Origin of the sequence: Streptomyces sp. NPDC052687, from assembly GCF_040678395.1 — a bacterium.
Lineage (GTDB): Bacteria > Actinomycetota > Actinomycetes > Streptomycetales > Streptomycetaceae > Streptomyces.
This window is the reverse complement of the sequence record NZ_JBFATR010000008.1, coordinates 112,579-156,567: the sequence shown is the minus strand read 5'-3', so window position 1 is coordinate 156,567 and position 43,989 is coordinate 112,579. Positions and strand designations below refer to the sequence as shown.

The following is a 43,989-nucleotide window of genomic DNA, read 5'->3' as shown; positions in this document are numbered from 1 at the left end:
GGGGGGGGGGGGGGGGGGGGGGGGGGGGGGGGGGGGCGGGGGGGGGGGGGGGGGGCGGGGGGGGGGGGGGGGGGGGGGGGGGGGGGGCCCCCCCCCCCCGACCGGGTCGGTGGGATGGTGCGGGAAGTGGGCGGCCGGCTCCTTGAGCCATTCCAGGATGCGCAGCCGTGTGTCGTTGCCGGGAGTCCTCAGCATCTCGTCCCCCTCGATCGGGCCCCTCACTGGCCGTTTGCCCGGTGCGGCAGGGGTCGAGACATCGCATCCCGGACGCGGTGCCTCTTGGCCGGTATCGAACGGTCCTTCGATCTACGGAGGGCGGTGCGCGGCCGGGGGTCCGGCCGCGGAGGAGTGTCCTCACGCGGCCGGACCCCCGGGTCCGTGGGTGCCCGTGGCCGAAGCGGGTCAGCGGCGGCCGGCCGGCGGGGTCAGCGGTGGCCGAACCACGCCATCGCCGGGAGCGCCCGGTCGTCGTAGCCGAACAGCGCCTGATTCTCCCAGCCGTTGCCGGAGGACGGGTCGGTGGGGTCCCAGCCGTTGCCCTTCACGGCGGTCCAGGTGGCCTCCCAGTAGAAGACGCCGAGCCCGCGGCCGTTCGGGACGGCCTCCACGATGCTCGTGATGTCGTTCATCCACCTGGTCTGCCCGGCGGTGGTGGCCGGGTAGCCGGCGACCAGCTCGCCGGGGAGGTCGATGATGTTCTCGTGCGCGTCCTCGCTGTCGAGGCGGAAGGGGTAGGCCGTCTCGGCGACGAACACCGGCTTGCCGTAGCGGGCGGCGGCGTCGTCCAGGGTGGTCTGGAAGTCGTACAGCGACCCGTGCCAGTAGCCGTAGTACGACAGGCCGATGGCGTCGAACTTCACTCCGTTCGCGACGGCCGAGTCGAACCACCAGCGGGTGCCGGCGAGGTCACCGCCCTTGGCGAGGTGCAGGGCGACGGTGGTGGAGGAGCTGACCGCCTTGACCGCGTCGTAGCCGGAGTTGAGCAGTCCGGCGAGCTGGGGCCAGTTGTCCGTCGAGCCCTCGTTCCACAGCATGCCGCCGTTGATCTCGTTGCCGACCTGGACCATGTCGGCGGTGGTGCCCTGGGCCTTCAGCGCGTTCAGCACGTCGTACGTGTGGCGGTAGACGTCCGTCTTCAGCTGGCTGTAGGAGTGGCCGGCCCAGGCGGCAGGCTTGGACTGGGCGCCCGGGTCGGCCCAGGTGTCCGAGTAGTGGAAGTCGACCAACAGCTTCATGCCCTGCGCCTTGACGCGCTTGGCGAGGGCGAGGACCCGCGTCTTGTCGTTGTAACCGTCGGCCGGGTTCACCCAGACCTTCAGCCGGGCGTAGTTCATGCCCGCGGACCTCATGACGGCGAGCGGGTCGGCGGTGGTGCCGGAGCTGGTGCGGTAGACCCCGCCCAGTGCCTCGCTCTTGGCGAGGGAGGAGACGTCGGCGCCGTGGATGGTGGTGCCGGAGGTGCCCGGGGCGAAGGTGAGGTCGTCGACGTTGATCCAGTTGCCCGCGTTGGCGTCGCTGTTCACGCTGATCGTGCACTGGTTCGTGGTGACCTTCACCGGCACGACGATCCGCAGCCAGCCGCTCGCGGAGACCGGGATGTCGGTGCGCTGTTCGGCGCCGCCGCAGTTCTTCAGGGCTATGTACGCCGCGTTCTGACCGCCGCCGGAGCGGACCCAGGCGGTCAGCTTGTACGTGCCGTTGGTCAGGCCGGAGAGGTACTGGTACGTCTCCACCTTGTAGGCGGTGGACGCCCAGTGGCTCAGCCGGTAGCCGCCGCTGTGGCCGCCCGCCTCGGTGAAGGAGGCCGCGGTGGAGCCGTACTCCGACCAGCCGCCGGGCGTGCCGGTTCCGGTGCCGTCGGTCTCGAATCCCCCGTTGGTGAGCGTGCTCGCCGCCTGGGCGGTCGGCGCCGGGAGAGCGGTCAGGGCGAGCCCCGCCGCCAGCGGCAGCAACAGGGCCCTGAGGGTGCGTCTGGGATGGAACATCGTCGTCCGTCGTCCCTTCGACGTGAGGGTGATGGGGTCCTCCCCGTCCGCGGGCGCCGGCGGCCCGGAGCGGTGGAGGCGGCCCCTCCACCCGCGGCTCCTGCGGCTCGCACGGGTGGAGGGGAGTCGGGGTGGCCACCAGGGCCGGCCGGCTCCGGTGGCCCGGGGGCCGGCCGGCCCTGGTGCCTGCTCAGCCGTCCAGCCGGACGACCCGGACCGCTCCCGCGGGCAACTCCAGGCGGCCCGCGGCGCGTTCGCCCGTCAGGAGTTCGGTGCCGGGGGTCTCCAGGGGGATCTTGGCGTCGGCGGAGGTGTGGTTGAGGGCGAAGAGGTAGGTGCCCGGCTCCCCGGTGCGGACGACCACTTCCACGTCGCGGGGCAGGTCGGCGCGGGGCGCGAGGCGGGCGTCCTCGGCGGCCCGGGCGAGGATCGCGTCCAGACCCTCCGCCCCGAGGCGGGTGGAGACGTACCACGCCGTGCCCTCGCCGAGGCGGTGCCGGGTGACGGCGGGGCGGCCGGCGGTCAGGCCGTCGGCGTACGTCCACACGGTCTCCGCGCCGCGCGGCACCACGAACTCCGTCCACACGTCGGCGCGCAGCTCGCTCCCGCCGGGGCCGGTGACGCGGACCGTCTGGTCCTTCAGCAGCGGGGAGAACTCCTCGACGGTCAGGCCGAGGACGTCCCGCAGCGCGCCCGGGTAGGCGCCCTCGTGGACGGCGTCGTGTTCGTCGACGATGCCGGAGAAGTACGACACCAGCAGGGTGCCGCCGTTCTCCACGTACGCCTGGAGGTTGCGTCCGGCCGCCTCGGTCATCAGGTAGAGCGCGGGGACCACGACCAGGGGGTAGGCGGAGAGGTCGGCTTCCGGGTGGGCGAAGTCGACGGTGAGGTGGCGGTCGTAGAGCGCCTCGTAGAAGGCGTCGGCGCGTTCGCGGGCGTCGTGGTCCTCGCTGGGCCGCCAGTCGAGGCCCTGCGCCCACCAGGAGTGCCAGTCCCACAGCACGGCCACGTCCGCGCGGGTGCGGGTGGAGCGGATCTCGCCCAGCAGGTCCAGGTCGGCGCCCAGTTGCACGACCTCGCGCCAGACGCGGGTGTCGGTGCCGCCGTGCGGGACCATCGCCGAGTGGAACTTCTCGGCGCCGCGCCGGGACTGCCGCCACTGGAAGAACATGGCGCCCTCGGAGCCGCGCGCCACATGGGCGAGGGAGTTGCGGGCCATCTGGCCGGGGGCCTTCGCGGGGTTGCGGGCCTGCCAGTTGACGCCCGAGGTGGAGTGCTCCAGGAGCAGCCAGGGCGCGCCCCCGGCGACCGAGCGGGTGAGGTCGGCGGCCATGGCGAGGTTGACGTGGGTGCGGCGGCCGTCGGTGATCAGGTAGTGGTCGTTGGTGACGAGGTCGACCTCGCGGCCCCAGGCCCAGTAGTCGATGGAGTCGCACTGGCTGAGCGCGGTCATGAAGTTGGTGGTGACCGGCACGCCGGGCGAGAAGCGGTGCAGGATGTCCCGCTCGGCGCGGAAGTTCTCGCGCAGGGTGGCGTCGGCGAACCGCTTGTAGTCCAGCGCCTGCGCCGGGTTGCCGACGGTGGGGGTGGCGCGCGGCGGGTTGATCTGGTCCAGATCGGTGTAGCGCTGGCCCCAGAAAGCGGTTCCCCAGGCCTCGTTGACCGCCTCGACCGTGCCGTAGGTGTCCGCCAGCCAGCGGCGGAAGTGGGCGGCGCAGCAGTCGCAGTAGCAGGCGGAGACGGGGACGCCGTACTCGTTGTGCACGTGCCACATCGCGAGCGCGGGATGGTCGCCGTAGCGCTCGGCGAGCTTGGTGGTGATGTTCGCGGCGGCGGCCCGGTAGTCGGGGTTGCTGTGGCAGATCGCGCCGCGGGAGCCGAACTCGTAGCGGGTGCCGTCGGCGGTGACCGGCAGCGCCTCGGGGTGCTCGCGGTAGAACCACACCGGGGGGACCACGGTGGGGGTGCCGAGGTCCACGCGGACGCCGTTCTCGTGCAGCAGGTCCAGCAGCCGGTCGAGCCAGCCGAAGTCGTACTCCCCGCGGGCGGGCTCCAGCAGCGCCCAGGAGAAGATCCCGACGCTCACCAGGGAGACGCCGGCCTCCCGCATCAGCCGGACGTCTTCCTGCCAGACGCTTTCCGGCCACTGCTCGGGGTTGTAGTCCCCACCGAAGGCGAGCCTGGTGAGGCCCTTGGGGGTGGTCTCCGGCATGGATGTCTCCCGATTAATCGATCATTTGGGAACGTGCACACACAGGGACAGCGGTGCGGGGCCAACATAACCGCACAGCAACAACCATTGACAAGTGTCCGGGATGTTTCTCTACTGTGAACGCTCACAGAAGCATGGCAGGCCCTCGCGACAGGCGGGGGCCCAGGTCAGGGGAGATATCCATGCCGAACACGAAGCGCTCTCGCCTCGTGGCCACCGTCGTCGCCGCCACGCTCGGCACCACCGCCCTCGCCGCGTGCGGCGGCGAGGAGGGGGACAGCGAGGCCCGGTCCGGGCCCGTCTCGCTCACCTACTGGACCTGGGCGCCCGGCATGGACAAGGTCGTCGACCTGTGGAACAAGGGCCCGGGCAAGGAGAAGCAGATCACCGTCACGGTGAAGAAGCAGGCCTCCGGCGACACACTGGTCACCAAGATCCTCACCGCGCACAAGGCCGGCAAGGCGCCGGACCTGGTGCAGGCCGAGTACCAGGCGCTGCCCACGCTGGTCAGCAATGACGCGCTCGCCGACATATCGGGCGAGGTCGGCGACGCGGAGAAGAAGTTCGCCGAGGGCGTCTGGCAGCAGACCACCCTGGGCACGGACGCCGTCTACGCGGTGCCGCAGGACATCGGCCCGATGATGTTCTACTACCGCGAGGACCTGTTCGAGGAGTACGGCCTGAAGGTCCCCACCACCTGGGACGAGTTCGCCGAGACCGCCCGGCAGCTGAAGAAGAAGGCCCCGGACACCGACCTCACCACCTTCTCCGCCAACGACTCCGGCCTCTTCGCCGGCCTCGCCCAGCAGGCGGGCGCGAAGTGGTGGACCACCGAGGGCGAGCGGTGGAAGGTCGGCATCGACGACCCCGCCACCCGCAAGGTCGCCGAGTTCTGGGGCGGTCTCGTCGAGGAGGGCGTCATCGACAACCAGCCGATGTACACCCCCGCCTGGAACAAGGCGCTCAACACCGGCAAGCAGATCGCCTGGGTCAGCGCCGTGTGGGCGCCGGGCACGCTGACCACCGCCGCGCCCGACACCAAGGGCAAGTGGGCCATGGCCCCGCTCCCCCAGTGGTCGGCGAGCGAGAACGTCACCGGCAGCTGGGGCGGCTCCTCCACCGCCGTTACCACGGACTCCGAGCACAAGGAGGCCGCCGCCGAGTTCGCCGCCTGGCTGAACACCGACGGGGAGGCGCTGAACGCGCTCGCCAAGGAGAGCGGCATCTACCCGGCCTCCAGCGCCGCCCAGCTCAGCGGCGCCTTCACCGAGTCGCCGGAGTACTTCGCCAACCAGGCCGACTTCTACACCAAGGCCGCGGAGATCGCGCAGACGACCGCGCCGGCCGCGTGGGGCCCGAACGTGAACGTCGCCTACACCGCCTTCAAGGACGCCTTCGGCGCCGCCGCCAAGAACAAGTCGGACTTCACCGCCGCCCTGGAGACCATGCAGGAGGCCACCGTCGCCGACCTGAAGAAGCAGGGCTTCGAGGTCGCGGAGTGACCAGCACGGCACGCCGGAAGGCATACGGGGTCAAGGGGGCCCCGTACGCCATCCCGTCTCCCGCCACCACCCGCGAACGAGCGCGAAGGGCGCCCTACTTCTTTCTCCTCCCCGCCACGATCCTGTTCGCCCTGTTCTTCGCGCTGCCCATCGGCTACGCGGTCTGGCTCAGCTTCCGCAAGGTGAAGGTCTCCGGCCTGGGCCTCGGCTCCGGCGCCCGCCGCGAGGTCTGGGCGGGCCTGGAGAACTACACCGCCGCCCTCACCGACAGCGAGCTGCTCGGCGGCGCGCTGCGCGTCGTCGGCTACGGCTGCATCGTCGTCCCGGTGATGCTGGGGCTGGCGCTGCTGTTCGCGCTGATGCTCGACTCCGAGAAGGTGCGGCTCGCCCCCTTCACCCGGCTCGCGATCTTCCTGCCGTACGCCATCCCCGGCGTGGTCGCGGCACTGCTGTGGGGCTTCCTGTACCTGCCGGACGTGAGCCCCTTCTACTTCGTGCTCGACAGGCTGGGCCTGCCGCAGCCGGATCTGCTGGACGGCGGGCCGCTGTACCTGGCCCTGTCGAACATCGCGGTCTGGGGCGGCACCGGCTTCAACATGATCGTCATCTACACCTCGCTCCGGTCGATCCCGGCCGAGGTGTACGAGGCGGCGAAGCTGGACGGCGCCACCCCGCTGCAGATCGCGCTGCGGATCAAGATCCCGATGGTGGCGCCCTCGCTGGTGCTGACCTTCTTCTTCTCGATCATCGCGACGCTCCAGGTGTTCAGCGAGCCCACCACCCTCAAGCCGCTCACCAACTCCGTGTCCACGACGTGGAGTCCGCTGATGAAGGTGTACCAGGACGCCTTCGGCAAGGGCGACATCCACGCGGCGGCCGCCCAGGCCACGATCATCGCGCTGGCCACGCTGCTGCTGTCCTTCGGCTTCCTGCGGGCCGCGAACCGACGTCAGAGGCAGGAGGCGGCACGATGAGCACTCTGGCCGTCCGTAAGACCGAGCCCTCCGCGGGTACCACCCCCGGCACCGCCCAGGGTCCGCCCCTGCCCCGCCGGATCGCGCTGATCCCGACGGTGACGCTGCTGCTCGGCGCGGTCTACTGCCTGCTGCCCGTGGCATGGGTGGTGATCGCCTCCACCAAGTCCGGCAGCGAGCTGTTCTCCACGTTCACGTTCCTGCCGGGCACCGGCTTCACCGAGAACCTCTCCGACCTGAACGCCTACCGCGACGGCGTGTACTGGCAGTGGATGGGCAACTCCGCCCTCTACGCGATCCTCGGCGCCCTGCTGTCCACGGCGGTGTCGTCCTTCGCCGGCTACGCGCTGGCGACGTACCGCTTCCGCGGGCGCGAGACGATGTTCAACGTGCTGCTCGCGGGTGTGCTGATGCCGCCGGTGATCCTCGCGATCCCGCAGTACCTGCTGCTGGCGAAGGCCGACCTCACGGACTCCTACCTGTCCGTGCTGCTGCCGCAGATCCTCTCGCCGTACGGCGTCTACCTCGCCCGGATCTACGCCGCCGCCGCGGTGCCCGCCGACGTGGTGGAGGCGGGGCGGATGGACGGCGCCGGCGAGTGGCGGATCTTCACCCGGATCGCGCTGCCGATGATGGTGCCGGGCCTGGTGACGGTCTTCCTGTTCCAGTTCGTGGCGATCTGGAACAACTTCCTGCTGCCGTACATCATGCTCAGCGACGACGAGAAGTTCCCGATCACGCTCGGTCTGCACACGCTCCTGGAGCAGGGCTCGAACACGCCCGCGCTGTACACGCTGGTGATCACCGGCGCGTTCCTCGCGGTGTTCCCGCTGGTGGCGCTGTTCCTGGTCATCCAGCGGTTCTGGAGCCTCGACCTGCTGTCCGGGGCCGTAAAGTCATGACCATGAGCCATACGGGGGGTCGGCGCAGGCCGCCGACGATTCACGACGTGGCGCGCGAGGCGGGTGTCTCGCGCGGCACGGTCTCGCGCGTGCTCAACGGCGGTCACTACGTCAGCCCGGCGGCGCAGGAGGCGGTCAACGCCGCGATCCGCAAGACGGGGTACGTGGTGAACCGGCACGCGCGCTCCCTGATCACCGGCCGCTCGGACTCGGTCGGCTTCCTGCTGACGGAGCCTCAGGAGCGGTTCTTCGAGGACCCCAACTTCAACGTCCTGCTGCGCGGCTGCACCCAGGCGCTGGCCGCGCACGACATCGCGCTGCTGTTGATGCTGGCGGGCACCGAGGACGAGCGGCGGCGCATCACGCGGTACATCACCGCCGGGCACGTCGACGGGGTGCTGCTGGTCTCCAGCCACTCCGGCGACCCGGTAGCGCAGGAGCTGCGCGAGGCGGGGGTGCCGCTGGTGGCCTGCGGCAAGCCGATCGGGCTGGGCTCGAAGGTCAGCTATGTCGCCGCCGACGACCGGGACGGCGCCCGGGACATGGTCCGGCACCTGCTGTCCCTCGGCCGGCGCCGGGTGGGCATGGTGACCGGCCCGCTCGACACGCCCGGCGGTGTGGAGCGGCTGGCCGGCTACAAGGAGGTGCTGGGCGAGGCGGGCCTGCCCGTCGACGACGCCCTGATCGTCTCCGGCGACTACAGCCGGGCCAGCGGCGAGGAGGGCGCCGAGCGGCTGCTCGCCCAGGCGCCCGACATGGACGCCGTGTTCGTCGCCTCGGACCTGATGGCCCAGGGCGTGCTCACCGCGCTCCAGCGGGCCGGGCGCCGGGTGCCGCAGGACGTCGCCGTCGGCGGCTTCGACGACTCCCCCGCCGCCGTGGCCGCGAGCCCCGAGCTGACGACCATACGGCAGCCCTGGGACCGGATCAGCGCCGAGATGGTACGCGTCTTGCTCGCCCAGATCGGGGGCGAGGACCCGGCGGCGGTGATCCTCCCGACGGAGCTGGTGAAGCGGGAATCGACCTGACCCGAGCGGTGGGTGACCAGCTCACCGCCGGGCACCGCGGGCCATCGGGTGCCGTGGCTCGGCCTCCGTACCGCGGAGGGTTGACGCCGGATACCGCGCGCAGTTGACGACTCCCGGCAGCCGAACGGGCAGGCTTGTCCCTCGCATCCCGGGCCAGAGAGGCCTGCCCCCGTTCCAAGGGTCGGCCTGCGGCGGCTGAACCGCTCCCGCGGCGCCGGAGGTCACAGGAACCGGCGGATGGGCTGCACGGCCGCCTCGCGGGCCCGCTGGAGGAGGGAGCGCTGCTTCCAGCGGCCCGGCCTGATCAGTTCGCTGGCCGCCGCGTCCTCGTCGAAGTGCTCGTCCAGGGTGGCGGTGAAAGCCGGGTCCAGCACGGCGAGCATGACCTCCTCGTCGTGCTCCAGGGAGCGGCGGTTGAAGTTGGTCGAACCGATCAGCGCGGCGACCCGGTCGACGGTGATGACCTTGGCGTGCATCATCGTCGGCTGGTACTGGTAGATCCTCACCCCGCACGCGGTGAGGTCCTCGTAGAAGTGCTGCCCGGCGAGCCGGCAGACCCGCTTGTCGGTGTGCGGCCCGGGCAGCACGATCTCCACGTCGACCCCGCGTCGCGCGGCGGCGCACAGCAGCTCGACGAAGTAGGCGTCCGGGGAGAAATAGGCGGTGGCCAGGCGGAAGCGTTCCTCGGCCGACTCCAGCATCGCTCGTATGAGGGTCTGCATGTCCTGCCAGCCCAGGCTGGCCGAGCCGCGCACCACCTGCACGATCGCGTCGCCCTTCGGGCGGTGCTCGATGAACCGGTCCCGCTCGTCGAACAGTTCGTCGTGGCACTCGGCCCAGTTCTGCGCGAACGCCGCGGCGATGCCGTCCACCGCCGGGCCGCGGACCTCGACATGGGTGTCGCGCCACTCGTGCGGGTCGCGGGCGTCGCCGCACCACTCCTCGGCTATGCCCACCCCGCCGGTGAACGCGGTCTCCTCGTCGACCACGAGGACCTTGCGGTGACAGCGGTGGTTCTGCTTCAGCGGGGACAGATGCCGCGGCTTGCGGAACCACGCCACCTGCACCCCCGCCCGCCGCATCGTCTCCAGCTGCTCGGTCTCGATCAGCCGGCTGCCGAACCCGTCCAGCAGCAGCCGCACCCTGAGCCCGGCGCGGGCGCGGTCGGCGAGGGCCTCGGCGAACTCGCGGGCGATGTCGCCCTTCCAGTAGACGAACGTCATCATGTCGACGGTGTGCTCGGCTGCCCGGATCGCGGCCAGCATCGCGGGGAAGATCTCGTCCCCGTTGCGCAGGACGGTCAGCGCGTTGCCCTCGGTCGCGGCGATTCCGATCAGCCGCTCCAGACGGCGCCGTATCCGCGCGACACGGTCGTCGGCGGTGGGTTCACTCGGTGCGTGGGGGGCGCTCGGGGTCAGCTCGGGCGATTCCTGTGTGTTCGTCATGGCGTTTCCCTGGCCGGGACACGGCGCGTGCGCGAAGCCGCCGGACGGGGCCGCCGGGCTCCGCGCAGACGCGGTGCGGGTCGAGGTCGAGGCCGTGCCCGCACCCCGCGGGGTCAGCGTGCGGGCCGGCCGGGGTTCTTCATGTGACCGACGGGCGGAAGCAGGCGGTGACCGACTTGCCGTGCGGGCAGCGGCGGGCTTCCCATTCGTCGGCCAGGGCGTCGACGAGAAGCATCCCCCGCCCGCCGGGGCGGTCCTGGCTGGGCTCGCGCGGTGTGGGCAGGGCGGCGTCGTCGTCGTGCACGGTGATGTGCAGGCACTGGCCGTCCCAGGCCATCACGAGCCGGGCGGTGGAGTGCGCGTGGATGTGGGCGTTGGTGACGAGTTCGGAGACGGTCAGCAGCACGTCGTCCACGGTCTGCGGGTGGCTGCGCGTCCAGCCGAGGGACTCCAGATGGTCGCGGGTCCAGTCGCGTGCCGCCTTCGGGCCGGTGCTCAAGGGCAGCGAGCGTGCCCAGCCCACCGCTCGCAGGGACGAATCATCCACCACAACTCCTCCTGGCCTTCCCGTCCCGCGCCGGCGGCTCCACGCCCAGAGTCTGGACGTGGCGGGCAGCCGGCGCGGACCGGTCCTGGCGGGTCAGCTCTGCTGCCGGGCGCCCCGAAGCGCCTCGTCGGTCATGTCGGCCACCTGTCCGGACGGCGGCGCCTCCGCGTGGACTTCGGTGCCGAAGTCCGAGAACTGCAGCACCGTGCTCATCTTCAGCCGCTGCGGCGCCGCGCTGTTGTCCGGCTGGGCCGAGGCGGAGGCCGGGGCGTCGACGGTCATGTCGATCTGCTGGCGGCGCAGCCGGCCCTCGTCGTCGAGCCAGACCTGCATGGGCAGCGTCGGGCCGAGCTGCTTGCTCATCTGCTCACCACCCGGCAGCTTGGCGACGTCGACGGAGACCTTGTAGTGGGTGGTGCGGGTGCCGTCGATCTTCTCGGTGCCGACCTTGGTGACGTCCTTGTCGGTGATCGCCTTGGCGTACGCGGCGGTCTGGGCCGGGTCGCCGAGCTGCTGGTTGCCCAGGCCCTGCTGTGCGGCGGCCTTCTTCAGGTCGATCTTGATCCAGGGCTTGCCGCCCGGCGCCTTCTGACCGGTCACCTTCTGGTAGAGGACTTGGTCGACGACGCGCTGTTCGAGCGTCCCGTCCTGCGCGCTGACGGTCATGACGCTGTCGCCGTCGGCCAGATCGATGACGCCTTCGCCGTCGGACGTGATCGTCTTGCCCTCCGCGGAGAGCTTCATCCTGATCGTCATCCGTGCCGACTCGGCCTCGGCCGTCTTGTCGTAGGCCGCCCGCACCTCCGTCGTGCCCTGCTCCCGGGCACCGGCGCTCGTGCCGGCGCTCGGCGACTTGCCGTCTCCCTCGGCTTCCGCGTCGCCGCCGCCACAACCGGACAGGACGACACTCCCCACCACCGCGGCGACCACGATCGCGCCGGAGTTCCTCCCCCTGAAGCGCATACGAATCCCCATCTCCTCAACGTGTGCCGACCGCCGTCCCATCACGCCGGCCCACTGCGCCGAATGCCCCGGATGACCGCTGACACACCCGGCCCCGGCGCGAATCGCGCACGAGTGACGCCTGGTGGTTCCTCGTGGGGATGCGCCCCGCCAGGACGCGCCCCGCCTGCGGCTCGCACCGTCCTGACTGCCACTCACCCCTCAGAAACGTTTCTGCGCCAGGGCGCGGAACTCCGTCGGGGTCATGCCGGTCGCCGCACGGAAGGCGCGGGTGAACTCGGAGGGCCGGGGACAGCCCCAGCGGGCGCCGATCGCCCGGACGGGGCTCGCGTCGCGCGGGTCCGCGAGGTCCCGGCGGCAACGGGACATGCGTGCCCGCCGGATGACGTCGCCCACGGTGGTCTCGTGCGCCTGGAAGACGCGGTGCACGGTGCGCAGGGACACGCTGTGCGCCGCCGCCACGGTGGCCGGTCCGAGGCGGGGATCGGGCAGGTTCCGGACGATGAAGCCCACCATCGCGTGGTAGAGCGCGGACATCCGGGACTCCGGCGGCAGCGCCGACGCCTGCTCGACGTGCCCGGCGACCACCGCCGCCGCGAGGTCGACGACGGTCGTGCCCAGCCGGGCCTGGTCGCCGCCGGTCAGCTCGGTGTCCGAACCGGCCAGTGTGGTGAGCATCTGACGGAACACCAGGCCCATGCCCGCCGTCGGCTTCAGGGCCGCCCCGCACACCGGTCTGACCACCCGGTCCGGAAGGGGCATCAGCTGCCGGGGGAACTGGAGCAGCACGCAGCCGGACTGCTCCTGGTCCGTCTCGACGCGCCCCTGGAACGGCTGGGAGCTGTCGTACAGGACCATCCCGCCCGGTCCGAGCAGCGTCTCGTGCCCGCCCTGCTCCACGCCCTGCCGCCCGGACGTGATCAGGGCGAGCTGGTAGAACTCGGGGTCCGACTGCCGGATGAGGCGTGCGGAGCGGTACGAGACCAAGGGCGCGTACGCGATCGTGGAGAGCTGGGCCGCTCCCAGTTCCATGGCGCGGATGAGCGCGCCGAAGCGTTCCGGGTCCGGGAACCGGAAGCGCTGGGTGACCAGCGCGAGCGCCGCCGTCTCCTCCCAGACGGACGTCCTCTCGTCCGACGGCAGGCCCGTCGTGTCCAGCACGGTTCTCATCATGAGTCCCCCCGGTACTCGTCGTGCGTCACCGCGCACAGCAGAGTGTGAGGGACGAAGATCCACCGAGGACAGCGCTCTTTGCGTCAAGTAGCCGGGTCCCTCGGCGACGGGCGAGCATGCCCGCGGCACGACTGGCCTAGGACCAACGTCCGAGAGCGGGCCCGACCCGGGTCCGCCGACGGGGCGGTGACGCCCGCCTAGGGTGAGGGGCATGTCCGAAACGACACCGTTCGATCTCGACGCCTATCTCCGCAGAATCGGCTGGGACGGCCCCCTCGGTGCCGACCTGGCGACGCTGCGGGGGCTGCATCTGGCCCACTCCCTGTCGATCCCGTTCGAGAACCTGGAGGCGCTGCACAGCAGGGCGCCGTCGCTGGACCCGGGCGATCTCATGGCCAAGCTGGTGGACAGCCGGCGGGGCGGCTACTGCTACGAGCACAACCTGCTGTTCTCGTACGCGCTGCAAGCGCTCGGCTTCCGGGTGACCATGCTCGCCGCGCGCGTCGCTCTCGGCGCCGACCGCGTCGAGAGCCGCCCGCGCTCCCACATGGCCCTGCTCGTCACGGTGGACGGCGATCCGTCGCCGTACCTCGCCGACGTGGGCTTCGGGACGGTCGGGGCGCTGCTGGAGCCGGTGCCGCTGACCGCGGGAACCGAGTTCCACGGCGCGGGGCGCCGCCACCGGCTCGTGCCCGCGTCGCACGGCGTGCCGCTGCCGGTGTGGACGCTGGAGGCCTACGACCGGGCGGGCGGGGAGTGGGTCGCGCAGTACGCGTTCACCGTGGAGCCGTTCGAGCCGGCCGACTACGAGATGTTCAACTGGTTCGTGGGGACGAGCCCGCGGTCGCCGTTCACCCGGCGGCTGTACATCCAGCGGACCACGTCCGACGGGCATCTCCTCCTGGAGGACCGCCTGCTCACCGAGACCGGCGACGACGGCACGGTCCGCAAGCGGGAGCTGGCCGGTGAGGCCGAGGTGCGCCGGGTGCTGGACGTCGACTTCGGCATCGTCGTGCCGGAGGGGATGTCGCTGACCCCGTGATCGCTGACCTGTGACCGGCGGCCGCCGCCGTCAGGGGCGGGCCAGCAGGGTGCGCACGCCGTCCGAGGTCAGCGTCAGGCCGTGCGCCGAGCTGGCGTCGATGGTGAGGGAAAGATCGTCCGACGGCCACTGCGCGGCCAGCGCGCCCAGCGGGACCAGCCGGTAGCGGGAGACGTACGGCAGCAGCCCGGCCATCTCCAGCTCGGAGGTGAACACGGGCACCACCGGCACGCCGTCCGGCTGTTCCAGTACGGGCAGCGCCACGGCGTTGGGGTCGGTCGCGTCCTCCTCGGGGACGTCGTTGGGCACCGGGACGAGCACGTCGCTGTGGGCGAGCGTGTCCAGCGCGGCGGCATCCTCGGTGTCCCGGGCGAGGGCGTCGAGCGCCCGCTGCGCGGGGGTGGTGCCGTTCTCGGCGGGTGTGTCCATGGCGGGTCCCCAGATAGCTGCGGTCGTACGACGTGCCCGGCCCAAGATCGACCCGGGCACGGCATTCCACGCGTACCCGAAGCAGCCCGGACCATGCGCGCGCGAGGGCCCCCGCCCGCCGGACATCCGATGAGCGAACCGGCCGGATCCGTCAGGTCCGCCGACCCGTGGCCGATCCGCCCGGTCAAGCGACCCGTGGCCGATCCGCCCGGTCAGACGACCCGCGGCGGATCCGGCAGGTCCGGGCCGGCCCGTGACGGGTCGGCCCGGACAGCGGAGGAGCGGCCGGTCAGGCGGAGCCGGCTCAGACCAGGTCGAACCGGTCCAGCTCCATGACCTTGACCCACGCGGCGACGAAGTCGTGTACGAACTTCTCCTTCGCGTCGTCGCTCGCGTAGACCTCGGCGAGCGCGCGCAGCTCCGAGTTCGAGCCGAAGACCAGGTCGGCGCGGCTGCCGGCCCACTTCAGCTCGCCGGTGGCGGCGTCGCGGCCCTCGAAGGTGGTCTGGTCCTCGGAGGTCGCCTTCCACGTCGTACCCAGGTCGAGCAGGTTGACGAAGAAGTCGTTGGTCAGCGCGCCCGGGGTCCGGGTGAGGACGCCGAGCTGCGACTGCTGGTGGTTGGCGCCGAGCACGCGCAGCCCACCGACGAGGACGGTCATCTCGGGAGCGCTCAGGGTGAGCAGGTTCGCCTTGTCGAGCAGCAGGTACTCGGCCGGCAGGCGGTTGCCCTTGCCCAGGTAGTTGCGGAAGCCGTCGGCCGTGGGCTCCAGCGCGGCGAAGGACTCGACGTCGGTGTGCTCCTCGGTGGCGTCGACCCGGCCCGGGGTGAAGGGCACCTCGATGTCGAAGCCGGCGTCCTTGGCGGCCTTCTCGATCGCGGCGCAGCCGCCGAGGACGATCAGGTCGGCGAGGGACACCTTCCGGGCGCCGGTGTTCCACTCCTGCTGGACGCTCTCCAGGGTGCGCAGCACGACCGCGAGCTGGTCGGGGTCGTTGACCTCCCAGTTGCGCTGCGGCTCCAGGCGGATGCGGGCGCCGTTGGCGCCGCCGCGCTTGTCGCTGCCGCGGAAGGTGGAGGCGGACGCCCACGCGGTGGTGACCAGCTGGGAGACGGTCAGGCCCGAGTCGAGCAGCTTGGCCTTGAGCGCCGCGATGTCGGCGGCGTCGATGAGCTCGCCCTCGCGCTCCGGCAGCGGGTCCTGCCACAGCAGGATCTCCTCCGGGACCTCGGGGCCGAGGTAGAGCGACTTCGGGCCCATGTCGCGGTGGGTCAGCTTGAACCAGGCGCGGGCGAAGGCGTCGGCGAACTCGTCCGGGTTCTCGTAGAAGCGGCGCGAGATCTGCTCGTAGACCGGGTCGAAGCGCAGGGCCAGGTCGGTGGTGAGCATGGTCGGGCGGTGCTTCTTCGCCGGGTCGTGGGCGTCCGGGATGATCTCCGGGGCGTCCTTGGCGACCCACTGCTTGGCGCCGGCCGGGGACTCGGTCAGCTCGTACTCGAACTCGAAGAGGTTCTTGAAGAAGCCGTTGCTCCACCGGGTGGGCGTGCTGGTCCAGGTCACCTCCAGGCCGGAGGTGATGGTGTCGGCGCCCTTGCCGGTGCCGTAGGTGTTCCTCCAGCCGAGGCCCTGCTCCTCCATGGAGGCGGCCTCGGGGTCGGCGCCGACGTGGTCGGCGGGGCCGGCGCCGTGGGTCTTGCCGAAGGTGTGACCACCGGCGATGAGGGCGACGGTCTCCTCGTCGTTCATCGCCATGCGGCGGAAGGTCTCACGGATGTCGCGGGCCGCGGCCAGCGGGTCCGGGTTGCCGTTGGGGCCCTCGGGGTTGACGTAGATCAGGCCCATCTGGACGGCGCCGAGCGGGTTCTCCAGCTCGCGGTCGCCGCTGTAGCGCTGGTCGTCGAGCCAGGTGGTCTCGGGACCCCAGTAGACGTCCTCCTCCGGCTCCCAGACGTCCTCGCGGCCGCCGGCGAAGCCGAAGGTCTTGAAGCCCATGGTCTCCAGGGCGACGTTGCCGGCGAGGATCATCAGGTCGGCCCAGGACAGGCTCTGGCCGTACTTCTTCTTGACCGGCCACAGCAGGCGGCGGGCCTTGTCGAGGTTGGCGTTGTCCGGCCAGCTGTTCAGCGGGGCGAACCGCTGCTGGCCGGCTCCGGCGCCGCCGCGGCCGTCGCTGATCCGGTAGGTGCCGGCGCTGTGCCAGGCCATTCTGACGATCAGCGGGCCGTAGTGGCCGAAGTCGGCGGGCCACCAGTCCTGGGAGGTGGTCAGAACCTCGGCGATGTCCCGTTTGACGGCCGGGAGGTCGAGGCTCTGGAAGGCCTCGGCGTAGTCGAAGTCCTCGCCGAGCGGGTTCGCCACGGGCGGGTTCTTCGCGAGGATCTTCAGGTTGAGCCGCTCCGGCCACCACTGGCGGTTGCCGCCGCCCTGGGTGGGGTGCAGCGCGCGCCCGTGTGCGACCGGGCAGCCACCCGAGCCGCCCTCCGTCTTGGGGTCGGTGACGATCGCATCGGGGTTCTCAGCCATGGGAAACCTTCCGAACTAGTGGATCACGGTGCTCAGGAACTGCTGGTGGTGGAACAGCCGGGGCACAGACCCCAGTAGATGACCTCGGCCTCGTCGATCGCGAAGCCCCGGTCGTCGGACGCGGTGAGACAGGGGGCGTGGCCGACGGCGCAGTCGACGTCGGCGACGGCGCCGCACGAGCGGCACACGAGGTGGTGGTGGTTGTCGCCGACCCGGCCCTCGTAGCGGGCCGGGGAGCCCGGGGGCTCGATACGGCGTACGAGTCCGGCCGCGGTGAGCGCGTGCAGCGCGTCGTACACGGCCGGAAGGGAGATCCGGCCCACGCGTTCGCGCACACCGGCCGCGATGGCCTCGGCGTCCAGGTGGCCGCCGGCCCGCACGGTGTCGAGCAGCGCGACGCGGGCCGCCGTCACCCGCAGGCCTGCGCCACGCAGCTCGTCGGCGGTGGTCGGGGTCCCGGATGCGGTCACGGGGGTCAAGCTACCGCGTAAACACGAACAATTAAAGAAAACAAACGGTTCAAGTTTGATGGCCGGATGAGGGGATCCGTGCGGCCAGGGGGTGACGGGCGAGTGACGGCGGTGACGGCGGGTGACCAGGGGTGAGGGCGGCCGGGCCCTTGGCCGTCAGCCGCCGTGGACGCTGACCTCGCGGAGGGAGTAGCCCCAGTCCGTGCCGCGCTCCAGGCCCTGGACGCGGACGTACCGGGCGGGTGCCGGGGTGAAGCGCGCGGTGTCCAGTCCGCCGTCGCCGGCCGTGGTGGACCAGGCGGTCCGCCAGCTGTTCCCGTCGGCGGACAGCTCGACGCGGTACGCCCTGCCGTAGGCGCGTTCCCAGTCGAGGGTGACGCGGCCGACGAGGCGGGTGGCGCCCAGGTCGACGGTCAGCCACTGGTCGTCGCTCCACTCGCTGGCCCAGCGGGTGCCGGGCTCGCCGTCGACGGCCCGGCCGGGCGCGAAGCTCGTGAAGGGGTTCCACCACTCGGTGGAGCTCGCGGTGGCGGTGGCGCCGCGGGCGAGGTCGGTCCCGGCCCGGTGCCGCTCGGTCGCGCCCCAGGTGCCGAGGTAGGACTCGGCGCCGCGGAACAGGTCGTCCACCACGTCCTGGCCGCCGACCCGCCGGATGTCCTCGATCCAGTCGGGGACGAGGCCGTAGTGGGCGGCGCCGTCGGTGTTGAGGTCCCAGGTGCGCTCGCCGGTGGTCTGGCGGTCGAGGAGGGAGCCGCCGTCGGCGCTGCGGAAGGGGTAGCGGACCGGGTTGCCGGTGTCCGTGCCGCGCGGGGCGGGCCAGCCGCCGACGCCGTTCATGTCGGTGCCGTAGCCGTAGCCGGCGCCGTACTTCTCGCGCAGCGCGTCGGTGCGCCGCGCCTCCGCGGTGAAGTGCTCGGAGCCGTGCATGTACTGGGCGACGAAGCCGCCGAGGCGGTAGACGCGCTCGGTCCAGTTCAGGTCCATCCAGCTGTGCGAGGAGAGCACGCCCGGGTAGGACTCGGCCTCGAAGATGTCGAGCACCCGGCCGGTGGCCTTGACGCTCATGTGGTCGATCTCGAGCATCATCTTGCGCTGCATCATGCCGCGCACGGCGTACTCGCCGAGCGGGGTGAGCCCGCGCACGTTGCAGCGGGCACCGGCGTCGTACGACGGGACGCTCACGCCGGCCGGCAGCCGCTTCTCCGCCTCCGGCGCGGCCGCGAGACCGATCGGGTTGTCGGCCTGCGGGCCCGTGCACGTCTCGGTCTTCCAGAAGGTGCCGGTGGACAGGAACTGTCCGACGTTGATCGCGGTGCCGAGGGCGCCGGAGTCGAAGCGGACCCCGCACAGCGCGTTGTCGAACTTGTGGCACAGGAACATGCTGCGCACGCCCAGCGCGTGCAGCTCGTCCAAACCCTTGTCGATGTCCTCCTTGTCGCACTGGGGCACGTCGAGGACCTGCTTGCAGCCGAACGGCTCGGAGGTCTCCACGCCGAGGATCACGGCGAGCTTGCCCCGCTCGATCACCTCGCGGGCCTGCGCGCTGTCGGTGACGATCCGGAACCAGCCCTTTCCGGGTCCGCCGTACATGCGGTCGACGTACGCCTGGAGGTCGTACGTCAGTTTCGCCTGGAGCCGGATGGAGGTCATCTCGTCGCAGGAGCGGTCCTTGAAGAAGTAGACCGAGCAGATCACGCCATTGGTGACGAGGTCGTTGACCATGACGCGCTGGCCGCCGCGCCAGGCCCGTTCGATCCAGGCGTAGTAGTTCTGCTGGTGGGTCAGCGAGTCGTGGGCGGGCCAGTCCGCGAAGGTGGGCCAGCCGACGGGGTCGTGCCGGCCGTCGCCGCCGTTGGTGATGAAGTCGAAGATCGCGAGCGAGCCGTCGGGGTAGTGCTCGGGGCAGTCCTTGAGGGCGTCGGCGATGCCCGCGTCGGAGAACGGCTTGCCGCAGATGAGCCGTCCGCCGAAGGCCTCGTTGGAGAACAGGTGGTTGTGGGCGTCGACGAATCCGCGCACGCGGCCCTGGGCGTCGGTGCCGGTGAACGGCTCGCCGGTGACGCCGATGCGGGAGTCGGGGGCGGGGCGCGCGACCGGGTTCCACCAGTCGTCGCCGGCGGCGGATTGCGGGGCGGGGCCGAGGGCCATGGCCAGGGCGAGGAGGAGCAGCGTGACGACGGTGACGTTCTTGCGCCCGGCGTGCCTTCGCGTGCGGTACCAGCGTGGAGCCATACCCACTCCCCTGTTTGCCATGTCCGCGCCAATCGCGTGCGTCGAGCATCCCGACCGGGGCCGCGGGAGTCAAGAAGATCGGCCGAAGGACGGTGCCAACCGGGCGTAAAGCGACCAGAGAATGGATAGGGGGCTATACGGCGAAGCTCGGGAAGGGGCGGGAACGGTCGGGCGGGCCCGGGGCGCCGGGTCTGGCATGCGGGCGGAGGGGCGGGCATGGGCGGGGGCACGGGCGGGCATCCCTTGTATCTCGAACCACGACTGGGCACGCGTATCGGCTCGTTGCTGGAGTCCCCGCGGCTCCTGCACGCACTCACCGACGGGCTCGGCTCACCGCTGAACGTGGTGATCCCCGATCAGATCGCGGACAACGCCGAAGAGTTCCGGTCCGTCTACGCGAAACACCATCTGCCGGGCCAGGTGTTCTACGCGCACAAGGCGAACCGCTCCAGCGCCCTGCTGCGCCGGCTGGCCGCCACGGACGCCGGGGTCGACGTCGCGTCCCTGGACGAGTTGCGGCACGCGCTGGGTGCCGGCTTCACCCCCGACCGCGTCACGGCCACCGGCCCGAAGAACCCCGAGTTCCTGTGGCTGGCCGCCCGCACCTCCGTCACCGTCAGCGTCGACAGCCGGGGCGAGCTGGACCAACTGGCCAAGCTGGTACGGCGGTTCCGGCTGCCACCGGTGCGGGTTCTGCTGCGTCTGTCGGGGTTCGAGGCGGCCGGTGTGCGGGTGCTGAGCCGGCGCAGCCGCTTCGGTACGCCGGTGCGGGCGGCCGGGTCGCTGCTGGCGGCGGCCGAGTCGTACCGGGACGCGGTGGAGCCGGTGGGCGTGGCCTATCACCTCGACACCACCAGCATCGACGAGAAGGCGACCGCGCTGGAGGGCTGCCTGCGGGTCCTGGAGGAGTGCCGCGACCGGGGGCTGCGGCCCCGGGCCGTCGACGTGGGCGGCGGGTTCGGGCTCGACTACCTGGCCGACGGCGAGCAGTGGCAGCGCTACACGAGCGCGCTCACCGACGCCGTCCTCGGGCTGCGGCCACCGCTGACCTGGGGCGGGCACGGCTACGGGCTGCGCAACGAGGGCGGCACCCTGCGCGGCGCGCTCGGCCTCTACCCCGCGCACCGGCCGGTCGCCGGCGCCCGCTACCTCGACGAACTGCTCGCCCACCCCGCCCCCTCCCTGGGCGGCCGGCCGCTGGGCGCGCTGCTGGTGGAGCATCTGTACGACCTCCACACCGAGCCCGGACGAGCCCTGCTGGACCAGTGCGGGCTGACCCTCGCGAAGGTGCTGGAGGTGCGCGAGCCGGAGCCCGGCGGGGAGCTGCACGTGCGGCTGGCGGCGAACGCCGGCGACATCGGCCTGGAGGAACACGGCGTCCTGCTGGACCCCGTCGTCGTCCCCCGCGCCGGCCGTGGCCCCGCCCCGTCCGGACCCGGCGAGGCGCCGGTCGCCGTGCACCTCTTCGGCAATCTCTGCCTGGAGTCGGACCTGATCACCCGCCGCACGGTCTTCCTGCCGCACCGGCCCGAGCCGGGTGACCTGATGGCGTTCGTGAACACCGCCGGTTACTGCATGGACTTTCACGCCACCCTGGCCCAGCGGCAGCCCGTCGCCCGCAAGGTCGCCGCCTGGCAGGAGGACGGCGGGTGGCACTGGTGCCTGGACGATCAGTACTGGCCGACCACCTCCGTGGGGGGAGCACAGTGAGGTACGACAGCATCACCGAGGCCATCGGCAACACCCCGTTGGTGCGCATCGAGCCGGCCGTGCACGGTCTGCGCCACATCGACCTGTACGCCAAGCTGGAACTGCTCAACCCGTTCGGCTCGGTCAAGGACCGGGCCGCGTGGAACATGGCCCGCCCGCATCTGGACTCCGCGGCGGCGCGGGGCAGCCAGGTCGTGGAGCTGTCCAGCGGGAACACGGCGAAGGCGCTGGCCGTGCTCGCGGGCATGCACGGGCTGACCTTCAAGAGCGTCACCAACCGGATGCGGATCCCCGAGATCAAGGATCTGCTGCTGCTGCTCGGCGCGGAGATCGAGGAGCTGCCGGGCCAGAGCGAGTGCCTGGACCCGACCGCCACCGACGATCCGCTGACCCTGTTCCACCGGACGATCTCGGAGCAGGGCAGCGCGTATCTGCACACCGACCAGTACTTCAACCCGCGCAACACCGAGGCGCATCTGACCGGCACCGGCCCGGAGATCGTCAAGGACCTGGACGGCCGCGCCCCGGACTGGTTCGTCGCCTGCGTGGGCACCGCCGGGTCCTCGACGGGGGTCGCCCGGGTGCTGCGGGAGAACGACCCCGCGGTGCGGGTCCTCGGGCTGGTCGCGGCCAAGTCCGACTTCATCCCCGGCATCCGCACCCTCGACGAGGCTCACGAGGTGGGCCTGTTCGACCCCGCCACCTACGACGCGATCGAGTCCGTCACCTCCGACGAGGCGATCGAGGGGATGCTCACCCTCAACCGCCGCTGCGGCATCCTGGCCGGACCCACCGGCGGGGCCGCCTACTTCGGTGCGGTGCGCCGGCTGCGCGAGATCGACGCGGAGCTGACGGAGCGCCAGTCGGCGGTGTTCATCGTCTGCGACCGGGTGGAGAGCTATCTGAGCTACGTCCGCAAGCGGCGCCCCGACCTGTTCGGCCGCCCGGCCCGCACCGGCTCGCCGGCCGGCCTGACCGAGGACGAGGTGCGCACGGCCCCGTCCGTCGACGTCGCCGAGGCCCGCGCCTGGATCGACACCGGCCGGCCGCTCGTGGTCGACCTGCGCAGCCCGTTCGCGTACGCCGCGCTGCACATCGACGGATCGGTCAACATCGTCGACGAGGTCTTCGAGGAACTGCTGCGCGGCGGGCTGCCGTTCAGCCGCAGCCGCCCGGTGCTGCTGGCGTGTCCGGTGGGCGAGAAGTCCGCCCGCTACGCGGCGCTGCTGACCCGGATGGGCCACCCGGACGTGCGCAGTCTGGCCGGCGGGATCATCGCCTGGCGGGACGCGGGCGCTCCCCTGGTGCGGGACTGACCGCCATGACCACCTCCGGCATCCGCGCCCAGGGCACGGCCGCGCTCTCCGAGTTACGGGACTGGCAGCGCGCGCTGCGCGACCAGTTCCCCATCGTCACCGCCCACCCCGACCTCGCCTATCTGGACAGCGCGGCCACCGCCCAGAAGCCGCGGGCCGTGCTCGACACGGCACTGACCTACCTCACCACGACCAACGCCAACGCCGGGCGCGGCACCTATCCCTGGGCCAACCGCAGCACCGCGCTGATCGAGGAGGCGCGCGAGCGGGTCAAGCGGTTCCTCGGCGACCCCGACCCCGCGCGCTCGGCGGTGCACTTCACCAGCGGCACCACCGAGGGGCTGCGCACCCTGGCCCGCGACTGGCTGCCCTCGTTCCTCTCCGACGGCGACGAGATCGTCGTTCCCGTCGCCGACCACCAGGCGAACATCGAGCCGTGGCTGGAGGCCCAGCGGCTGCTGGCCCGGCAGGGCGTGCGCATCGAGGTCCGGCCGATGCCGTACCAGCCGGGCTCCGGCGACTACGACCACCGGGCGCTCGCCGAACTGGCCGGTCCGCGCACCCGGTTCGTCGCCGTCACCCACGTCCACCACGTGTACGGCGGCGACATGAACGTGCACCGGATCCGCGAGGCGGTCGGTCCGGACGCGGTCATCTGCCTGGACGCCGCCCAGAGCGTCGGCCATGTGCCGGTGTCGGTGGCCGGCCTGGACGTGGACTTCGTCGTCTTCTCCGGGCACAAGGCGATGGCCCTGCCGGGGACGGGAGCCGTATGGGCGCGGCAGGCACGCGGGCCCGCGTTCACACCGGGCGGGTGGTCCGGCACGCCCAACACCGTCGGCATCGCCTCCCTGACGGCGGCCCTGGACTGGCTGGACGCCGCCGGTGTCGACCGGATCGAGCGGTGGACGGTGGCACTCGCGGCCCGGCTGACCGACGGACTGCGCCGGCTGGACGCCTACGAGATCCTGGGCTGCCAGACCAGTCTCGCCGCCGGCTCACCCGTCCAGCAGCGCCGCGGGATCGTCACCTTCCGGCACCGCGCCGTCGACTCCGGCGACCTCGGATTCATCCTGTTCAGCCACGGTTTCATGGTCCGCTCCGACCAGCACTGCCAGGGCGAGGCGGGCGAGCCGACCGGCTCCGTACGGGTGAGTCTGCACGTCTACAACGAGGCGGAGGAGATCGACCGGCTGCTGTCCGTCCTGGCGTCACTGGAGTGAGTGATGCCGCCACCGAACACATAATGGGAACCGTTTTCACCTGTAGACTCGTCGGACGAACGGGACAGCTGGTGCGAGACGGTGAGGTGGCACGACCCCATGGGACTGAGCCTGGCGACGGCGGAACGATGGGTGGAGCGCTGGGAGCGCCAGCAGCAGCGCTACGCCATCGACCGCGAGGAGCGCTTCACCGTCATCGCCGACGTCGTCGAGCACGTCACCGCCGGCCGGCCGGGGCGCCCGCTCGTCGTCGACCTCGGCTGCGGCCCCGGCTCGCTCGCCGCCCGGCTGGCCCGCCGGCTGCCGGCCGCGGAGATCGTCGGCGTCGACCGGGACCCGCTGCTGCTGGAGCTGGCCCGCACCCACCACCCGGACGCCGCCCGGTACGTCGACGCGGAGATCGACGCACCGGGCTGGACCGAGGCGCTGGGCCTCGACCGCCCGCTGGACGCGGCGGTGTCCACCACCGCCCTGCACTACCTGGCCCCGGACGCGCTGATGCGCACCTACCGGCGGCTCGCCCGGCTGCTGCGGCCCGGCGGGGTCCTCGTCAACGGCGACCACCTGCCGCACGACGACCCCGCGCTCGCACAGATCGCCGACGAGGTGGGCAGCCGCCACGCCGAGCGGCAGCGGGCCTGGCCGGAGGAGGACTGGACCTCCTGGTGGACGGCGGTCGCCGAGGACCCGGAACTGACCGACCTCCTCGCCGAACGCCGCGGCCGCGAGCCCTCGCCCGGCACCCCGGAGCCCGCTCCCCTCTCCCTCGCCGCCCACGTCCGGCTGCTGCGCCGGGCCGGGTTCCGGCAGGCGGGTGCGGTCTGGCAGTACGGCGACAGCCACGTGGTCGTCGCGATCCGCTGACCGGGCGATCCGCGGGCCGCGCGAGCCGCCGACTGGGCGATCCCCCGACCGGGCGATCCGCTGCCCACGCGGCCCGCTGACTGGGCGATCCCCCGACCGGGCGATCCGCTGCCCGCGCGGCCCGCTGACCGTTGGGCCCGCTGACCGTTGGGCCCGTCGGTTCAGGGCCGCCCCGGCAGGGAGCACCTGGTCAGCAGGTCCGCGGCGTCCGCCCCGGCGGGCCGGGCGAGCGTCCGGGAGGCGGGCGGCCGGATGCCTGCGGTGAGCCAGTCCTCCAGCGCGGTGAACGCCGAGCGGTGGCAGGGGGTGAGCGGACGCAGCCGGTCCGGGAAGGCGTCGACGAGACTGTCGGTGTGGGTGCCGCCCTCGATCCGGTAGTAGCGGTGCAGCGGGGCGCGCCCGGCTGCGTCGACCATGCGGGCGTAGACGTCCGAGTCCCTACCGATGGGAAGCAGCACGTCGAGGGTGCCGTGCAGGGTGATCAGCGGTTTGCCGATCCGTCCGGTGAGCGCGATCCGCTCCACGGCCCGCCGCACCTCGTCGGGGCGCGCCGCGTAGTCGTAGTCGGCGTCGCAGCCGGGGGTGCCCGGCGCGCAGTGGGGCGTGCCGGCCTCGGTGGGGCCGTCGTAGCCGGGGTCGAGTTCCTCGCGGTAGATGCGCTGGGTCAGGTCCCAGTAGACCTGGTGGTGGTACGGCCACAGGAACTCCGAGCCGGCCGGGAAGCCCGCGGCGTGCAGGTCGGCCCGCGCCCGCTCGGCGTCCGGGCCGCCCGCGGCGAAGCGGGGGTAGGCGCGCAGCGCCTCGGGCAGGAAGTGCAGCAGGGTGGGCCCGTCGGCGCGCCAGAGGGTGCCCTCCCAGTCCACTCCCCCGTCGTACAGCTCGGGGTGGTTCTCCAGCTGCCAGCGCACCAGGTAACCGCCGTTGGACATGCCGGTCACCAGGGTGCGCGCGGGCGGGCGCAGATAGCGCTGGGCGACGGCCGCGCGTGCGGCCCGGGTGAGCTGGGTGAGCCGCCGGTTCCACTCGGCGATGGCGTCGCCCGGCCGCTTCCCGTCGCGATGGAAGGCGAGGCCGGTGTTGCCCTTGTCGGTGGCGGCGTAGGCGTAGCCGCGCGCGAGGACCCAGTCGGCGATGGCCCGGTCGTTGGCGTACTGCTCGCGGTTGCCGGGGGTGCCGGCCACGACCAGGCCGCCGTTCCAGCGGTCCGGCAGGCGCAGCACGAACTGGGCGTCGTGGTGCCAGCCGTGGTTGGTGTTGGTGGTGGAGGTGTCGGGGAAGTAGCCGTCGATCTGGATGCCGGGGACGCCGCTCGGCACGTCGAGGTTCTTCGGCGTGAGGCCGGCCCAGTCGGCGGGATCCGTGTGACCGGAGGCCACCGTCCCGGCCGTGGTCAGCTCCTTGAGGCAGGCCGTCTTCTGGTGTTCGGCGCCGGGTACGCGCACCTTGGTCAGGCGGGGGCAGGGGCGGGTGCCGTCGGCGGACGCGGCGGTGGTCGTTTCTGTGGTTGTGGCCGCGGTCGCGGTCGGTGCTCCGGCCCTGGTCGTGGTCGTCACTCCGGCCGTGGTCGTGGTCGTCGCACCGGCCGCGGTCGTCGCCGTGGAGGCGAGGAGGGTGAGGGCGGCGAGAGCGGCGGCCGGTACGCCCCGTCGCCTGAGACGTGGTGTGGAGCCGCGGGCGAGACGCATCGGGTGCCTCCGGGATCGAGTGCCGTGGATGCGCGGGAGGTTAGGCCGCCCGGAGCGGGCGTGACCATGGAGGGCCGCCACATACGACACCTGTGCAACCTGGTTGTACAGCCCATGCCTTGGCGGTGTGACCACGTCGATGATGCCCTCCCACTCGTCCATCGCAGCAGGGAGGCAGTCGCCATGAGTCAGCCGCACCACCCCACGAAGGGCCGCCGTCTCCTGGGCGGTGTCCGCCGTAGGCTCGCCGCCGCGGCGGGCGCGCTCGCCCTCGCCGCCGGCCTGGTGGCCCAGGGCTCGCCCGCCTCCGCCGCGGGCCTGACCCAGGTCTCCGGTTTCGGCACGAACCCCGGCAACCTCGCCATGTACGCCTACGTCCCCGACGCCCTGCCCTCCGGCGCCCCGCTCGTGGTGGCGCTGCACGGCTGCACGCAGAGCGCGGGCGACTACTACGGCCACTCCGGCTGGCCGGCCCTCGCCGACCGGCACCGCTTCGCGGTCGTCTTCCCCCAGACCGACACCGCCAACAACGCCAACTCCTGCTTCAACTGGTTCGAGCCGGGTGACAGCACGCGCGGCCGGGGCGAGGCGCTGTCGATCCGGCAGATGGTCGACAAGGCGGTCGCCCTGTACGGCAGTGACCCCCGGCGCGTCTACGTCACGGGCCTGTCGGCGGGCGGCGGCATGACGGCGAACCTGCTCGCCGCGTACCCCGACGTCTTCGCGGGCGGGGCCATCGCCTCCGGACTGCCCGCCCGCTGCGCCGACAGCGTGTCCGCGGCGTACACCTGCATGTACAGCCCGCCGGACCGGACCCCGGCCCAGTGGGGCGACCTGGTGCGTGCCGCCGCTCCTGCCGGGACCACCTCCTGGCCGCGCGTGGCGATCTGGCAGGGCACCGCCGACACCACGGTCCGGCCCGCCAACGCGACCGAACTGCGCGACCAGTGGACCGACGTGTGGGGCATCGGCCAGATCCCGTCCCGCACCGAGAACCTGACCGGTTCCACCACGCGGAGCGTCTACACCGACGCCGCCGGACGTCCCGCGGTCGAGGTGTACTCGATCGCCGGCATGGGGCACGGGCTGGCGGTCGACCCGGGCAGCGGTGCCGAACAGTGCGGCACGGCCGGTGCGTACTACCTGGACACCATCTGCTCCAGCCATCACACCGCCCGCTTCTGGGGGCTGGACCGCGGCAGCGGCGACGGTGGCACCGGGGCGCTGCCAGCCCCCACGGGGCTGACCGTCACCGGGACCTCCGACTCCACGGCCTCCCTGCGCTGGAACGCGGTCGCCGGAGCGGCCTCGTACCAGGTCTTCCGCGACGGGACCAAGGTGGGCGGCACGGCCTCCACCGGCTACACCGACACCGCTCTGGCCGCCGGCACGGCATACCGCTACACCGTGGCCGCCGTCGACTCCGCGGGCACCGCGGGCGCGATGTCCGCCGCCGTGACCGCCACCACCACCGGCTTCACGCCCACCTGTCACACCGCGAGCAACTACGAGCACACGGTGGCCGGTCGGGCCTACGCGAGCGGTGGCCAGACCTACGCCAAGGGGTCCGACCAGCCGATGGGTCTGTGGAACACCTTCGTCACGCGCACGCTGAAGCAGACCTCGCCCGGCTACTACGTGATCGCCGACTGCTGAGCGGGCCGTGCCGTCGTGGCCGACCTGATCCAGGGTTCCCTGGACCGGCGCGAAGTCGGCGCAGCCGCTGGTGTCCTGAGCCGCGGGGCGGCGGCTCAGCGCCAGTCGCCGGTCAGCCAGGCGAGCAGCCGGGGGTGGGAGGAGCCGTCGCAGTCGACGAGCACGGCGGTGTCGACGACCTTCACGGAGAACACCGCGTCGGCGGTCCGGGTCAGGTCGTCGGTCAGCTCGCCGGGCTCGCCGATCACCGGCGGTTCGCCGAGCGCGATGCCGGGGTCCGGCGTCGTGCAGCCGACATCGGGGAGCGGCTGGCCGAGGTACCAGCCGCCGAGGAAGACGGCGTACAGCACGGCAGTGGCGCCCCGGGCAGGCCTGTCTCCTGTCCGGCAGGCCTGTCTCCTGTCCGGGCAGCGCCGCGAAGGGCCGGACGTTCGCCTCCCGGCCTGCGCGCTGGCTGGTGGGCGGTCTGCACGACGCGGAGGGGCTGCGGGAGCAGCAGTCCTGGGCGATGGGCGAGGGCTGGTCGGACTTCTTCGCGCTCACCACCCGCAACTGCTTGCTGGAGCCGGAACGGGTCGTCGTCGGCAACTGGGTGATCGACGATCCGGGCGGCATCCGCCAGCGGCCCTACGACGCGTCGTACCCGGGCGGCTTCGGGGACATCGGCAAGGGTCCGAGGGAACTGGCGGACGGCCTGGACTACACGAAGATCCACAATGTGGGCGAGATCTGGTGCGCGGCGCTCCTGGAGCTGACCCGCCGGATCACCGCCGCGCTCGGCGACAAGGAGCGGGCCTACCGGGGGACGTGGCAGGCGGTCGTCGACGGCCTGAAGCTCACCCCGAAGAACCCGACCTTCCTCACCGCCCGCGACGCGGTCCTGCGCGCCCTGCGGGACCTGCGCGGCGGCCGGCTCACCGAGGCCGGGTACCCGGCGGTCCGGCAGGCCGCGTGGGAGTCCTTCGCGAAGTGCGGCATGGGCTTCGACGCGTTCTGCCCGACGGCGTCCTTCAACGGCTGCCGGGTGGGCAGCGAACTGCCGCCGCCCGGCCACGAGGACTAGGGGTGCCGGGTGTCAGCTCTCCTGGAGCACGGCGAGGACGTTGCCTGCCGGGTCGGTGAACCAGGCGATGGCCGCCGGGCCTTCGCCGCCCCCGCCGCGTACGACGCCCTTGTCGTCGTGGTCGAACTCGGGGTAGCGCTCCAGGGTGACGCCGCGTTGCTCCAGTTCGGCGACGGCGGTGTCGATGTCGTCGACGGGGAAGTTGAGGATCGTGAACGTCGCGGGGGCGTGCGTCTCCTTCGGGTAGACGAAGACACGCGCGCCGCTGCCGAGCCTGAGGATCAGCATCCGCATGGCTCCCTGCCCGGCCTCCTGCACGTCGATGCCGAGCGTGTCGCCGTAGAACCGGCGAGCCGCGTCGAGGTCGTCGACCGAGAAGCCGCTGAACGCCTGCGATTGACCGAACATGCCGGGTGTCTCCTTCGCGGGTGAGCCGCGCCGGCGTCGAGGGCCTGATGCCCGACGTCCGCAGGCGGCTCAGTCGTGGGACTCGTCGTCGCCGGTGGGGTCGTGGCCCCAGTTCATCAGGGAGTGGCGCCACCGGGAGTCGCGTACGTCCCCCGCCGGCCGTTGCGCGAGATGGCGGCGGATGTAGCCGGTCACCTTGCGCATGTGCTGGTAGTCGGCGTCCGAGAGGTCGCTCTGCTTCTTGCGCAGGATCTCCACGATGGCGCGCCCGGAGGCGTGGCCGGTCGACTCGCCGCCGTCCTTGTGCTGCCCGGCGGCCTGTGACTCGTCGGTGGCGAGCCACTTCTCCAGCCGGGCGGGCCGCATGTTGACCAGTTCCCGGAACGTGTCCCGGATCCGGCGCCGCTCGTCCTCGGTCGTCACGTCGGCGTCCCCGCCCTACTTCTTCTTCTTGTTCTTCAGCGCCGAGGGCTTGTGCACGGCCGTGCGGCCGGACTTGTCGCTGCGCACCTCGTACTGCGGGTCCTCCGGGGAGGCGGCGACGGTGCGGCCGGCGGCCTTCGTCCGCTTGGTGATCTTCTTCTCCACGGTGCCCGTCGTCTCGCTGCCGTGGCTCTGCCAGGCGACCTTGTCGCCCTTCTCGGGTTCCTTGCCGGACGAGGAGTGCTTGTCCTTCGCCATGGTGCCGCTCCCTCGAAAGACGGTGGTCGGGTTTCCACCTTGCAGGCCGTCGCCGCGGCTCGCACGCCGAGCGGACGTCCGCCCAGAGGGCGGGCGGGGCATGCCCGCCGAGCGGGTGACCGACGGCGGCCGAGCCCGCGCGCGGCCGCGGCGGAGCCGCCGCGGCGGGGAAGGCATCGGGACGCCTGCCGGTGCGCATACGGCGCGCCGCGCGGAAGGGAGCTGGTGACCGATGCAGACGTTCTTGCCGCACCCCGACTTCCGGCAGACCGCCCTGCTGCTGGACCGGCGCCGGCTGGGCAAGCAGCGGGTCGAGGCGCTGCAGGTGCTGCGGGGCCTCACCGTGCCGGGCTACGGGTGGCGCCGGCACCCGGCGGTACGGATGTGGACCGGCTACGAGGAGGCCCTGGTCCGGTACGGCCTGGAGATCTGCCGGGTCTGGCGGGAGCGGGGTCACCAGGACAGCTGCGCCGCCTCCCTGGTCGCCGGGCTGGCCCCGTACCGGCCGGGCGCCCCGGTGCGCGGGCAGGCGGAGCTGGCGGCGGCCGGTGAGCTGCCGCCGTGGCTCGGCGACGAGGCCTTCCACGAGAGCCACCGCTCGGCGCTCGTCCGCAAGGACCCGGAGGTGTACGCCGGGCTGTTCCCCGGGGTGCCGGACGACCTGCCCTACGTGTGGCCCGCCTCGGACCGCGAGCCGCGGCAGACGCCCACGGACGGGTGAGCCGCCCCCGGTGCCGCGGCGGCGACGGGCGTGCCACGGCGGCGCTCAGTGGCGTACGGACGGGCATCCGCGGCTCGGCGGCGCTCAGAAGGCGTGCCTACGGACGTCCGCGGCAGCGGCGGTCAGAAGGCGTACCGACGGGCATCCGGCGGCAGCGGCGACGCTCAGAAGGCGTACCGGACGCGCAGCCACGGGGTGTGGCGGTCGATGAGCGTGCGCAGGGCGGCCACCGCCTCCGCCTTGACCGCGTTGCGGTAGCGGACGTTCACCGCGCCGTTCTCGGAGCGCTTGGCCTGCTGGAGGTCCGGCTGCCACAGGACGTCCTCGGCGCGCGGGTGCCAGCCGAGGTTGACCTCGTGCAGCTCCCGGTTGTGCGTCAGCATGATCACCTCGGCGGCGGCCTGCCCCTTCACCCGCTGAGGCAGCACGTCGTCGAGCCGGGTCAGCAGCTCCGCCCAGGCCTCCTGCCAGCCGGGGCGGATCACCACGGGTGAGAGGTTGAAGTGCACCTCGTACCCGGCGTCCAGGAAGTCCGCGGCGGCGGCGACGCGCTCGGCCACGGGTGAGGTGCGCACGTCCAGCAGCCGGGAGTCGTCCGGCGGCATCAGCGAGAAGCGGATCCGGGTGCGGCCCCGCGGGTCCAGGGCGAGCAGGTCGGGGTTGACGAACTTGGTGGCGAAGGACGCCTTCGCGGTGGGCCACTGCCGGAAGGCGTGCACGAGATCCGCGGTGTTGTCGCAGATCAGCGCGTCCACCGAGCAGTCGCCGTTCTCGCCGACGTCGTACACCCAGGACGCGTCGTCGCACTGGTTCGGCTCGGTCTTGGGCCCCTGCCGCGCGATGTGCCGGGCGATGCCGGCGATGATCCGGTCGATGTTGGTGAAGACGGTGATCGGGTTGGCGTACCCCTTGCGCCGGGGCACATAGCAGTAGGCGCAGGCCATGGCGCAGCCGTTGGAGGCGCCCGGGGCGATCCAGTCCGCGGACCGGCCGTTGGGGCGCACGGTGAGCGCCTTGCGCTCCCCCAGGACCAGCGTCTCCCCCTTGACGCGGACCCAGCGCTCGACGTTCCCCTCGTTGCCGTGCAGTCCGGGGATGCGCCAGTGCGAGTCGACGGTGATCAGCCGCGCCTCGGGGAACCGGGCGGTGATCTGCCGGCCGCGCGGGGAGGCGGCCGCCGCGGGCTCGGCGTGGATCTCCCGCACGGGCAACAGCCGGCGGGCCGTGGCGGAGTCGCGGAACGACGGCCCTTCGGGAACCTGCGCCGGCCCGCCGCCGAGGGCGTCGAGGCCGAAGAGCGTGCCGGAGCCGTCGTCCGGGACGGGGGACGGGGGGTGCATGGGTGCTCCGGTGCGGGGGTGCGAAGGTGCGAGGACGCGAGGGGTTCGGTCTGGTGCCCGGGGTACCGCCGGCGCGTGGTGTGCGGCCGGTACGGTACGCCGCTTCTCCTCCACTGTACGGGGCTCACCGCACGTTCCCGCGGGCTCACGGCCCGTACCGGGTCTCGCCGGAACGGAGTGCGGCGGAGCAGTATGGACAGACGTCACCGTCGCCGCCCGGGGAAGGAGGGGACAACATCATGCGACTCTCCCCGAGCCTCGGCCCGCTGCGCGACCGGATGGGCGAGGCGATCTTCGCCCGGGTCGCCGGGCCGCAGGGCGCGCGGAACCGGGCGCACATCCACGGCACGCCGGGCCCGCGCTGGTTCGGCCCCGAGCGGCCGGTCCGCCGGGTCCACGGCGACGCGTCGATGTTCATCGGCGGCCTGGCCGCCCTGCTGCTGCAGTCGCTGCACCCGCTGGCCATGGCCGCCGTGGCCGCGCACTCCGGCTTCCGCGGTGATCCCTGGGGGCGGCTGCAGCGGACCAGCACCTTCCTCGCCGTCACCACCTACGGCCCGGCCGGCAGCGCGCAGGCGGCCTGCGACCGGGTGCGGGCGGTCCACGAGCAGGTCCGCGGCACCACCGCCGACGGCCTCCCGTACGCCGCCTCGGACCCGCACCTGCTGTGCTGGGTGCACATCGCGGAGGTCGACTGCTTCCTGCGCGCCCACCAGCGCTACGGCGCCCGCCCGCTGGACGACGCCGGCTGCGACGGGTACGTCGCGGACATGGCCCGCATCGCCACCGCGCTCGGCATCCCCGACCCGCCGGCCGACCGCGCCGGCCTCGCGGACCGGCTCGCCGCCTACCGCGGTGAGCTGCGGGCGACGCCCGAGGCCCGCAGCACGGCGCGGTATCTGCTGCTGCGGCCGCCCGTCCCGCTGGTGGCGCGGGTGCCCTACGGTGCCGTCGCCGCGTCCGCGGTCTCGCTGCTGCCGCCGTGGGCGGCCCGGGCCCTGTGGCTGCCCCGGCTCCCGGTGGCCGAGGAGGTGTGCGTACGCCCGCTCGGCACGGCCGTCACCGCGGGGATCCGCTGGGCGATGGCCCCGCGCCGGGAGGCGGCGGACGGGGGCCGGGGCTGACATCGGGATGACGGGACCGCGGGCGGGCAGAACCCGGCCGAGACGACGTTCTCGCCATCGCCGACCCAGTCGCCGTCGAAGTGCAGGGTGGTCATGTGCCGGGGAAACCGACGCGCGGGTCCTCGCCGAGCTGCGTGCCCTGGGCCCGCCGGGCTCCCGGAGTTCGACTGCCGTGGAGCGGCGGCGAGTTCACCCCGCCGGTGGACGGACTGGCGCCGAGGGACGACCTCCCCTCGCGGCGGCGGTGACCGGAGGCTCACCGACCGGATTGCAGTGTGCGGACATATCGGACGCCGCCGGGGACGCCGCCGTATCTCCTCTAAACTCGGCGGAGTTCACGTCGAGCCGGTGGGAGGAGGGGGAGCATGACCCTCACGGAGGAGATGTGGCGCAGGTTCGTCGAGGAGTGCGCACACGGGCACGCGGCCGGGGCTCCCAGGGAACCGTCGGCTGCGGCGCGCGGTGAGGGCGCTCGGGTCCTGCCAGCCACCCCGCCCGCTCGCGAGGTCCGGGACGAGCCGGTCGGTGAGCTGTGGGAGCCGCAGGACAGCGCCGGTCCCGCGTGGCGCGACCTGGACGGTCCGGCCCGGCGCCGCCGGCTGCGGCATGTGATCGGTACGGCCTGCGTCGGGGCGCTGCTGCTCGCCCTGGCGTCCGTGGTCCCGGCGCACGCGCCCGGAGGGGACGAGGGCCCGACGGACGCCACGGTCTCGGAGGCCACGCCGTCCCCGGTGACCACCACCCACGAGGGCCTGGGCAGGACGCCCCGCACCCACGCCTCCACCGGGTCACCTCACCTCGGCTGAGAGCGACGTCGCGTCAGCGACCGCCGGTGCCCGGCGGCCGGCACCGTGGGCGCCGGCGGTCACCACGCCGCCACGCCCGGACCCGTTCCCGCCACGGGAGGACCACATGGCCGAACACCCCGCGCAGGCAGGCCCCGGCCGGCGGCGGCACGCCGTGCCCGCCGACGCCCCCGCACGCGTCAGCACCCGCCCCCGCACCACGAAACCGCCCACCCCGCAGGCAGCGTTGGGGGTCGGTGCCGTGCTGCTCGGCCCGGACGGCCTGCTGCTGGGCCGTCACCGGCTGGGCACGACCGAGCTGCCCGGCGGAACCGTGGAGCCCGGCGAGTCGCTGCCGGAGGCCGTGGTGCGCGAACTGGCCGAGGAGACCGGGCTGTACGCCGACCCCGCCGACGTCCGGCTGCTGGGCATGTTCCTCGACCGGGTCGGCGACGTCGTCCGCGTCACCGTGGGCGCCCTCGTCACCGCCTGGCGGGGAGAACCCGCCGACCAGCCCGGCGAGAGCGTCGGCGACTGGCGCTGGTGGCCCCTCGACGCCCTGCCCGCCGACCTGTTCGAGTGCAGCGCGCAGATTCTCACCGCCTGGCGCCCCGACCTGCCGATCGACCATCCGCCCGCGCACTTCACCCCCTTCACGTGAGGTGAGTGAGGTGAGTGAGGTGAGGGTGTGTGCCTATTCCGCCCGCCGTCCCATGACGTGCGTGGCGGCCAGTTCGCGGTAGGCCGGGCTGGTCGCGAGCAGTTCGTCGTGCCGGCCGGAGGCCACCGTACGGCCGCCTTCGAGGACGACGATCCGGTCGGCGTGGCACACGGTGGCGAGGCGGTGGGTGATGACGAGGACCGCGCAGTCCCGTGCGAGGGCGGTCAGCGCCCGGGTGAGTGCCGTCTCGTTGACGGCGTCGAGGTGTGAGGTGTGCTCGTCGAGCAGGAGCAGCCGGGGACGGGCGAGCAGGGCGCGGGCCGGGGCGACGCGCTGGCGTTCCCCCGCCGACGGGGTGCCGCCCCGGTCGCCGAGTCTGCCGTCCAGGCCGCCGGGCAGGCGCGGCACGACGTGGTCGAGCCGGGTCAGCTCCACGACGCGGCGGATGTCGTCCTCGGTCGCGCCGGGGGCGGCGTGGACGAGGTTCTCGCGGAGTGGGCCTTCCAGTACGTGGGTGTTCTGGTCCACGAGGGCGATGCCCGCGCGGCACTCCTGGCGGCTCAGGGCGGTCGCCGGGCGGCCGTCGAAGCGGATGGTGCCGAGCGTCGGGGTCGTAGAGGCGGGCGATCAGCGCGAAGAGGGTGCTCTTGCCGGCTCCGGAGCGGCCGACGAGGGCGACGAGTCCGCGGTGCGGGACGGTGAGGGTCGCCCCGCGCAGGACGGGGCGGCCGGGGATGTAGGCGAAGCGGATGCCGGTCAGTTCCAGCGCGGGTGCCGGGTCCGGTGGGGCGGCCGGGGCCGGTGAGGCCGCCGGCGGCGGGACGGGGACGGTGGGGCCGGGCCGCTGGGCGGGTTCCTCGGGCAGGGCGAGGACCTCGTTGATCCGCAGGTACGCGCCGGTGCCGCGCTGGATCAGGCCGATGGCGCGGAACACCGAGGACAGGGGCATGACCAGGTACGAGGCGTACAGCCGGAAGGCGACCAGGTCGCCGAGGGAGTCCGCGCCCCCGCTCCCGACCCGCATCCCGCCGACGACCAGGACGAGCAGGAAGGGGCCCTGGACGGCGAGTTCGACCGCGCTGCTCATGATCGCGGCCAGCTTCGCCGCCCGGACGCCCGACCCGTGCGCCGCGTCCAGCCGCTCGCCGATACGGCGCGCCTCACGTTCCTCGGCCCGGTACACCCGGACCACCGGCAGGGCGCCGAGGGCGCGTTCCAGTTCGGCGGCGACCGCGCCCACGGAGGACTGCATCCGCTCCGACGCCACCCGCATGCCCTTCAGGAGGGTGGTGACGACGGCCGCGGCGAGGGCGACCGTCGCCACGCCGAGGAGCAGCAGCAGCGGGTCCAGCCACAGCGTCAGCAGCAGCGCCCCGGCCGAGACCAGGCAGCCGGTGAGGAGGTCGACCAGGGCCTGGGAGACGACATCGCGCAGCAGGGTGGTGTCGGCGGTGACGCGGGAGACCAGGTCGCCGCGGCGGCGCCGGTCCAACTCCCGCATCTCCAGCCGCAGCAGCCGCGCGACGAGTCCGTGCCGCACCATGCGCACCACACCCTCGCCCATGCGGTCCAGCAGGAACCGGCCGGTCGCCCCGCGGTGGCCTCGGCGGCGAAGAGCGCGGACAGCAGCAGCAGGAACGGCCACAGCACCTCGCCGCGGGCGCCGGCGTCCACCACGTGCCTGCGAGGAGGGGCTGGGCGAGGCCGAGCGCGGAGGCGGCCAGGGTCAGTGCGGTCGCGGCGGCGATGGGCCGGCGGTGACCGGACGTCAGACGGAACAGGGCGGCGACCGAGCCGCCCGTCGTCCGCCCCGCGCGCCGCCCGGCTCGCTGCGCCCCGCCACCGTCCGGGCCGGTGCCGGCCGGGGCGTCGTCCGCGACGGCCGTGCCGCTCACGTCGTCGCCCGCCGCGCCGGGGCCACCGTCACCAGCCGGGCGAAGTAGTCGTCCGGGACGCCCTCCCCCACGGGACGGCCGCCGGCCTCGATCCAGGCGTGGGCGGAGAACGGCGGAACCTTGCGCACGCCGGTGCACCAGGTGGGCCAGGCCCCGTACAGGCGGCACAGCAGGGCCGCCCCCAGCGACCGCGGCAGGCAGCCGCGCGGTCCCGCGCAGCGCAGGCTCACCGCGCACATCGCCTCACGCGCGGCCGCGGCCTGCGCGGGAGTGGCGGGGCGTGCCCCGCGGCGCACCCACCCCAGTACGGCGCGGATGTGACGCGGCGGCAGGAAGGACAGGGCCAGCGCGGGCACGAGGACGAGGCGGGCGGCCAGGCGGCGGGCGAGGGGGACTCCGGTGGGCCGGTCGAGGGCGCTGGGGGTGGTCATGCGACCAGCCCCGCGTCGCGCAGTTCGCGCACCAGTGCCGCGACGTCCTGCTCGGCGCGGTCGCGGTCGATGTCGAACCGCTCGACCAGTGCCGTGACGGCGGCCGTCTCGTCGCCGTCGTCCATGAGGGTCCGCACCACGAGGGCGCCCGTGGGGTTGAGTTCCCAGTACTCACCGCTGCGCTGGTCGAGGAGTACCGTCCCGTACCGGGTCTCCGCGGTGGAGACGTCCTGGTGGAATCGGAGCGTCATGCGAATCGGCGCCTTTCTGCTGTCGTGGTCGTCCGATGGCGGGCCGGGGTGCGCGGTCCCGGCCGTCCGACGTGCGAGTCGGAGTGCGGGTCGTAGTGCGGTCCCGGTCGTCCCGCGCGGCTCGGGACGCGGTCCCGGTCATCCGACGGCGGGACGGGGGGCGCGGTCCCGGGAGCGCAGCCACACCTCGCAGGCGATGGTCGAGTAGAGGATCGCGTCGCGCAGGCCCGGCGCGGAGGGCCGCTGGGCGAGCCGGCGCAGCTGCTCGCCGTCGACCAGGCCGAGGCGTTCCAGCCGGGAGTCGGTCCACAGGGTCATCAGGTCGCCCCGGTGCCGGCGCAGTCCGTCGGAGGCGTCCATCGAGGCCTCGGCCTTGTTGGCGCGCCGCAGGCAGGCGTCCGGGACGACACCGCGCATGGCCTCGGTGAGCAGCGGTTTGTACTGCCAGGGCGTGACGCGTTCGTCGGGCCGGACCGCCAGGCACGCCTCGATCACCCGGTCGTCCAGGTACGGCGACGCCATGGGGAGTCCCGCCCGGGTGGCCATGCGCTCCCACTGGCGGATGATGCGGGTGCAGGTGCGGATCAGCTCCAGGTCGGTGTGCAGGCCACGGTCCGGGTGCAGCGGCTCGGCGTGCGCGGCCGAGTCCAGCAGGGCCTCGCGGGCCAGCCGTTCCGTCTCGGGCGTCATCCAGGGGAACAGGCGGGGTGCCATGCCCCAGCCGAGGCTGCCGGTCACCGAGGACTCGGGCATCGGGGTGCGCAGCTGCCGGGCGGAGTCCGCCAGCCAGCGGGGGTAGGCGCGGGTGTCGGCGAGGGCGCGCGCGGTCGCGCCGAGCGGCCAGTTCCACAGGGCGCGGAAGCCGCGGAGCCGGCTCAGCGCGAACAGTGGCCGGGTGCGCAGCAGCTGGTGGTAGTACGCCTCCGAGCACCAGGCGACGTGGTCGCCGCCGATGCCGGTGAGATGCACCCGGCTGCCGCGTTCGGCCAGCCAGGGCAGGTGTTGCAGGACGCGGGAGCGGTCCATGACCCCGATGGTCGGCTCGTCGAGGAGGTCGTCGATGCCGAGCAGGTCCGAGTAGACCAGCGCGGAGGCGTCCGCGTCCCAGACGACGTGGTCGGCCTTCGGCAGGTGTTCGGCCGCCTGCCGGGCCCAGGCGAGGTCGGTGTCGGCGGGGTCCCGGCCCGGCCAGGTCGCCGCGATCACGGAGGCGGAGGAACGGGCGGCCAGGAAGCAGACGGAGGTGGAGTCCAGTCCGCCGGACAGGTCGCAGCTGATCACCCCGCCCGGCCGGGTCCGCAGGTCGACGGCCTCGGCGAGCGCCGCGCGGACGGCGGGGGCGCCGCGGGTGAGGGTGCGGACCGGTTCCGGGGGCCACCACCAGCGTGAGGTGCGGGCCCGCCGTCCGTCCGCGGAGACGATCAGGGCGTCCTGCGGGGAGACCGCGTCGACGCCCTGCCACACGGAGGTCTCGTAGAGGGGATGCGGCACGGGCCACAGCAGCCGGACGGCCAGCCGGCCGGTGTCCGGGCGGCTGTCCAGGGCCGTGGCGAGCAGGTCGGCGCTGGTCGCGGCGATGTGGACGCCGCCGATGCGCGCGTGGAAGACGAGCCGCAGCCCGGAGGCGGTGCCCTGGATCCTGAGCTGCCCGTCGTGGCTGGCGACCAGGTGGAAACTGCCCGGCAGGGACCGGGCGAGGTCGTCGAGTTCGGTGAGGTCGCGCATGCGGGCGGCGCGGCGTTCGAGCCGCGGCCGGTCGGCCGCGCACCATCCGACGGCGGCGAGGGCCGTCGTACCGGCGCGCACGGTGACGATCTCCGTGCCGCACCAGTGGCCGATCAGCCAGGGGCGGCCGGAGGCGTGGGGCAGGACACGGGTGCCGGGGTGGCGGAAGAAGCGGGCCGCGGCGGCCGCCTCCTCGCAGTCGGGGAAAACCGCGAAGTGGGCGTCACCGCGACCCGTTTCCGCACTCTCGTGCATGTCGGACATGGAGTCCCGTTACGTTCCGGTCGCCGTCAGTTCTTGCTGAGGATCAGACGGTCGTAGCCACTGCGCTGCAGCAGCCCGGTCTTCTGACGGAAGGATCCGAGCCGGACGAGCGTCGGGGCCTCGTACGCCTTCTTCATGTCATCACCTCGCTGTGAGCGGTACCGTCGGCCTCCTTGCGGCCGGCGGCGGTGTCACCAGCTAGCGCGGCGGAACGTGACCCGGACAAGACGCCCACGATAAGTCATATCAGCAGACTTTCCCTGGCCTGATGCGATGGCCGGAAACGCTGCCGGCCACCTCCCCCGGATGCGGAGTGGGGTGGCGTAGGGAGGTGAAAGGGCGACGAACCCGTCCCACCTGCGCGATGGTGCCGGCGCCCCGGGCCGCGGTGGCGAACGCACCCGGCACACACGTCAAGGGGGCGCCGCCCCGCGCATTCTCCGCCGAAAACGCAACAGCCGGCAGGACGTGAAGGCGGTGTCCGCCCGAGGCGAGCGGCTTGCCCGAGGCGAGCGGCTTCCGTCGCTGCCACGCGGCCGAACCACTCCCCCGAACGGGCCTCTGCGTCCACCCGGACGGATGGACGCATGGGCCGAACGGCGCAAGGACGGCCCGTACGGCGCCTTGCGCCCGGCGAAGACGACTAGCTTCCGCTGAGCCGGCTACAAGCGTCCGAACCCATGCCGACCGAGGGACCCGATGGCGACACATACCGAACCGGTTGCTCCGGTACCGGCGGCCGAGAAGCGCCGCCGCGGCCAGGTGATCGTGACCTGGCTGACCACGACCGACCACAAGAAGATCGGTCACCTCTACCTGATCACGTCGTTCCTCTTCTTCCTCTTCGGCGGCGTGCTGGCGATGGCGGTCAGAGCCGAGCTGGCCCGGCCGGGTTTGCAGATCCTGTCCACCGAGCAGTACAACCAGGCGTTCACCCTGCACGGCACGATCATGCTGCTGCTGTTCGCCACACCGACGTTCGCCGGGTTCGCCAACGCCATCATGCCGCTGCAGATCGGCTCGCCGGACGTCGCCTTCCCCCGGCTGAACATGTTCTCGTACTGGCTGTTCCTCTTCGGCGGCCTGATCGTGATGGCCAGCTTCTTCACCCCCGAGGGCGCGGCCGACTTCGGCTGGACCGCCTACACCCCGCTCAGCGGCGGGGAACGCACCACGCAGCTCGGCGGCGACCTGTGGATCATGGGACTCGGGCTGTCCGGGTTCGGCACGATCCTCGGCGCGGTCAATTTCATGACGACGATCATCTGCATGCGCGCCCCCGGCATGACCATGTTCCGCATGCCGATCTTCACCTGGAACGTGCTGCTGACCTCGGTGCTGGTGCTGTTCGCCTTCCCCGTCCTGGCCGCGGCCCTGTTCGCACTGGAGGCGGACCGCAAGTTCGGGGCGCACATCTTCGACCCGTCCAACGGCGGAGCACTGCTGTGGCAGCACCTGTTCTGGTTCTTCGGCCACCCCGAGGTCTACATCCTCGCCCTGCCGTTCTTCGGCGTGATCACCGAGATCATCCCGGTCTTCTCACGCAAGCCGATCTTCGGGTACGGCGGGCTGGTCGGCGCCACCATCGCCATCGCCGGGCTGTCGGTGACCGTCTGGGCCCACCACATGTTCGCCACCGGCGCGGTGCTGCTGCCCTTCTTCTCCTTCATGAGTTTCCTCATCGCCGTGCCGACCGGCGTGAAGTTCTTCAACTGGATCGGCACCATGTGGCGGGGCTCGGTGTCCTTCGAGCCGCCGATGCTGTGGGCGGCCGGCTTCCTCGTCACCTTCCTCTTCGGCGGCCTGACCGGCGTCCTGCTCGCCTCGCCGCCGATGGACTTCCACGTCACCGACACCTACTTCGTGGTGGCGCACTTCCACTACGTCCTGTTCGGCACCATCGTCTTCGCCATGTTCGGCGGCTTCAGCTTCTGGTGGCCCAAGATGACCGGCACGATGCTCGACGAACGGCTGGAGAAGATCCACTTCTGGACGCTCTTCGCGGGCTTCCACACCACCTTCCTCATCCAGCACTGGCTCGGCGCCGAAGGCATGCCCCGCCGCTACGCCGACTACCTGGCCGCCGACGGTTTCACCGCCCTCAACACCATCTCGTCCATCGGCGCGTTCCTCCTCGGCCTGTCCACGCTGCCGTTCCTCTACAACGTGTGGAAGACCGCCAAGCAGGGCGAGCGCGTCGAGGTCGACGACCCGTGGGGTTACGGGCGCTCCCTGGAGTGGGCCACCTCCTGCCCGCCGCCCCGCCACAACTTCACGACCCTGCCGCGCATCCGCTCCGAGTCCCCCGCCTTCGACCTGCACCATCCCGACCTCGCGCAGCTGGAGCAGCAGGCGAACGCCGGTCAGCGGGACGTCGTGGGCGCCGACGAGCACAAGGGCGGACCGCGGTGAGACACGACCGGGACCGCCCGGCGGCGGCCGACACGGCGTCGACCGACACCGTCGAGGGCTACCTCATCGCCCGCGCCCACCACGACCAGGCGCACCGCGAAGCGGGGCTGCTGTGCTCCCGGATGCCCTGGCTGACCACCGCGCAGGCGGACGACGTCACGCGCCACTACGTCGAGCAGCGCCTCGAAGCCAGCCGCCACCTGCTGCGCGAGGCGGTGGACCGGGCCGCCCAGCTGCGGCGGGAGTACGAGGACCGGTACGCGGCCCTGCGCCGCGACCTGCTCGTCCGCCACACGGCGGCCGCCTGCGCCACGCTCGCCTGCGCGGCGGGCGTGGGCACCCTGGCGGGCCTGATCGCCCGCTAGGACCCGTCGTCCGGATCAGACCGGCATCGGGCGTCGGCGGGGGTGTTCAGCGTCGTCCGCGCGGATGCGCTCGGCGTCGTCCGCGCGGATGCGCTCGGCGTCGTCCGCGCCGGATCGCGCGGGCGGCGCCGGCGACGGCCAGCAGTACGGCCAGCGCGGTGGCCGCCTTGCGCGGGCCGGCGGCGGGGCCGCGGGCGCTCAGCGCGTCGCGCGCCCGGTCCTGGAGGCTCAGCGGGACGCCCAGGACCGCGTTGCCGGGCGGGCGCCTGGGGACGGCGGGGTGGGGATGGGTGGGCGCGGTCCGCCGTACCGTCTCCCAGGCGGCGCCGAGCCGTCGCAGGCGAGCGGCGCCCATGGCCTCCTGCAGCCGGGGCAGGAGCAGGTCCTCCTCGTCCCTGATGTCCTGCCGGATCAGCGCGAAGGCACGCTCGATCTTGTCCGCGCGCTCCGGGTCCCCGAGCGGGAGACGTTCGACGGCGGTGACGAGATCGTTGATCTGCTGGTGCTCCTCCTCGACGCGGGCGGTCAGTTCCTCACCGTCGGGGACGAGACGGCGCACCGCCGGCCACAGCACGGTCTCCTCGGCGAAGGCGTGGCTGAAGACCAGCTGGACCAGCTCCTTCAGGGCCTGCTCGCCGTCCTCGTCGTCGCGCCGGGCGCGGTACCGCTCCATGAGCCGGTCGATCTCCGCGTGATCGCGGCGCTGGCGCGCCAGGACGCTGCGCGGGCCGCCCAGCTGCCGGACGGTCTGGTGCTTGATGGTGTTCGCCATGCTCCCTGCTCCGCTCCTCGTGGTCTGCTCTCGGGTGGCGCTACAGCGGCGGTGCCGGGGCCGCGCCGGTGGTCAGGGGGTCAGCTCGTCGTGCCGGCCGGCGCGCCATTCGACGAGGAGCACGGTCGCGTCGTCGGCGAGGCGGCCCGCGTGGTGCTCCATCACGGCGTGCATCAGACGGCGCAGTGTCTCGTGCAGGGGCTGGTGGCCGAAGTGGTGGCGTACGACGAAGTCGACGAAGCGGTCACGGCCGAACTCCCGGCCGTCGGCGTCCCGTGCCTCGACCACGCCGTCGGTGTACAGCAGCAGCCGGTCGCCGGGTTGCAGCTGCCGGCGGGAGACGGTGATGGGCAGGCCGAGCCCACTGCCCATCGGCCCGGCGGGCGGGCAGGAGAGCTCGACGGTCCAGCGGTTGTCGCGCACGACGAGCGGCAGATGGTGGCCGCGGTTGATCCAGGTCAGCTCACCGGTGGCCAGGTCGAGGTCGGCGAGGATGCCGGTGACGTAGCGGCTGGTGCCGAAGTGCGTCATCAGCAGGTCCTCGACGGCCCGGCTCGTGTCCGCGAGGGAGGCGCCCTGGCGGCGGGCGTTGCGGCAGGCGGCCACGGCCACGTTGGCGGTGATCCCGGCGGTGGTGTCGTGGCCCATCGCGTCGAAGACGGACAGGTGCAGTGTGGTGCCGCTGACGGCGTAGTCGAAGGCGTCGCCGCCCACCGAGTAGGCGGGTTCGACCAGCCCGCCGACGGTGACGTCCTGGCCGGCGAAGGCGGACGGTGCCATCAGGTTCCACTGCATCTCCGCGGCCACGTTCATGCGCTCGGTGCGGACCAGGCGGGCGAAGGAGTCGCTGACAAACCGCTTGCTCAGCAGCAGCAACGCCACCAGGGAGGCCAGGTCGCGCAGGTCGTCGCGCGCGGTGTCGCCGGCGTCGTCGGCGGTGTCCGCCCGCAGCACCCCGAGCCGTACGATCCCGTCGGTCACCGGCACCCACCACCGCCGGGTCCGCCGGTCGGCGGGGGCGGTCTCGGTGAGCACGTCGACCCGCTGGAAGGCCCGGCCGGGCAGCGTGCCGTCCACCGTCAGCCGCTCCCCGCCCTCACCCGCCTCCACACCACGGCCGGTGACCTCCCGCAGTACGGTCTCGCGGATGTCGGCGACGAAGACGGCCACGTCGCGGAAGCCGGCCCGGGCCGCGTGCCCGGCGATCAG

39 protein-coding genes and 2 pseudogenes (1 of these 41 only partly in view) are annotated in these 43,989 nt (G+C 72.7%); 17 read left to right on the top strand and 24 right to left on the bottom strand.

Features of this window, described 5'->3' with window-relative positions; all coding sequences use genetic code 11:
- Positions 1-425: 425 nt before the first annotated feature.
- Together AB0K92_RS11275 and AB0K92_RS11270 are read right to left on the bottom strand one after the other, a co-directional pair.
- Entirely contained in the window at positions 426-1,985 is a 1,560-nt protein-coding gene (locus AB0K92_RS11275; RefSeq protein ID WP_365921625.1) for an arabinogalactan endo-1,4-beta-galactosidase, read from the bottom strand.
- A gap of 190 nt (positions 1,986-2,175) precedes the next feature.
- A complete protein-coding gene (locus tag AB0K92_RS11270) occupies positions 2,176-4,197 on the bottom strand; it encodes a beta-galactosidase (protein ID WP_365921623.1) in 2,022 nt (673 codons plus the stop codon).
- 182 nt (positions 4,198-4,379) lie between these two features.
- Between AB0K92_RS11270 and AB0K92_RS11265 the strand changes: the two genes are divergently transcribed.
- The 4 genes from AB0K92_RS11265 to AB0K92_RS11250 are packed head-to-tail and all read left to right on the top strand — an operon-like array spanning position 4,380 to position 8,603.
- Positions 4,380-5,699: an extracellular solute-binding protein gene (locus tag AB0K92_RS11265; protein ID WP_365921621.1), complete on the top strand. Its 1,320-nt coding sequence runs from the start codon at positions 4,380-4,382 to the stop codon at positions 5,697-5,699.
- Positions 5,696-6,673, top strand: a complete 978-nt coding sequence (locus tag AB0K92_RS11260) for a sugar ABC transporter permease (protein ID WP_365921619.1) — start codon at positions 5,696-5,698, stop codon at positions 6,671-6,673. The genes AB0K92_RS11265 and AB0K92_RS11260 overlap by 4 nt, the downstream gene beginning before the upstream one ends.
- On the top strand, positions 6,670-7,575 hold the full coding sequence (locus AB0K92_RS11255; protein WP_365921617.1) for a carbohydrate ABC transporter permease: 906 nt from the start codon (positions 6,670-6,672) through the stop codon (positions 7,573-7,575). The genes AB0K92_RS11260 and AB0K92_RS11255 overlap by 4 nt, the downstream gene beginning before the upstream one ends.
- Positions 7,572-8,603: a LacI family DNA-binding transcriptional regulator gene (locus AB0K92_RS11250; protein ID WP_365921615.1), complete on the top strand. Its 1,032-nt coding sequence runs from the start codon at positions 7,572-7,574 to the stop codon at positions 8,601-8,603. The genes AB0K92_RS11255 and AB0K92_RS11250 overlap by 4 nt, the downstream gene beginning before the upstream one ends.
- Positions 8,604-8,824: 221 nt before the next feature.
- Here the strand turns inward: AB0K92_RS11250 and AB0K92_RS11245 are convergent, their stop codons facing one another.
- From AB0K92_RS11245 to AB0K92_RS11230, 4 genes are all read right to left on the bottom strand, one after another.
- Complete coding sequence (locus tag AB0K92_RS11245; protein ID WP_365921613.1) at positions 8,825-10,048, bottom strand: phospholipase D-like domain-containing protein; 1,224 nt, start codon at positions 10,046-10,048, stop codon at positions 8,825-8,827.
- A 139-nt stretch (positions 10,049-10,187) separates the two neighbouring features.
- Entirely contained in the window at positions 10,188-10,595 is a 408-nt protein-coding gene (locus AB0K92_RS11240; RefSeq protein WP_365921611.1) for an ATP-binding protein, read from the bottom strand.
- Positions 10,596-10,688: 93 nt separating this feature from the next.
- A complete protein-coding gene (locus tag AB0K92_RS11235) occupies positions 10,689-11,558 on the bottom strand; it encodes a hypothetical protein (protein WP_365921609.1) in 870 nt (289 codons plus the stop codon).
- A 201-nt stretch (positions 11,559-11,759) separates the two neighbouring features.
- Positions 11,760-12,728: a helix-turn-helix domain-containing protein gene (locus AB0K92_RS11230; protein ID WP_365921647.1), complete on the bottom strand. Its 969-nt coding sequence runs from the start codon at positions 12,726-12,728 to the stop codon at positions 11,760-11,762.
- 214 nt (positions 12,729-12,942) lie between these two features.
- Between AB0K92_RS11230 and AB0K92_RS11225 the strand changes: the two genes are divergently transcribed.
- Positions 12,943-13,773, top strand: a complete 831-nt coding sequence (locus AB0K92_RS11225; RefSeq protein ID WP_365921607.1) for an arylamine N-acetyltransferase — start codon at positions 12,943-12,945, stop codon at positions 13,771-13,773.
- A gap of 30 nt (positions 13,774-13,803) precedes the next feature.
- On the opposite strand, the gene AB0K92_RS11220 is transcribed toward AB0K92_RS11225, so the two are convergent.
- The 4 genes from AB0K92_RS11220 to AB0K92_RS11205 all read right to left on the bottom strand — a co-directional run bounded on the left by AB0K92_RS11220 (position 13,804) and on the right by AB0K92_RS11205 (position 19,428).
- Positions 13,804-14,202 (bottom strand): SseB family protein, encoded by a 399-nt coding sequence (locus AB0K92_RS11220; RefSeq protein ID WP_365921605.1) that lies wholly within the window; start codon positions 14,200-14,202, stop codon positions 13,804-13,806.
- Between the two features lie 304 nt (positions 14,203-14,506).
- Complete coding sequence (gene katG / locus AB0K92_RS11215) at positions 14,507-16,726, bottom strand: catalase/peroxidase HPI (RefSeq protein WP_365921603.1); 2,220 nt, start codon at positions 16,724-16,726, stop codon at positions 14,507-14,509.
- A gap of 32 nt (positions 16,727-16,758) precedes the next feature.
- A complete protein-coding gene (locus tag AB0K92_RS11210; protein ID WP_365921601.1) occupies positions 16,759-17,196 on the bottom strand; it encodes a Fur family transcriptional regulator in 438 nt (145 codons plus the stop codon).
- 156 nt (positions 17,197-17,352) lie between these two features.
- A complete protein-coding gene (locus AB0K92_RS11205; RefSeq protein ID WP_365921599.1) occupies positions 17,353-19,428 on the bottom strand; it encodes a discoidin domain-containing protein in 2,076 nt (691 codons plus the stop codon).
- A 216-nt stretch (positions 19,429-19,644) separates the two neighbouring features.
- Between AB0K92_RS11205 and AB0K92_RS11200 the strand changes: the two genes are divergently transcribed.
- The 4 genes from AB0K92_RS11200 (at position 19,645) to AB0K92_RS11185 (ending at position 24,541) form a co-directional block, all read left to right on the top strand.
- Positions 19,645-21,138 (top strand): Y4yA family PLP-dependent enzyme, encoded by a 1,494-nt coding sequence (locus AB0K92_RS11200; RefSeq protein WP_365921597.1) that lies wholly within the window; start codon positions 19,645-19,647, stop codon positions 21,136-21,138.
- On the top strand, positions 21,135-22,454 hold the full coding sequence (locus AB0K92_RS11195; RefSeq protein WP_365921595.1) for a pyridoxal-phosphate dependent enzyme: 1,320 nt from the start codon (positions 21,135-21,137) through the stop codon (positions 22,452-22,454). Before AB0K92_RS11200 ends, AB0K92_RS11195 begins: the two co-directional genes overlap by 4 nt.
- Positions 22,455-22,459: 5 nt before the next feature.
- Positions 22,460-23,677: an aminotransferase class V-fold PLP-dependent enzyme gene (locus AB0K92_RS11190; RefSeq protein WP_365921593.1), complete on the top strand. Its 1,218-nt coding sequence runs from the start codon at positions 22,460-22,462 to the stop codon at positions 23,675-23,677.
- A gap of 99 nt (positions 23,678-23,776) precedes the next feature.
- Positions 23,777-24,541: a class I SAM-dependent methyltransferase gene (locus AB0K92_RS11185; RefSeq protein ID WP_365921591.1), complete on the top strand. Its 765-nt coding sequence runs from the start codon at positions 23,777-23,779 to the stop codon at positions 24,539-24,541.
- 161 nt (positions 24,542-24,702) lie between these two features.
- On the opposite strand, the gene AB0K92_RS11180 is transcribed toward AB0K92_RS11185, so the two are convergent.
- The gene (locus AB0K92_RS11180; protein WP_365921589.1) at positions 24,703-26,226 is read right to left on the bottom strand and encodes a tannase/feruloyl esterase family alpha/beta hydrolase; all 1,524 of its coding nucleotides are present in this window, start codon (positions 26,224-26,226) and stop codon (positions 24,703-24,705) included.
- Positions 26,227-26,409: 183 nt separating this feature from the next.
- Between AB0K92_RS11180 and AB0K92_RS11175 the strand changes: the two genes are divergently transcribed.
- A complete protein-coding gene (locus tag AB0K92_RS11175) occupies positions 26,410-27,882 on the top strand; it encodes a PHB depolymerase family esterase (RefSeq protein WP_365921587.1) in 1,473 nt (490 codons plus the stop codon).
- A 95-nt stretch (positions 27,883-27,977) separates the two neighbouring features.
- Here AB0K92_RS11175 and AB0K92_RS11170 read toward each other — a convergent pair whose 3' ends face one another.
- Complete coding sequence (locus AB0K92_RS11170; RefSeq protein ID WP_365921585.1) at positions 27,978-28,232, bottom strand: hypothetical protein; 255 nt, start codon at positions 28,230-28,232, stop codon at positions 27,978-27,980.
- Positions 28,233-28,339: 107 nt separating this feature from the next.
- Here AB0K92_RS11170 and AB0K92_RS11165 point away from each other — a divergent pair, with 107 nt between their 5' ends.
- Positions 28,340-28,945, top strand: coding sequence for a M36 family metallopeptidase (locus tag AB0K92_RS11165; protein ID WP_365921583.1), 606 nt, complete (start codon positions 28,340-28,342; stop codon positions 28,943-28,945).
- A gap of 12 nt (positions 28,946-28,957) precedes the next feature.
- On the opposite strand, the gene AB0K92_RS11160 is transcribed toward AB0K92_RS11165, so the two are convergent.
- From AB0K92_RS11160 to AB0K92_RS11150, 3 genes are all read right to left on the bottom strand, one after another.
- Positions 28,958-29,353: a VOC family protein gene (locus tag AB0K92_RS11160; RefSeq protein WP_365921581.1), complete on the bottom strand. Its 396-nt coding sequence runs from the start codon at positions 29,351-29,353 to the stop codon at positions 28,958-28,960.
- A 69-nt stretch (positions 29,354-29,422) separates the two neighbouring features.
- Complete coding sequence (locus tag AB0K92_RS11155) at positions 29,423-29,776, bottom strand: DUF3140 domain-containing protein (protein ID WP_365921579.1); 354 nt, start codon at positions 29,774-29,776, stop codon at positions 29,423-29,425.
- A gap of 15 nt (positions 29,777-29,791) precedes the next feature.
- Complete coding sequence (locus AB0K92_RS11150; protein WP_365921577.1) at positions 29,792-30,034, bottom strand: DUF2945 domain-containing protein; 243 nt, start codon at positions 30,032-30,034, stop codon at positions 29,792-29,794.
- A 232-nt stretch (positions 30,035-30,266) separates the two neighbouring features.
- Between AB0K92_RS11150 and AB0K92_RS11145 the strand changes: the two genes are divergently transcribed.
- Positions 30,267-30,755 (top strand): MSMEG_6728 family protein, encoded by a 489-nt coding sequence (locus AB0K92_RS11145; protein WP_365921575.1) that lies wholly within the window; start codon positions 30,267-30,269, stop codon positions 30,753-30,755.
- 164 nt (positions 30,756-30,919) lie between these two features.
- Here AB0K92_RS11145 and AB0K92_RS11140 read toward each other — a convergent pair whose 3' ends face one another.
- On the bottom strand, positions 30,920-32,095 hold the full coding sequence (locus tag AB0K92_RS11140) for a spore photoproduct lyase family protein (RefSeq protein ID WP_365921573.1): 1,176 nt from the start codon (positions 32,093-32,095) through the stop codon (positions 30,920-30,922).
- Between the two features lie 239 nt (positions 32,096-32,334).
- On the opposite strand from AB0K92_RS11140, the gene AB0K92_RS11135 reads away from it, so the two are divergent.
- The 3 genes and pseudogenes from AB0K92_RS11135 to AB0K92_RS11125 all read left to right on the top strand — a co-directional run.
- Positions 32,335-33,219 (top strand): oxygenase MpaB family protein, encoded by an 885-nt coding sequence (locus tag AB0K92_RS11135; protein ID WP_365921571.1) that lies wholly within the window; start codon positions 32,335-32,337, stop codon positions 33,217-33,219.
- A 365-nt stretch (positions 33,220-33,584) separates the two neighbouring features.
- Positions 33,585-34,025 (top strand): hypothetical protein, encoded by a 441-nt coding sequence (locus AB0K92_RS11130; RefSeq protein ID WP_365921569.1) that lies wholly within the window; start codon positions 33,585-33,587, stop codon positions 34,023-34,025.
- A gap of 169 nt (positions 34,026-34,194) precedes the next feature.
- Positions 34,195-34,665, top strand: a pseudogene (locus tag AB0K92_RS11125) (NUDIX hydrolase); the annotation flags it as partial.
- A gap of 33 nt (positions 34,666-34,698) precedes the next feature.
- Here AB0K92_RS11125 and AB0K92_RS11120 read toward each other — a convergent pair.
- From AB0K92_RS11120 to AB0K92_RS11095, 6 genes and pseudogenes are all read right to left on the bottom strand, one after another.
- Positions 34,699-35,229 carry an ATP-binding cassette domain-containing protein gene (locus tag AB0K92_RS11120; protein WP_365921645.1) on the bottom strand — a complete coding sequence of 177 codons (531 nt, stop codon included), beginning with the start codon at positions 35,227-35,229 and terminating at the stop codon, positions 34,699-34,701.
- A gap of 97 nt (positions 35,230-35,326) precedes the next feature.
- Positions 35,327-36,208: pseudogene (locus tag AB0K92_RS11115) on the bottom strand (ABC transporter transmembrane domain-containing protein); the annotation flags it as partial.
- Between the two features lie 348 nt (positions 36,209-36,556).
- Complete coding sequence (locus AB0K92_RS11110; protein ID WP_365921567.1) at positions 36,557-36,991, bottom strand: lasso peptide biosynthesis B2 protein; 435 nt, start codon at positions 36,989-36,991, stop codon at positions 36,557-36,559.
- The gene (locus AB0K92_RS11105; protein WP_365921565.1) at positions 36,988-37,242 is read right to left on the bottom strand and encodes a lasso peptide biosynthesis PqqD family chaperone; all 255 of its coding nucleotides are present in this window, start codon (positions 37,240-37,242) and stop codon (positions 36,988-36,990) included. Before AB0K92_RS11105 ends, AB0K92_RS11110 begins: the two co-directional genes overlap by 4 nt.
- A 138-nt stretch (positions 37,243-37,380) precedes the next feature.
- Entirely contained in the window at positions 37,381-39,231 is a 1,851-nt protein-coding gene (locus AB0K92_RS11100; RefSeq protein WP_365921564.1) for a lasso peptide isopeptide bond-forming cyclase, read from the bottom strand.
- 26 nt (positions 39,232-39,257) lie between these two features.
- Positions 39,258-39,368, bottom strand: a complete 111-nt coding sequence (locus AB0K92_RS11095; protein WP_365921562.1) for a keywimysin-related RiPP — start codon at positions 39,366-39,368, stop codon at positions 39,258-39,260.
- Between the two features lie 562 nt (positions 39,369-39,930).
- On the opposite strand from AB0K92_RS11095, the gene ctaD reads away from it, so the two are divergent.
- Together ctaD and AB0K92_RS11085 are read left to right on the top strand one after the other, a co-directional pair.
- A complete protein-coding gene (ctaD, locus tag AB0K92_RS11090) occupies positions 39,931-41,643 on the top strand; it encodes a cytochrome c oxidase subunit I (protein ID WP_365921560.1) in 1,713 nt (570 codons plus the stop codon).
- On the top strand, positions 41,640-42,008 hold the full coding sequence (locus AB0K92_RS11085; RefSeq protein WP_365921558.1) for a hypothetical protein: 369 nt from the start codon (positions 41,640-41,642) through the stop codon (positions 42,006-42,008). The genes ctaD and AB0K92_RS11085 overlap by 4 nt, the downstream gene beginning before the upstream one ends.
- Positions 42,009-42,054: 46 nt before the next feature.
- On the opposite strand, the gene AB0K92_RS11080 is transcribed toward AB0K92_RS11085, so the two are convergent.
- Both AB0K92_RS11080 and AB0K92_RS11075 read right to left on the bottom strand, forming a co-directional pair.
- Positions 42,055-42,780: a hemerythrin domain-containing protein gene (locus AB0K92_RS11080; RefSeq protein ID WP_365921556.1), complete on the bottom strand. Its 726-nt coding sequence runs from the start codon at positions 42,778-42,780 to the stop codon at positions 42,055-42,057.
- A 72-nt stretch (positions 42,781-42,852) separates the two neighbouring features.
- Positions 42,853-43,989, bottom strand: the 3' portion of a protein-coding gene (locus AB0K92_RS11075) for a PP2C family protein-serine/threonine phosphatase (protein ID WP_365921554.1). Its footprint extends 84 nt past the window's final position; the window shows 1,137 of its 1,221 coding nt (coding positions 85-1,221); its start codon lies off the right edge, out of view; the stop codon is at positions 42,853-42,855.

Excerpts from the sequence above, each read along its gene's own strand:
- AB0K92_RS11275 (WP_365921625.1), bottom strand. The coding sequence starts at position 1,985 with ATGTTCCATCCCAGACGCACCCTCAGGGCCCTGTTGCTGCCGCTGGCG.
- AB0K92_RS11270 (WP_365921623.1), bottom strand. The coding sequence starts at position 4,197 with ATGCCGGAGACCACCCCCAAGGGCCTCACCAGGCTCGCCTTCGGTGGG.
- AB0K92_RS11265 (WP_365921621.1), top strand. The coding sequence starts at position 4,380 with ATGCCGAACACGAAGCGCTCTCGCCTCGTGGCCACCGTCGTCGCCGCC.
- AB0K92_RS11255 (WP_365921617.1), top strand. The coding sequence starts at position 6,670 with ATGAGCACTCTGGCCGTCCGTAAGACCGAGCCCTCCGCGGGTACCACC.
- AB0K92_RS11250 (WP_365921615.1), top strand. The coding sequence starts at position 7,572 with ATGACCATGAGCCATACGGGGGGTCGGCGCAGGCCGCCGACGATTCAC.
- AB0K92_RS11245 (WP_365921613.1), bottom strand. The coding sequence starts at position 10,048 with ATGACGAACACACAGGAATCGCCCGAGCTGACCCCGAGCGCCCCCCAC.
- AB0K92_RS11235 (WP_365921609.1), bottom strand. The coding sequence starts at position 11,558 with ATGCGCTTCAGGGGGAGGAACTCCGGCGCGATCGTGGTCGCCGCGGTG.
- AB0K92_RS11230 (WP_365921647.1), bottom strand. The coding sequence starts at position 12,728 with ATGAGAACCGTGCTGGACACGACGGGCCTGCCGTCGGACGAGAGGACG.
- AB0K92_RS11225 (WP_365921607.1), top strand. The coding sequence starts at position 12,943 with ATGTCCGAAACGACACCGTTCGATCTCGACGCCTATCTCCGCAGAATC.
- AB0K92_RS11220 (WP_365921605.1), bottom strand. The coding sequence starts at position 14,202 with ATGGACACACCCGCCGAGAACGGCACCACCCCCGCGCAGCGGGCGCTC.
- katG (WP_365921603.1), bottom strand. The coding sequence starts at position 16,726 with ATGGCTGAGAACCCCGATGCGATCGTCACCGACCCCAAGACGGAGGGC.
- AB0K92_RS11205 (WP_365921599.1), bottom strand. The coding sequence starts at position 19,428 with ATGGCTCCACGCTGGTACCGCACGCGAAGGCACGCCGGGCGCAAGAAC.
- AB0K92_RS11200 (WP_365921597.1), top strand. The coding sequence starts at position 19,645 with ATGGGCGGGGGCACGGGCGGGCATCCCTTGTATCTCGAACCACGACTG.
- AB0K92_RS11190 (WP_365921593.1), top strand. The coding sequence starts at position 22,460 with ATGACCACCTCCGGCATCCGCGCCCAGGGCACGGCCGCGCTCTCCGAG.
- AB0K92_RS11185 (WP_365921591.1), top strand. The coding sequence starts at position 23,777 with ATGGGACTGAGCCTGGCGACGGCGGAACGATGGGTGGAGCGCTGGGAG.
- AB0K92_RS11180 (WP_365921589.1), bottom strand. The coding sequence starts at position 26,226 with ATGCGTCTCGCCCGCGGCTCCACACCACGTCTCAGGCGACGGGGCGTA.
- AB0K92_RS11175 (WP_365921587.1), top strand. The coding sequence starts at position 26,410 with ATGAGTCAGCCGCACCACCCCACGAAGGGCCGCCGTCTCCTGGGCGGT.
- AB0K92_RS11160 (WP_365921581.1), bottom strand. The coding sequence starts at position 29,353 with ATGTTCGGTCAATCGCAGGCGTTCAGCGGCTTCTCGGTCGACGACCTC.
- AB0K92_RS11150 (WP_365921577.1), bottom strand. The coding sequence starts at position 30,034 with ATGGCGAAGGACAAGCACTCCTCGTCCGGCAAGGAACCCGAGAAGGGC.
- AB0K92_RS11145 (WP_365921575.1), top strand. The coding sequence starts at position 30,267 with ATGCAGACGTTCTTGCCGCACCCCGACTTCCGGCAGACCGCCCTGCTG.
- AB0K92_RS11140 (WP_365921573.1), bottom strand. The coding sequence starts at position 32,095 with ATGCACCCCCCGTCCCCCGTCCCGGACGACGGCTCCGGCACGCTCTTC.
- AB0K92_RS11135 (WP_365921571.1), top strand. The coding sequence starts at position 32,335 with ATGCGACTCTCCCCGAGCCTCGGCCCGCTGCGCGACCGGATGGGCGAG.
- AB0K92_RS11130 (WP_365921569.1), top strand. The coding sequence starts at position 33,585 with ATGACCCTCACGGAGGAGATGTGGCGCAGGTTCGTCGAGGAGTGCGCA.
- AB0K92_RS11110 (WP_365921567.1), bottom strand. The coding sequence starts at position 36,991 with ATGACCACCCCCAGCGCCCTCGACCGGCCCACCGGAGTCCCCCTCGCC.
- AB0K92_RS11105 (WP_365921565.1), bottom strand. The coding sequence starts at position 37,242 with ATGACGCTCCGATTCCACCAGGACGTCTCCACCGCGGAGACCCGGTAC.
- AB0K92_RS11100 (WP_365921564.1), bottom strand. The coding sequence starts at position 39,231 with ATGTCCGACATGCACGAGAGTGCGGAAACGGGTCGCGGTGACGCCCAC.
- AB0K92_RS11095 (WP_365921562.1), bottom strand. The coding sequence starts at position 39,368 with ATGAAGAAGGCGTACGAGGCCCCGACGCTCGTCCGGCTCGGATCCTTC.
- ctaD (WP_365921560.1), top strand. The coding sequence starts at position 39,931 with ATGGCGACACATACCGAACCGGTTGCTCCGGTACCGGCGGCCGAGAAG.
- AB0K92_RS11080 (WP_365921556.1), bottom strand. The coding sequence starts at position 42,780 with ATGGCGAACACCATCAAGCACCAGACCGTCCGGCAGCTGGGCGGCCCG.